The sequence below is a fragment of the Dermacoccus sp. NHGro5 genome (genome assembly GCF_017565385.1).
GTDB lineage: Bacteria > Actinomycetota > Actinomycetes > Actinomycetales > Dermatophilaceae > Dermacoccus > Dermacoccus nishinomiyaensis.
The window spans coordinates 57,672-113,080 of the sequence record NZ_JAGEKQ010000017.1 but is presented as its reverse complement, the minus strand read 5'-3'; the positions used below and the strand labels follow the sequence as shown (position 1 = coordinate 113,080).

General features: G+C 68.3%; 59 protein-coding genes (1 of these 59 only partly in view). 18 read left to right on the top strand and 41 right to left on the bottom strand.

The annotated features are described in order from the left end of the window. Positions 1-755: 755 nt before the first annotated feature. The 5 genes from J4Z35_RS08810 to lepB (J4Z35_RS08790) all read left to right on the top strand — a co-directional run bounded on the left by J4Z35_RS08810 (position 756) and on the right by lepB (J4Z35_RS08790) (position 4,799). Positions 756-1,562, top strand: coding sequence for a hypothetical protein (locus J4Z35_RS08810; RefSeq protein ID WP_208065518.1), 807 nt, complete (start codon positions 756-758; stop codon positions 1,560-1,562). A 207-nt stretch (positions 1,563-1,769) separates the two neighbouring features. Then, positions 1,770-2,234: a class F sortase gene (locus J4Z35_RS08805; RefSeq protein WP_208065517.1), complete on the top strand. Its 465-nt coding sequence runs from the start codon at positions 1,770-1,772 to the stop codon at positions 2,232-2,234. A 503-nt stretch (positions 2,235-2,737) separates the two neighbouring features. Next, positions 2,738-3,058, top strand: coding sequence for a rhodanese-like domain-containing protein (locus J4Z35_RS08800; protein WP_208065516.1), 321 nt, complete (start codon positions 2,738-2,740; stop codon positions 3,056-3,058). A 1-nt stretch (position 3,059) separates the two neighbouring features. Then, entirely contained in the window at positions 3,060-4,001 is a 942-nt protein-coding gene (lepB, locus tag J4Z35_RS08795) for a signal peptidase I (protein WP_208065515.1), read from the top strand. A gap of 120 nt (positions 4,002-4,121) precedes the next feature. Next, entirely contained in the window at positions 4,122-4,799 is a 678-nt protein-coding gene (gene lepB / locus J4Z35_RS08790; RefSeq protein ID WP_208065514.1) for a signal peptidase I, read from the top strand. A gap of 164 nt (positions 4,800-4,963) precedes the next feature. Here the strand turns inward: lepB (J4Z35_RS08790) and J4Z35_RS08785 are convergent, their stop codons facing one another. From J4Z35_RS08785 to J4Z35_RS08770, 4 genes are all read right to left on the bottom strand, one after another. After that, positions 4,964-5,902: a M15 family metallopeptidase gene (locus tag J4Z35_RS08785; protein WP_208065513.1), complete on the bottom strand. Its 939-nt coding sequence runs from the start codon at positions 5,900-5,902 to the stop codon at positions 4,964-4,966. Positions 5,903-6,176: 274 nt separating this feature from the next. After that, a complete protein-coding gene (locus J4Z35_RS08780) occupies positions 6,177-7,040 on the bottom strand; it encodes a DNA-formamidopyrimidine glycosylase family protein (protein ID WP_074046308.1) in 864 nt (287 codons plus the stop codon). Further along, entirely contained in the window at positions 7,033-8,232 is a 1,200-nt protein-coding gene (locus tag J4Z35_RS08775; protein WP_074046309.1) for a phosphatase domain-containing protein, read from the bottom strand. The genes J4Z35_RS08780 and J4Z35_RS08775 overlap by 8 nt, the downstream gene beginning before the upstream one ends. 94 nt (positions 8,233-8,326) lie before the next feature. Next, positions 8,327-8,584, bottom strand: coding sequence for a hypothetical protein (locus J4Z35_RS08770; protein WP_074046310.1), 258 nt, complete (start codon positions 8,582-8,584; stop codon positions 8,327-8,329). Between the two features lie 252 nt (positions 8,585-8,836). Between J4Z35_RS08770 and ppk2 the strand changes: the two genes are divergently transcribed. Continuing rightward, positions 8,837-9,868, top strand: a complete 1,032-nt coding sequence (gene ppk2, locus J4Z35_RS08765; RefSeq protein ID WP_006943530.1) for a polyphosphate kinase 2 — start codon at positions 8,837-8,839, stop codon at positions 9,866-9,868. A gap of 151 nt (positions 9,869-10,019) precedes the next feature. On the opposite strand, the gene J4Z35_RS08760 is transcribed toward ppk2, so the two are convergent. From J4Z35_RS08760 to J4Z35_RS08750, 3 genes are all read right to left on the bottom strand, one after another. After that, the gene (locus J4Z35_RS08760; protein ID WP_243754970.1) at positions 10,020-10,454 is read right to left on the bottom strand and encodes a MarR family transcriptional regulator; all 435 of its coding nucleotides are present in this window, start codon (positions 10,452-10,454) and stop codon (positions 10,020-10,022) included. Between the two features lie 88 nt (positions 10,455-10,542). Continuing rightward, entirely contained in the window at positions 10,543-12,033 is a 1,491-nt protein-coding gene (locus J4Z35_RS08755) for a long-chain fatty acid--CoA ligase (RefSeq protein WP_074046311.1), read from the bottom strand. A gap of 30 nt (positions 12,034-12,063) precedes the next feature. Then, positions 12,064-12,693, bottom strand: a complete 630-nt coding sequence (locus tag J4Z35_RS08750; RefSeq protein WP_074046312.1) for a TetR family transcriptional regulator C-terminal domain-containing protein — start codon at positions 12,691-12,693, stop codon at positions 12,064-12,066. Between the two features lie 63 nt (positions 12,694-12,756). On the opposite strand from J4Z35_RS08750, the gene J4Z35_RS08745 reads away from it, so the two are divergent. Beyond that, a complete protein-coding gene (locus tag J4Z35_RS08745; RefSeq protein ID WP_074046313.1) occupies positions 12,757-13,293 on the top strand; it encodes a hypothetical protein in 537 nt (178 codons plus the stop codon). Positions 13,294-13,469: 176 nt separating this feature from the next. Here the strand turns inward: J4Z35_RS08745 and J4Z35_RS14530 are convergent, their stop codons facing one another. Beyond that, positions 13,470-13,691 carry a hypothetical protein gene (locus J4Z35_RS14530; RefSeq protein ID WP_239304526.1) on the bottom strand — a complete coding sequence of 74 codons (222 nt, stop codon included), beginning with the start codon at positions 13,689-13,691 and terminating at the stop codon, positions 13,470-13,472. 92 nt (positions 13,692-13,783) lie between these two features. Between J4Z35_RS14530 and J4Z35_RS14525 the strand changes: the two genes are divergently transcribed. Beyond that, positions 13,784-14,101 (top strand): hypothetical protein, encoded by a 318-nt coding sequence (locus J4Z35_RS14525; protein ID WP_243754969.1) that lies wholly within the window; start codon positions 13,784-13,786, stop codon positions 14,099-14,101. Here the strand turns inward: J4Z35_RS14525 and J4Z35_RS08735 are convergent. From J4Z35_RS08735 to J4Z35_RS08675, 12 genes are all read right to left on the bottom strand, one after another. After that, positions 14,088-14,858: a CPBP family intramembrane glutamic endopeptidase gene (locus tag J4Z35_RS08735; RefSeq protein WP_038566443.1), complete on the bottom strand. Its 771-nt coding sequence runs from the start codon at positions 14,856-14,858 to the stop codon at positions 14,088-14,090. The genes J4Z35_RS14525 and J4Z35_RS08735 overlap by 14 nt on opposite strands. Before the next feature lie 127 nt (positions 14,859-14,985). Continuing rightward, positions 14,986-15,174, bottom strand: a complete 189-nt coding sequence (locus J4Z35_RS08730) for a hypothetical protein (RefSeq protein WP_038566441.1) — start codon at positions 15,172-15,174, stop codon at positions 14,986-14,988. Between the two features lie 62 nt (positions 15,175-15,236). Further along, positions 15,237-15,656, bottom strand: coding sequence for a hypothetical protein (locus J4Z35_RS08725; protein ID WP_038566439.1), 420 nt, complete (start codon positions 15,654-15,656; stop codon positions 15,237-15,239). Further along, positions 15,653-15,808, bottom strand: coding sequence for a lipopolysaccharide assembly protein LapA domain-containing protein (locus tag J4Z35_RS08720; protein ID WP_006943511.1), 156 nt, complete (start codon positions 15,806-15,808; stop codon positions 15,653-15,655). Before J4Z35_RS08720 ends, J4Z35_RS08725 begins: the two co-directional genes overlap by 4 nt. After that, positions 15,805-16,110, bottom strand: a complete 306-nt coding sequence (locus J4Z35_RS08715; RefSeq protein ID WP_074046315.1) for a hypothetical protein — start codon at positions 16,108-16,110, stop codon at positions 15,805-15,807. Before J4Z35_RS08715 ends, J4Z35_RS08720 begins: the two co-directional genes overlap by 4 nt. Positions 16,111-16,185: 75 nt before the next feature. Continuing rightward, on the bottom strand, positions 16,186-19,353 hold the full coding sequence (locus J4Z35_RS14860; protein ID WP_338122008.1) for an amidase: 3,168 nt from the start codon (positions 19,351-19,353) through the stop codon (positions 16,186-16,188). A gap of 77 nt (positions 19,354-19,430) precedes the next feature. Then, positions 19,431-19,844, bottom strand: coding sequence for a rhodanese-like domain-containing protein (locus J4Z35_RS08700; protein ID WP_136788203.1), 414 nt, complete (start codon positions 19,842-19,844; stop codon positions 19,431-19,433). A 62-nt stretch (positions 19,845-19,906) separates the two neighbouring features. Beyond that, complete coding sequence (locus J4Z35_RS08695) at positions 19,907-20,875, bottom strand: hypothetical protein (protein ID WP_136788204.1); 969 nt, start codon at positions 20,873-20,875, stop codon at positions 19,907-19,909. A 334-nt stretch (positions 20,876-21,209) separates the two neighbouring features. Next, the gene (ahpF, locus tag J4Z35_RS08690; protein WP_074046316.1) at positions 21,210-22,760 is read right to left on the bottom strand and encodes an alkyl hydroperoxide reductase subunit F; all 1,551 of its coding nucleotides are present in this window, start codon (positions 22,758-22,760) and stop codon (positions 21,210-21,212) included. A gap of 575 nt (positions 22,761-23,335) precedes the next feature. After that, positions 23,336-23,899, bottom strand: coding sequence for an alkyl hydroperoxide reductase subunit C (ahpC, locus tag J4Z35_RS08685; protein ID WP_074040110.1), 564 nt, complete (start codon positions 23,897-23,899; stop codon positions 23,336-23,338). A 365-nt stretch (positions 23,900-24,264) separates the two neighbouring features. Further along, positions 24,265-24,588, bottom strand: coding sequence for a hypothetical protein (locus tag J4Z35_RS08680; protein ID WP_208065511.1), 324 nt, complete (start codon positions 24,586-24,588; stop codon positions 24,265-24,267). A gap of 88 nt (positions 24,589-24,676) precedes the next feature. Then, a complete protein-coding gene (locus tag J4Z35_RS08675) occupies positions 24,677-25,282 on the bottom strand; it encodes a LysR substrate-binding domain-containing protein (RefSeq protein WP_143181559.1) in 606 nt (201 codons plus the stop codon). Here J4Z35_RS08675 and J4Z35_RS08670 point away from each other — a divergent pair. After that, positions 25,281-26,135 carry a pyridoxal-phosphate dependent enzyme gene (locus tag J4Z35_RS08670; RefSeq protein WP_243754967.1) on the top strand — a complete coding sequence of 285 codons (855 nt, stop codon included), beginning with the start codon at positions 25,281-25,283 and terminating at the stop codon, positions 26,133-26,135. The two genes, J4Z35_RS08675 and J4Z35_RS08670, sit on opposite strands and share 2 nt — an antisense overlap. 113 nt (positions 26,136-26,248) lie before the next feature. Here J4Z35_RS08670 and J4Z35_RS08665 read toward each other — a convergent pair whose 3' ends face one another. From J4Z35_RS08665 to J4Z35_RS08655, 3 genes are all read right to left on the bottom strand, one after another. Then, positions 26,249-27,220, bottom strand: a complete 972-nt coding sequence (locus J4Z35_RS08665; protein WP_243754966.1) for a metallophosphoesterase — start codon at positions 27,218-27,220, stop codon at positions 26,249-26,251. A gap of 256 nt (positions 27,221-27,476) precedes the next feature. Next, positions 27,477-28,403, bottom strand: coding sequence for an ABC transporter permease (locus J4Z35_RS08660; RefSeq protein ID WP_131940273.1), 927 nt, complete (start codon positions 28,401-28,403; stop codon positions 27,477-27,479). After that, entirely contained in the window at positions 28,400-29,293 is an 894-nt protein-coding gene (locus J4Z35_RS08655; RefSeq protein WP_208065509.1) for an ATP-binding cassette domain-containing protein, read from the bottom strand. The genes J4Z35_RS08660 and J4Z35_RS08655 overlap by 4 nt, the downstream gene beginning before the upstream one ends. 142 nt (positions 29,294-29,435) lie before the next feature. Here J4Z35_RS08655 and J4Z35_RS08650 point away from each other — a divergent pair, with 142 nt between their 5' ends. Next, positions 29,436-30,029, top strand: coding sequence for a pentapeptide repeat-containing protein (locus J4Z35_RS08650; RefSeq protein WP_074040100.1), 594 nt, complete (start codon positions 29,436-29,438; stop codon positions 30,027-30,029). Between the two features lie 79 nt (positions 30,030-30,108). Here J4Z35_RS08650 and J4Z35_RS08645 read toward each other — a convergent pair whose 3' ends face one another. The 4 genes from J4Z35_RS08645 to J4Z35_RS08630 form a co-directional block, all read right to left on the bottom strand. After that, positions 30,109-30,927 (bottom strand): trypsin-like peptidase domain-containing protein, encoded by an 819-nt coding sequence (locus tag J4Z35_RS08645; RefSeq protein WP_074040099.1) that lies wholly within the window; start codon positions 30,925-30,927, stop codon positions 30,109-30,111. 278 nt (positions 30,928-31,205) lie between these two features. After that, positions 31,206-32,696, bottom strand: coding sequence for a CoA-acylating methylmalonate-semialdehyde dehydrogenase (locus J4Z35_RS08640; protein WP_231729539.1), 1,491 nt, complete (start codon positions 32,694-32,696; stop codon positions 31,206-31,208). Positions 32,697-32,875: 179 nt separating this feature from the next. Beyond that, positions 32,876-33,850: an NAD(P)-binding domain-containing protein gene (locus J4Z35_RS08635; protein WP_131940269.1), complete on the bottom strand. Its 975-nt coding sequence runs from the start codon at positions 33,848-33,850 to the stop codon at positions 32,876-32,878. A 139-nt stretch (positions 33,851-33,989) separates the two neighbouring features. Next, positions 33,990-34,481, bottom strand: coding sequence for a hypothetical protein (locus tag J4Z35_RS08630; protein ID WP_006943544.1), 492 nt, complete (start codon positions 34,479-34,481; stop codon positions 33,990-33,992). Positions 34,482-35,019: 538 nt separating this feature from the next. On the opposite strand from J4Z35_RS08630, the gene J4Z35_RS08625 reads away from it, so the two are divergent. Continuing rightward, positions 35,020-35,553: a type 1 glutamine amidotransferase domain-containing protein gene (locus tag J4Z35_RS08625; protein ID WP_131940266.1), complete on the top strand. Its 534-nt coding sequence runs from the start codon at positions 35,020-35,022 to the stop codon at positions 35,551-35,553. A 283-nt stretch (positions 35,554-35,836) separates the two neighbouring features. Here the strand turns inward: J4Z35_RS08625 and J4Z35_RS08620 are convergent, their stop codons facing one another. After that, on the bottom strand, positions 35,837-36,256 hold the full coding sequence (locus J4Z35_RS08620; protein ID WP_235006056.1) for an NUDIX domain-containing protein: 420 nt from the start codon (positions 36,254-36,256) through the stop codon (positions 35,837-35,839). A 167-nt stretch (positions 36,257-36,423) separates the two neighbouring features. Here J4Z35_RS08620 and J4Z35_RS08615 point away from each other — a divergent pair, with 167 nt between their 5' ends. Then, positions 36,424-37,686, top strand: coding sequence for an alpha/beta hydrolase (locus J4Z35_RS08615; protein WP_235006054.1), 1,263 nt, complete (start codon positions 36,424-36,426; stop codon positions 37,684-37,686). A 271-nt stretch (positions 37,687-37,957) separates the two neighbouring features. On the opposite strand, the gene J4Z35_RS08610 is transcribed toward J4Z35_RS08615, so the two are convergent. Next, a complete protein-coding gene (locus J4Z35_RS08610) occupies positions 37,958-38,800 on the bottom strand; it encodes a DUF2332 domain-containing protein (RefSeq protein WP_074040090.1) in 843 nt (280 codons plus the stop codon). Positions 38,801-39,137: 337 nt separating this feature from the next. Between J4Z35_RS08610 and J4Z35_RS08605 the strand changes: the two genes are divergently transcribed. Both J4Z35_RS08605 and J4Z35_RS14735 read left to right on the top strand, forming a co-directional pair. After that, entirely contained in the window at positions 39,138-39,299 is a 162-nt protein-coding gene (locus J4Z35_RS08605; RefSeq protein ID WP_156444974.1) for a hypothetical protein, read from the top strand. Positions 39,300-39,416: 117 nt separating this feature from the next. After that, positions 39,417-40,139 (top strand): GTP pyrophosphokinase family protein, encoded by a 723-nt coding sequence (locus J4Z35_RS14735; protein ID WP_074040147.1) that lies wholly within the window; start codon positions 39,417-39,419, stop codon positions 40,137-40,139. A gap of 8 nt (positions 40,140-40,147) precedes the next feature. Here the strand turns inward: J4Z35_RS14735 and J4Z35_RS08595 are convergent, their stop codons facing one another. Beyond that, positions 40,148-41,302: a hypothetical protein gene (locus tag J4Z35_RS08595; RefSeq protein WP_253184072.1), complete on the bottom strand. Its 1,155-nt coding sequence runs from the start codon at positions 41,300-41,302 to the stop codon at positions 40,148-40,150. A 185-nt stretch (positions 41,303-41,487) separates the two neighbouring features. On the opposite strand from J4Z35_RS08595, the gene J4Z35_RS08590 reads away from it, so the two are divergent. Beyond that, positions 41,488-42,408 (top strand): NADP-dependent oxidoreductase, encoded by a 921-nt coding sequence (locus tag J4Z35_RS08590; protein WP_074040089.1) that lies wholly within the window; start codon positions 41,488-41,490, stop codon positions 42,406-42,408. A gap of 123 nt (positions 42,409-42,531) precedes the next feature. Here the strand turns inward: J4Z35_RS08590 and J4Z35_RS08585 are convergent, their stop codons facing one another. After that, complete coding sequence (locus tag J4Z35_RS08585; protein ID WP_136788216.1) at positions 42,532-42,882, bottom strand: hypothetical protein; 351 nt, start codon at positions 42,880-42,882, stop codon at positions 42,532-42,534. Positions 42,883-42,892: 10 nt separating this feature from the next. On the opposite strand from J4Z35_RS08585, the gene J4Z35_RS08580 reads away from it, so the two are divergent. Continuing rightward, the gene (locus J4Z35_RS08580) at positions 42,893-43,258 is read left to right on the top strand and encodes a hypothetical protein (protein ID WP_074040087.1); all 366 of its coding nucleotides are present in this window, start codon (positions 42,893-42,895) and stop codon (positions 43,256-43,258) included. Positions 43,259-43,670: 412 nt separating this feature from the next. On the opposite strand, the gene J4Z35_RS08575 is transcribed toward J4Z35_RS08580, so the two are convergent. The 9 genes from J4Z35_RS08575 to J4Z35_RS08535 all read right to left on the bottom strand — a co-directional run bounded on the left by J4Z35_RS08575 (position 43,671) and on the right by J4Z35_RS08535 (position 52,454). Beyond that, a complete protein-coding gene (locus tag J4Z35_RS08575) occupies positions 43,671-44,138 on the bottom strand; it encodes a hypothetical protein (RefSeq protein WP_171969840.1) in 468 nt (155 codons plus the stop codon). A 94-nt stretch (positions 44,139-44,232) separates the two neighbouring features. Continuing rightward, positions 44,233-44,487, bottom strand: coding sequence for a TM2 domain-containing protein (locus tag J4Z35_RS14855; RefSeq protein ID WP_074040084.1), 255 nt, complete (start codon positions 44,485-44,487; stop codon positions 44,233-44,235). Positions 44,488-45,031: 544 nt separating this feature from the next. Beyond that, positions 45,032-45,340, bottom strand: a complete 309-nt coding sequence (locus J4Z35_RS08565; protein WP_136788219.1) for a hypothetical protein — start codon at positions 45,338-45,340, stop codon at positions 45,032-45,034. Positions 45,341-45,590: 250 nt separating this feature from the next. Further along, on the bottom strand, positions 45,591-46,154 hold the full coding sequence (locus J4Z35_RS08560; protein WP_074040082.1) for a hypothetical protein: 564 nt from the start codon (positions 46,152-46,154) through the stop codon (positions 45,591-45,593). A gap of 291 nt (positions 46,155-46,445) precedes the next feature. After that, positions 46,446-47,318: an alpha/beta hydrolase gene (locus J4Z35_RS08555; RefSeq protein WP_074040081.1), complete on the bottom strand. Its 873-nt coding sequence runs from the start codon at positions 47,316-47,318 to the stop codon at positions 46,446-46,448. Between the two features lie 28 nt (positions 47,319-47,346). Further along, the gene (locus J4Z35_RS08550) at positions 47,347-48,102 is read right to left on the bottom strand and encodes a TM2 domain-containing protein (protein WP_006944805.1); all 756 of its coding nucleotides are present in this window, start codon (positions 48,100-48,102) and stop codon (positions 47,347-47,349) included. Positions 48,103-48,128: 26 nt separating this feature from the next. Further along, a complete protein-coding gene (locus tag J4Z35_RS08545; protein ID WP_006944779.1) occupies positions 48,129-49,046 on the bottom strand; it encodes an HNH endonuclease in 918 nt (305 codons plus the stop codon). A 40-nt stretch (positions 49,047-49,086) separates the two neighbouring features. Then, a complete protein-coding gene (locus J4Z35_RS08540) occupies positions 49,087-50,667 on the bottom strand; it encodes a hypothetical protein (RefSeq protein ID WP_074040079.1) in 1,581 nt (526 codons plus the stop codon). After that, positions 50,667-52,454, bottom strand: coding sequence for a DUF262 domain-containing protein (locus J4Z35_RS08535; protein ID WP_074040077.1), 1,788 nt, complete (start codon positions 52,452-52,454; stop codon positions 50,667-50,669). The genes J4Z35_RS08540 and J4Z35_RS08535 overlap by 1 nt, the downstream gene beginning before the upstream one ends. 67 nt (positions 52,455-52,521) lie before the next feature. Between J4Z35_RS08535 and J4Z35_RS08530 the strand changes: the two genes are divergently transcribed. Continuing rightward, entirely contained in the window at positions 52,522-53,973 is a 1,452-nt protein-coding gene (locus J4Z35_RS08530) for a PIN-like domain-containing protein (RefSeq protein ID WP_074040075.1), read from the top strand. Further along, entirely contained in the window at positions 53,970-55,346 is a 1,377-nt protein-coding gene (locus tag J4Z35_RS08525; protein ID WP_136788220.1) for a hypothetical protein, read from the top strand. Before J4Z35_RS08530 ends, J4Z35_RS08525 begins: the two co-directional genes overlap by 4 nt. 47 nt (positions 55,347-55,393) lie before the next feature. On the opposite strand, the gene J4Z35_RS08520 is transcribed toward J4Z35_RS08525, so the two are convergent. Beyond that, positions 55,394-55,409, bottom strand: partial view of a hypothetical protein gene (locus J4Z35_RS08520; RefSeq protein WP_074040069.1) — the 3' end only. 776 nt of this gene lie beyond the right edge of the window; 16 of the gene's 792 nt are visible here — the last part of the coding sequence; the start codon falls outside the window, past its right edge — the gene reads right to left on this strand; it ends in the stop codon at positions 55,394-55,396.

Sequence of the window (55,409 nt, the reverse complement as noted above, 5' to 3'; positions counted from 1 at the left end):
CAGCCCTCGCTGTCGCGTACGCTCGGCGCGCACTCCTCTCAAGGATGAAGGGCCCGTCGACCTTGTCACCCCCCGGCACCTACTCGTGACTGACTTCAGGACGTCCGAGATCAATGGTGACGTGCTGATCGGCACGCCCACTATCTGATAGTTCGCTGCGCCTTACGTCAATGAACACCCATCTGTTCGTCGTGGTACCGCCAGCGGTGCACGCTCTAGTGATGCTGATCCGACGAATGCAGCAGGCGACCGTCGTCTCCACTCGCGCAGGTTCCTTGGGGGTGGTGAGTGCGGTGTCGAGGCCCAGCGCGCATTGTGCGAATGTCTCCGCCTCGGCGCGCCGTCCGGAGGCCAGCTCGCTCTGCCTGCCTGTCGAGGCGACAAAGATGTGACGGACCGCGCCCGCCCCCAGTGAGCTTTGCCGCGGCCGCGCTCTGGTCAGCGCAAGGGCCGGGCCGCACGAGTCGAGACCTCGGCCGCCGTAGCCGGGAGATTCTGTGCGGGCATGCGGGCCAGCGATGGTGGCCCTGGTGTCTGCGGGGTCGCTCGGCGCGCGACAACGCTGGCGCCGCAGCGCATTGACCTGCGCATCCGGACGAGTTGATGACGTGGGTGTGGGCCCGTCGATGTGGGGCCTTCTCGAGAATTTTTTGGGTATGCCCCATCCAGGACGCGGCAGGCTCCGAACACTCCATAGTTCGACCTTCACGGCGGCCCCTGTCCGCCGGGTCGGGCACAGGTGAAAGGAATCGATCATGACGACTTTGCGAACGATCGCATCCACCGCGGGCGTGCTGGCCGCGACGACACTCGCTGCCGCCCCCCTCGCAGGTGCTGCAGCCGCCGGCGCGGCGACGCCCGCGCACAACGCGCCCACGTGGACGTTCCAGGCGAAGCTGACCGAGCTGAACCACAGTGGCGCCTGGTCCACCGTCTGGGGAAGTCTGCATGGTGATCAGCTGAAGCTGAAGATCACCAGCCATGGGCTGGCTGCGGGCGCTCCGCATGCGCAGCACATCCATGTCGGTGGCGCGGGCACGTGCCCGAGCCCGAACGCCACGGGCACAGGCGTCAACGGCCATCTGCTGGTCAAGGACGCCATGAAGAACTACGGCATGCCGATGGTGTCTTTGACGACCAGCGGTGACACGAGCGCGAAGTCAGCACTGGCCGTCGAGCGGTTCCCCGCAGGTGATGACACCTACGAACGCACCATCACGCTGGATGCGAAGTCGCTGCAAGCGGTCAAGGACGGCAGCGCCGTCATCGTGCAGCACGGGATCGACTACAACAAGAACGGCAAGTACGACGGGCCCGGCAAGTCCGACCTCGACCCGAGCCTGCCCGAAGAAGCCACCGACCCAGCAACCTGCGGTGTGCTGACCAAGAGCCAGATGAACCAGATGCCCTCCGGTGGTGTGCAGACCGGGATCGGTCAGCACAACCCCACCTCTGGTTGGGCCACCACCGCCGGCGGTGGTCTTGTCGCGGCGGGCGCTGTCGGCTTCGCGGGTGCAGGCCTGGCGCGCCGACGCCACAACCGCAGCGCACACAACGCGTGAGCGTCTGAGTTCGCTTCCATGACGTACCCTCCACGATCGGCCCGCCGCCACCTCATCACCGTGGTGGCGTGCGGGCTGCTCGTGCTCCTGGGCATCGGCGCCATGTGGTGGGGGCGTTCACATCAGTACAGACCACCCCCTGCCACAGCCGCCACATCTGCCCCGGCCACGCACGCCGCGGCACCCACATCCTCGAAGTCGGTCCCGGTGAACACCCGCAGCAGTGCCGACGTTGCACAGCCAGCGAACGTCTCGATTCCCCGACTGGGCTTGTCCGAAGATTTGCTGAGCTTAGGGCTCGATGCGTCTGGTGCCGTGGCCGTACCGAGCGGAGCCGACGTACAGCGCGTGGCCTGGTTCAATGGCTCACCTCGGCCGGGTCAACCCGGCCCCGCAGTCATCGAAGGACACGTCATCACACCCGACGGCAACGGGCCCTTCCACGAACTCGCCACACTCACCGCAGGCGACCGTGTCTCCGTACGCGACACCGCCGGAAAGACCCACGACTTCACTGTTTACCGAACCGCCCAATACTCCAAGACCACATTTCCTACCACCGAGGTGTACGCCAACACCGCCGGCCCAGAACTACGCCTCATCACATGCAGCGGAATATTCGACACCCGCACTGGCCACTACGACTCCAACACCGTCGTCTACGCCCACTAGAGGAACTCACCCCCGCTGTCTTCTCGTTGGTTGTGACGGCTACCCCCTCGGCCTTGTTGACAGCCCTACGGGCCCTGCCCGTCGTACGTTCAACGGCGCCCGCTCCGTGTGAAGCTGCCAGCTCGGAATGTGGGGGTGTGCCCGGCGGTGCGGGGGGTGGCCCAGTCCAACCTCGCCCCACACCACTGGCTGCGGGCGCGGCCCTTAGCCCCTCGGGGACAAAGCGGCTAGGCGCCACGCTGCACGCAACCGACGTTCGAGGATGAACCACGCACGGCCACTCCGAGTTGCTCAGCGACCCGCCGTACGGCGCCCCATCTCCGCCACGCCACCCGAAATCACCCACGTCAACCCCACGTGGATCCACTCATGTTGACGCCCTCCGGTGGACACGAATCGCAGAGGGGTACGGCGCGGCCAGGTGCCTGGGGCGGCGTGGAAGGCCTGCGTCGGGGCGCGTCACGCCTAGGAAGCCCACCCCAAGACGTGAGAGGCTTGCACGCATGAACACCGTGACTCCGAAGGACATTGCTGACGACGCCGTCGTGCTCGACGTTCGTGAGCAGGACGAGTACGACGCCGGTCACGCGCCGCGCGCCATCCACATCCCCCTCGCGGAGCTCCCGGCCCGCGTCGGCGAGCTTCCCGAGGTCGATGGCGACCTCCCCGTCGTCTGCCGCAGCGGCGGCCGCTCGGTTCGCGCCGTGCAATGGCTCGAGGGGCAGGGTCTCGACGTGGCGAACGTCGAGGGCGGCATGAAGCAGTGGCACGCCGACGGCAAGCCGATCCAGGCTGTCGGCGGCGGCGACGCCAACGTCATCTGACGTGAGCGACTCCCCCCTCTCGCGTCGCGCGCGGCGCAACGCCGACCCGCAACCTGCAGCCGAAGACGCTGCCGCCACCGGGTCCGACACGACCTCCTCGACGAGCGACACCCGCGATGGCGCCACGTCCGTCAGCTCCCGCAAAGCCACGTCGGCGCGTTCCTCGCGTGAGGACGCCACGTCCGCCGTCTCCGGCGACGCCACCTCGGCGCGCTCTTCGCGCGACGACGGCGCTACTGCTGCAACGGCATCCGGTGACGCCAAGCGTGAGCGCAAGCCACGCTCGACGGCTCGCACGTGGCTCGACCGCCTCATCCTCGTCGTCGCCGTCTGGGCGATCTGGGCGTTCATCACGACGTTCGTCGTGCAGCCGTTCCGCATCCCGTCCGGTTCGATGGAGAACACGCTGCGGGTCGGCGACCGCATCGTCGTCGCCAAGTGGGCGCCGCGATTCACGGACGTCAAGCGCGGCGACGTCATCGTGTTCAAGGATCCGGGCGACTGGACCGACCCCGTTCCGAGCGGCAACGCCATCACCGGGGGGATCCGCAAGATCGCCGAGGTGACGCACCTGTCCGCGAGCGGCAGCCACCTCGTCAAGCGCGTCGTCGGCGTCGGCGGCGACAAGGTCTCGTGCGAGGCGCCCGGGCAGAAGCTCACCGTCAACGGTGTCGCGATCACCGAGCCGTACCTGAAATCGGGTGTGCAGCCGTGCCAGGACAAGTTCTCCATCACCGTGCCCAAGGACAAGGTGTGGGTCATGGGTGACAACCGCTCGAACTCGGCCGACAGCCGCTACCACGACGACGGCACCGGACGCCTCGGCAGCGTGCCCGTCAGCGACATCACCGGCCGGGGTCTCGCCGTCGTCTGGCCGATCGGCAACATCGCCGGCGGCCACAACGACGAGGACGCCTTCTCGAAGGTGCCCGCCGCCAAGTGATCGGTTCGCGCTGAACGATCATTCGCGACGGGGCGCCGCGGCCAGTGATGGCCCGGCGCCTCACCTCGTCTGGCCGTCGGTGCCACGGTTCTCTCAGGCTGGGATGGTGGGATGTCGGGCATGAATCCGAAGCTCGCGGTGTGGCGCGATCGTCTCCTCACGATCGTCATCATCTGGGTGGCATGGGCGCTCATCTCGACGTTTGTCGCCCAGCCGTTCAAGATCCCCAGCGGGTCGATGGAGAACACGCTCGGGGTCGGCGACCGCATCGTCGTCGAGAAGTGGAGCCAGGACGTGAAGCGCGGCGACGTCGTCGTCTTCGCCGACGACCTGCACTGGGAACCCACGCAGGCCGCACCCACGGGCTGGCGCAAGGCGGTGCGCGACGTTGCGACGGCCACGCACATCGCCGCGGAGGGCAACCACCTCGTCAAGCGCGTCGTCGGCCTGCCCGGCGACGTCGTCAGCTGCTCCGAGCCGAACGCGAAGCTGACGGTCAACGGCGTCGCCGTCGACGAGCCGTACCTGCAGGGCGGGCTCGACGGCTGCACGCCGAGCCCCGGGCAGGCGAGCAAGTGGAGCATCACCGTGCCGGCCGGGCACATCTGGGTCATGGGCGATCACCGCGACGACTCCGCCGACAGTCGCTCGCACGACGACGGCACCGGACGCCTCGGCAGCGTGCCGCCGAGCGCCGTCACCGGGCGCGCCATCGCCGTCGTCTGGCCCCTCAACCACCTCGCAGGCGGCCACGGTGACGCAGACGCGTTCGCGAAGGTGCCCGCGCCGAAGAAGTGACCTCGGCACGCATTGCTGCCACGATGCGATGGGCTCGCTGGCGACTCCGAGGGACAACACCACGAGCCATCAATCATGCGGTGCATCGAAGGCAAGCACCGGGGTGCTCTCCGGGGCGGCGAACTCGACATCCGGCGCCGCTTCAGGCGCGCGGCGCCAAGCCGTCAGTATCCCGGCGCGGCGGGCAGGCCGAAGAGTTTTTCGAGCGTCGCGATGTCGCGTCGCGCATGCATGAATGCTGCGACCTCGGGGCCGACGTAACGCAGGTGCCACGGTTCGGGTTCGTAGCCCGTCACCGCGTGCTGGCCCTCGGGGTAGCGCACGACGAAACCGAACTCGTGCGCATGAGCGCCCACCCAGCGACCCACGGGCGTGTCCTTGAATGCGGGCTCGAGCTCGTGCTGACGGTCGACGCCCCGCACGTCGAGGGCCAGGCCAAGCTGGTGCTCGGAGTGGCCGGCGCGCGCGGAGTACGTGTCGGCGGCCTGCTTGCCGTCGCGCGCGGCGTAGGCGTCGTAGACGCGGGCCTGGTCGTCGAAGTCGCGGTGTGCGCTGACGGCTTCGAGCGCGACGTGCTCGCGCTCGGCGCGCGCGAACATCGCGTCGAGAGGCTTGCTCAGCCGTTCGTCGATCATGACGCCGTGCGCCACGAGGAGCTTCTTCGGCTCGTCCGAACGGGCCAGCGCGAGGCGCTTGTTGACGACGCGCAGCAACGACGAGCGCAGCGCGTCGGGCCGCGTGTCGACGCTCACCGACGTGTCGGGCGCGCTCCGGGTGCTGATGTCGATGCGGCTCACGGCGGAGTGCTTGACCGGCAGCGCCACGACGACGACGCCACCTGCGGCGCGTTCGATGGCGACCGCGTCGTCCTGGTGCGCCCACAACTCGCCGTCATGGAGCCGCGCGACGACGGCGGCGACGTTCGGCGTCACGGCGAAGGCTTGCAGGTGCAGGGCGCGCAGCGCGTCGGCGTCAGTGCCGGTGACGAGCGAGGGCGATGTAGTCGATGCCGCCAGCGCCCCGGACGAACCCGCAATTCCGGCGGCTGCCGCCAGCGCGGCCACGGGTGCGGCGAGGGCGGCGCGGCGCGTCACGTCAGCCATGGCCCTCACCCTTCTTCACGCCCCGTCGACAACGCCCACGCTCTGGCTGCACACCTGAGCGGGGGACGACCGAAAACGGGAAGACGATCTCGTCGAGATCACGATATCGTCACGGCGGCATCCGCGTCACACCGGGCGCCGCCCCGGACCCGGCCTCCTCGCACGATGGCGAGTGACTCACAGGTGGGCGCGCAGTTGGCTGCCTACCTGTGAGTTACCCGCCATGTTGTGGCCTGCGAACTGACATCACCCGCCAGGCATCTCGCGAGCAGGCTCACTTGAGCAGCTTGCTCATCCGTCGATCGGCGAGCGGCTTGCCGCCCGTCTGACACGTCGCGCAGTACTGCAACGAACGGTCGGCGAACGACACCTCGCGGATGACGTCGCCGCACACCGGGCAGGCCTCGCCCGTGCGCCCGTGCACGCGCATCCCGGCGCGTTTGGCGTCCTTGAGATCCTTCGCGGGCTTGCCGGCCGCAGCGTCGACGGCATTCGTCAGGGTCGTGATCAGCGCGTCGTACAGCGTGTCGATCTGCCCGGGCTCGAGCGATGACGTCAACGCGAACGGCGAGAGCTTCGCGACGTGGAGCACCTCGTCCGAGTAAGCGTTGCCGACGCCCGCGATCTCGTTCTGATCGCGCAACAACCCCTTGATCTGCATGCGCCTGCTCGCCACGAGCTGCCCGAACGCCTCGCGGGTGAACTCGGGCGACAGCGGGTCGATGCCGAGCTTCGCGATGCCCGGCACGTCGACGACGTCACGCACGATGTGCACGGCGAGGCGCTTCTGCGTGCCGGCCTCGGTCAGGTCGAAACCGGAACCGTCGTCGAAGCGCACGCGCAGCGCGATCGGCGACTTGCCGGGCCGCAACACCGTCGTCGGCAGCGCGTCGGACCAGCGCAGCCAGCCTGCACGCGAGAGGTGGAACACGAGCGACAGCCCGCCGCTCGTCTCGAGGGCGATCCACTTGCCGTGGCGGCTGACGGCGTCGACGACGAGCCCCACGAGCGCCTGCGGTGGCGGGTCGAACGTCTTGAGCACGGCGATGGAGGCGAGTTCGACCCCGACGATCGCGCGCCCGACGATGCGCTCGTCGAGAAACCCGACGAGCCCGCTCACCTCTGGCAGCTCAGGCATGAACCCTCCCCCTCACCCGTCGCGCCTGCGGGGCCGCAATGGCGGCGACCGAACCACGCCCCGGATCGACGACCGCGCTCACACGTTCGTGGAGCACGAAACCGTTGGGCCCCTCGAGCCACGGCACACCCGGCACCCGACCGGCCACGTCGTCCATCTGCAAGGGATGGCCGTGGCTGAGCAGCTGCTGCGCGGGCGTGAGCTGACGGATGGCGATACCCGCGACGTGCTCGGGATAACTGAGCGCGAACTTCTCGTACAACGCCGGGTCGTGCTGGCCATCGTCACCGACGAGGAGCCAGCGCACGTCCGGGAACTCGGACGCGAGACGCCGCAGCCAGCGACGCTTGTGCTCCGGGCCCGAGCGGAACCACGCCGTCTCCGTCGGCCCCCAGTCCGTCAGCAGCAGCGTGCCGCGCGGAAAACCGCTGCGGCGCAGGAAACGCGTGAGAACGGGTTGGGTGTTCCAGGCACCCGTCGACAGGTAGAACATCGGCGCACCCGGGTGCCCCGAGAGCATCGAGCGATAGAACGCCGCCATGCCCGGCACCTCGCGACGCACCGTCTCGCGCACGACGAACGTGTTCCACGCCGCGATGAGCGGGCGCGGCAGCGCCGTGATGAGGGCCGTGTCGTCGATGTCGCTGATGATGCCGAAGCGCGCCTCACCGCTGATGATCTGCATCGCGGCGTGCGTGACGATGCCGTCGCACTCGATCGTCGCCTCGTGCCAGCCGTCGCGCAGGCCGTGGCCGACGACCTCGATGTCGAAGTACCCGCCCCGGTCGGTGTGGCCGACGGCGCGCGCGGCGCCGAGGCTCACCGTCACCTCTTCACCGGTCTGCGGGACGGAGAAGAAGGCCCGGAATCCGCGGCGTACGAGCGAGTCGTCGTGCGCGGCGGGCACGGCGGGCTGGCCGCTCTTGCCCATGACGACGCGGCCCAGCACGACGGCGCGCCCGCCCTCTGGGATGCGGCGCTGACGGCCGCTCGGCTGCCCCGACGCACGCCACGTCTGGGTCTTCGGGCGTGGGGCGCTGACGTACGGGTTACGCCCCTCGAGTTCGGGGTCGACCGAGCCGAACCCGACGTACGGGAACACGCGCTTGCTCCAGTGACGCCGCTCGAGCAGCGTCGACGTCGATCTGTTCAGCCGATCCTCGAGGCGGGAGGCGATGTGCGCGCGAGACATGCCACCACCCTATGACCCCGCACCGACAACCGCCGGGCAGCGGCGAGGATACGGGGCCCGGGGCGGCGATGAGCGGTCGATGCTCAGGCGTGGGTCAGGCCTGCGCCTTCGGCAGCGCGGCCTCGACGGTGGGGGTGCCCGCGTCCTCGTCGTCCTTCAGCGCCGTGATCTCGCGGACGAGGCGCTCGAACTCGGGCGTGTCGACGGTGACGCCGGCCGCGTCGAGGCCCTCCTGCAGCTTGTCGGCGATCTTCGCGTCGCTCGCGCTGTAGTCCCACGAGGTCGCGGTGTCGACGGCGGCCTGCGCGGCGTCGCGTGCGGCCTGCAGCTCTTCGTCGGTGTACGAGTTCATGCTCTGCTCCTTCGCGGTGGGTCGCGTCCGAGCACCTCGGACGCCTGGAGGCCAGTGCACCACGAGCCCGACGTCCGCCGCACCGCCCTTACGGGTGGCCTCCTCCCGCATCATCCGCGGGCAGCATCCGCCCGAATGGCACACGTCTGCTCACCAACCTGACGAAGCCGCTGCGTGAACGCGAGGGGACGTTTGACCCATCCTGGCCCCAAACCCTGGCCCTGGGGGTGTCATGTCGACCAAAATGGGGGCATGGGAAAGAAGAAGTTCAAGACGCAGGACGAGACCTGGCAGCACAACTACCCGTACGACGTGAAGATGACACGTACGGAGTACGAGTACCTCAAGCGCCAGATGCAGATCGAGCTGCTCAAGATGCAGGCGTGGGTCAAGGAGAGTGGCGAGAAGGTCGTCCTCATCTTCGAGGGGCGTGACGCCGCCGGCAAGGGTGGTTCGATCAAGCGCTTCAACGAACACCTCAATCCGCGTGGTGCGCGCACCGTCGCCCTCGACAAGCCGACCGAGCGCGAGATGGGCCAGTGGTACTTCCAGCGCTACGTCTCGCACCTGCCCACCGCCGGTGAGATCGTCTTCTTCGACCGCTCCTGGTACAACCGCGCCGGCGTCGAGCGCGTCATGGGTTACTGCACCGACGAGCAGTACGACGAGTTCATGCGCACTGCGCCGCAGTTCGAGCAGATGCTGACGGGCTCAGGCATCCACCTGCGCAAGCTGTGGTTCTCCGTCGGCAAGGCCGAGCAGCTGACGCGCTTCGAGAAGCGCCGCACCGACCCGGTGCGTCAGTGGAAGCTGTCGCCCACCGACCTCGCCTCCCTCGACAAGTGGGACGATTACACGAAGGCGAAGGAGGCCATGTTCGAGCACACCGACACCGAGTGGGCCCCGTGGACGGTCATCAAGAGCAACGACAAGAAGCGCGCCCGCGTCGAGGTCATGCGCTACGTGCTCGACTCGCTCGACTACCCGGGCAAGAACACCGACTTCATCCACGCGCCCGACCCGCTCATCGTCGGCCCCGCCAAGCACATCCTCGACGAGGGTGAGGGCGGCTTCCAGGAGGGATACCCCGACCGTCACGACGGCGGCAAGACGCCGACGCACACGGCCCCGAAGTCGAAGTCGGCTGCCAAGGCGCGCGCCAAGGCCCAAGCCGAGGTCAAGGCGCTCGAGATGCAGCGGGCCGCCGAGTCAATCGCGCGCGGTGACGGCGACAAGTCGGCTGAGCAGAAGTCGGCCGAGGCCAAGGCGGCCGAGGGGCGCTGACGCCGCTCACGCTCGCGCAGGCGAACACGATGGCGGGTAACTCACAGGTAGGCGGGCAACTTCGCGCCTACTCGTGAGTTACCCGCCATCATGACGTTCGGGGTGGGTGGCTCGGGGGTTCGTGACGTACGGGTCAGGGGGCGACGAGACGTCAGGGCTGAGTGTCGGCGCGCTGCTTCGCGAGGCGTCCCTCGAGGATCTCGAGAGCGGCGTCGAGCGTCGCAAGTTCTTCCTCGCTCATGCCGTCGAGCAGCGGGACGACGACCTCGGCGCGCGCCTCGCGTGCCTTCGTCAGCGTCTCCCGGCCTGCGGGCGTCATCGTGACGAGCGTCGCGCGCCCGTCGCGTGCGTCCTGCGAACGATTGACGAGGCCGAGGCCCTCGAGGCGTTTGACCTGCGTCGTCATCGTCGGTTGAGACGAGTTGTCGGCCGTCGCGAGATCGCCGATGCGTGACGGGCCGAGGTCATCGATGAGGGAGAGCAGCCGCAGCTGAGCCGCGGGGGCGGGCAGCTGCGCGTGGCGTGACGCCCATCGGTTGAGCCGGGCCACGACGAGCAGCAGACGGTCGCCTCGTGAAGTGGTCATGCTCGCCATCGTAGGACCCGCGGGCGTCTCGAGGGGCGAGGTCGGCGTCACCGCCTCACCCCGACGGGCGGGGTGAGGCGAACATCGTTCACTGCGACCGCAGTTCGCGCTTGAGAATCTTTCCGGTCGCGCCCTTGGGCAGCGTTTCGATGAACGTCACGTGGCGCGGGTACTTGTACGCGGCGACGCGCTCCTTCGCGAAGGCCTTGACGGCGTCGGCGTCGAGGTTCGAGCCCTCTGTGCGCACGACGAAGGCGGCGACCTCCTCGCCGTAGTGCTCGTCGGGCACACCGACGACGGCGACCTCCGCGATCTCCGGGTGCTCGTACAGCGCCTCCTCGACCTCGCGGGGGTAGACGTTGTACCCGCCGCGGATGATCATGTCCTTCGACCGGTCGACGATGAAATAGAAGCCGTCCTCGTCCTGGTGGGCGAGGTCGCCGGTGTAGAACCAGCCGTCGCGGATGGCCTTCGCCGTCTCCTCCGGCTTGTTCCAGTAGCCCTTCATGATGTTGTGCCCGCGCACGGCGACCTCGCCCACCTCACCGACGGGCAGCGGGTTGCCGTCGAGGTCGGCGACCTTCATCTCGACGCCCTCGATCGGCGTGCCGATCGAACCGGGCTTGCGCTGGGCGTTCGGGTGGTTGAACGACGCGACAGGTGAGGTCTCGCTGAGGCCGTAGCCCTCGAGGATCGTCGCGTCGAAGCGCTCCTCGAACTTGCGCAGCACCTCGACGGGCATCGCCGAACCACCCGAGATGCAGGTGCGCAGCGACGCGAGCTTCACCTCGGGTGCCTTCGCGGCGGCCGCGAGCATCGCCTGGTACATCGTCGGCACGCCCTCGAAGACGGTGACCGAGTCACGCTCGATGATCTCGAGCGCCTTCGTCGGCTCGAAGCGCGGCAGAAGGGTCAGCGTCGCGCCCCTGGAGACGGACACGGCCATCGCGCACGTCAGGCCGAAGACGTGGAACAGCGGCAGGCAGCCCATGACGACGTCGTCGGACGTCACCTCGACGAGCGTGCGCGCCGTGACGTCCTGGTTCTTCTCGAGGTTGTCGTGGGTGAGCTCGGCCCCCTTCGGGCGACCCGTCGTCCCCGAGGTGTAGAGGATGACGGCGGTGTCGCTGCCATCGCGCTCGACGATGTCGGACGTCGGCTCGAACTTCGCGAGCAGGCTCTGCAGCTGATCGTCACCGACCTCGACGAACGTGACGCTCTTCTGCTCGGCCGCCTTGGCCATCTCACCGGCCATGCCGAACGCCAGCTTCACGCCGGCGTCCTCGAAGTAGTAGTCGATCTCGCGCCCCATGAACAGCGGGTTCATCGGCACGAGAACGGCGCCCGCGCGCCACACGCCGTACGCGACGACGGGGAACGCCGGCACGTTGGGCAGGCTGAGCGCGACGCGATCCCCGGCGCCGACCCCCTGGTCGGCGAGGAAGGTCGCGAGTCGTTGTGTCGCGTCGTCCAGCTGCGACCACGTCAGCGTGAAGTCGTCGAGCTTGATCGCGACGTCGTCCGGCTGACGCTCGGCGGTGCGCGTGAGGTTGGCGGCGATGTTGAGCTCGTTCGTCATGACGTGATCCTAATCACTCAGCCCGGGTGTTCAGTGACCGGGGTCACGCATGTCTCGAAACCCCGCCGCCGCACCCGTCAGCTGCTCGAGGTGATCCTGCAGCACGTCGAGCGCCCAGTCGCACGGATCACCCGGCCCCTGACGGATGAGTTGCAGCGCCAGCCCGTCGAGCAGGGCGTGCAGACGCCTGTGCTCGGAGTCGGCGCTTCGCGATCCGGCCAGCAGGCCGACCGCGTCGAGGCGGCCGATGACGATGACGCACATCTGGCGCAACGCCTCGTCGGACTTGGTGCACTCCTCGCGCATCTGCGGGTCCGCCAACGCGCTGATGGACAGGGCCAGCCAGACCTCCATCTCGACGCGGCGGTCTTCGTCGAGGGGCAGGACGTGGGTGCACGCCTGCCACGCGAATTCGCGGGCGTCGAGGTCCACTGGCAACGCGCGAAATCGCTCGACCCCGCGCTGGAGAACCAGCTCCAGACAGAATCGGACGAGGCTGCGCTGCGTCGGGAAGGAGCGACGCAGTGAGCCGACCGCGAGATCCGCCTGCGCGGCGACGTTGCGAACGGACAGGCCCCGGATTCCCCGGCTACGGAGCACCTCCCATGCCGCCTCTGCAATGGCGATCTCTCTCGCGGCATGATCGATGACCTTCGGCATCCCACCATCTTAGTACGGTCGTGCTAACTTGTTTTTGGTACAACCGTACTCATTGGGAGGGTCATGATCATCGCCATCATCGCTGCCTGCGAGATCCTCTTCTGGGTCTTCGTCATCGCGGGCCTGGCCGCGCGCTACCTCCTCGAGCGCCGGCGCCTCGGAGCTGCCCTGCTCGTCATGGCCCCCGTGACCGACCTCGTCCTCCTCGCCGCCACGGCCATCAGCCTGCACCGCGGTGACGCGGCACACCTCGGGCATGCGGTGGCCGCCGTCTACATCGGATTCAGCGTGGCCTACGGCCATCGCATGATCGATTGGTGTGACACACGCTTCACCCATCGCTTCGCGGCCGGGCCGGCGCCCGTCAAGGCGACTGGGGCGACCTACACCCGCCAGTGCTGGGCCGACGTCGCGCGGACGAGCGTGGCCGCGGCCATCACCTGCACGCTGACGGCGGTACTCATCGCGATCGCAGCCGACACCTCGTCCGCGGGCGCACTTTCGGGCAACTACACGTGGATGGGCGTCATTCTCGGCCTGGACGTGTTGTGGGCCGTCAGCTACACGCTCTGGCCACGACGTGCCTCGAAGAACGGCTGACACCATGCCGGAGGTGGGCGCAGATCCGGGAGCGCCCGGATGCTCATGGTGGCAAGGTGGACGTGCCAACCGACGACTCGAGCGACGAGGAACCGTCATGCGTCTGCCCCGACCCCGCTTCACCCCGCAGATCATGCGCGTCGTGCGTGACGTCGACCGTCTCGACCGTTCGCTGTTCACAGCGATCGCCGAGCATCAACCCACGAGCAGGAGGGGTTAACAGCGCGCGTGTCATCCGACGCATCGAGAAGTTGCTGCCCGAGGCGGAGATCGTCCGTCTCGGGCAGGGGCAGGATCTCGACGACCTGCTCGCCGACGCGGCCGCGCGCTGCGACGTCCTCGGCGTCGGCGGCGGTGACGGGACGCTGCAAGCCGGTGCGCGGCACGCGATCGAGCACGACGTGCCGCTCGCGGTGTCACCCTCGCCGGCATCTTCATCGGCAACGGCCGCTACGACCCGCCCGGCGACGCACCGCAGACGCGGCTGCGCATGGACGACAGGCAGCTCGACCTGCGGTTCTTGGAGCGAGGCTCGCGGTGGGCCGCCGTCCGCACGCTGTTCGCCGTCTTCACCGGCGGGCTCGGACGGTTGCCGCTCTACCACGAGTTCGACGCGCCGAAGGCTCACCTCGAGGTCGTCGGCGGTCCCATCCCGTTCGCCCGCGACGGCGAGGTGACCGGCTCGGGGACGGTGCTCGACCTCGACGTCGCCTACCGCGCTCTCACCGTCTATCGGCCGCGCACAGGCAGTTGGAGTCGCGTGCTGCGACGCTTCGGATGGCGCCGCCAGGGCGTCACAGCCAGCTGACGCGGCCGGCGAGCAGCTCGTAACCGACGAAGCTGACGACGTCGAGGATCGTGTGCGCGACGATGAGCGGCAGGACGCGTCGCGTGCGCGTGTAGAGCCAGCCGAAGATCAGGCCCATGACGACGTTGCCGACGAACCCGCCGAGGCCCTGGTACAGGTGGTAGCTGCCGCGGATCAGCGCGCTCACGACGATCACCTTCGTGCGCCCCCACCCGGCCTGAGACCAGCGCGTGAAGAGGTAGCCGATCATGACGACCTCTTCGAGGATCGCGTTCTGCGCGGCGGCGAGGACGAGGATCGGAAAGACCCACCAGTGCTCGCCCAGGCCGGACGCGACGACCGTCGTGTTGATGCCCATGGCCCGCGAGACGAGGTACAGCGCGAGGCCCGGGATGCCGATGACGGCGGCGAGCAGCGCACTGAGGACGGCGTCGGGTGCCTGGCGTGTGCGGTCGATCCCGAGGTAAGCCAGCGGCTTTCGCAGTTCGCGCGACAGCAGGAGAACGACGAGCGCCACCGGCACGAGCGCCAGCGCGATCTGCACGAGCTGATAGACGACGTCGAGCCACTGCGTGCTCGAACGCGACGAGTTGAGCGTCGACGTCTGCTGACTGATCGACGTGTGCGTCGCGCGCGCCGTCAGGGCCGTGCGCAGCAGCGAAAGCGCCGACCAGATCGCGCTCGCGCCGAGGCTGAGCAGCAGGACGATGACCGTCTCGGCGAGCAGTTGACGCCGCGGCAGGCGCGTGCGGGCCACGTCGAGTCTCGTACCAGGCCAGGCCATCTGGCCTCGCAGACGGCCGAGCGCTGTTCGTGCGCGCTCACTCGGCGCGTCGACTCGGGTACTCACCGAAGCAGCGTGGGGTTCAGCAGCACAGCGCGGTTCACGAGACGCCGACAGAGCCGGCGTCGTCGTCATCGGTGCCCGTGTCGGTGACGACGTCGTCGGAGTCAGCGTCGGCGTCGGCGTCGGCGTCGGATCCACCGTCAGCCTCGGCGTCGGGTTCTGCCTCGTCATCGAGGACGTGAACCGGGGCCTCGTCGTAGGGGTCGTTGATCGTGTCGTCGCTCATGTCAGATCCTCGCTCGTCGAATGTTCGTCCTGGCCCGTCGTCGGTGTGCCAGCGGCCGCGCATCACTCGTCGCGGCGCGAGGTGAACGCGCTGCCGACACTGCCACTCGGGCGATGCGCGGGCACGTCGGGACGGGCCTCGTCGCGTTCTTCGCCGTCGACCCGGGACGCGACGTGTCGCTCGCCGTTGATGGGCTCGCCGTCGCCGAGCCCGTCGGACGGGTCGTCGCGGCGCGAGCCTGCTGCATCCGAGCCTGCTGCAACCTGGCGTCCTGCACCTGCCAGTCCTGCGCCGGCGCGTCCTGCGTCCGAATGGCCGTCGCTAGAACGTCCTGCGCGCCGCGAGCCACCGTCGCGTCGCTCACGCTCAGCGCTCACGGGCGCATCGTCGAGGCGACGCACGACGGTGAACCAGGTGATGGCGAAACCGGCGACGAGCGCCAGCACCGCTGCGGGCCACAGCTGAGCGGCGAGCCAGATCATCGGACGCTCCCCGCGTCGCCCTCGTGTTGCTCGTCGAGTTGGCGCAGGTCGCGGCGCGTCGGGTAGAGCGCGGCGGCGAGCAGCCAGGCGATGAGGGCGCCGAGAACGAAACAGACGAGCATGACGAAGACGCTGTCGATCACGAGGTTCATCGGTGCACCTTCACCGTGCGGACGCCGTCGACGTGCGACGCGGCGTCGCGCACCGAGTCGATGGCGTCGTTGCCCGAACGCGCCGGGACGACGGCGGTGACGTCGCGGCCGTCGACCGAGACGGAGACCTGCGCGACGCCCGTGCCGGCGACGCTGCGCTCGACTCGCTGCTGCAGGTTGGATTCGATCGAGGACTTGCCGAGGAACGCAGCCGCAGCGCCGAGAACGAGTGGGACGACGACGAACGCCGCCCACCACGCCCGACTGAGTCGGGCGGGCATGCGCGTGCCTGAACGCTCCACTGCGTCTCCTTCGTTCTTCAGGTGCTCATCGTCGAACGTCGCCCATTGTGCCTGGCGTCACCGACAACGCCGTCGTCACGCGCCGTTCGATGCGGCGCCGACACCCGGTTCGTCGCGGTTCGGAACGCCGCCCTGGGCCGCCTCGCCCACCTGGTCGAGGCGACGGAACGGGTGGGCCGCCTCGATCTGCAGGGCCAGCCGCAGCAGCGTGTTCTCGTCGCCGATCTGCCCGGAGATCATGACGCCGACCGGCAGCCCGTCATCGGTCCGTCCGAGCGGCAGGCTGATGGCGGGTGCGCCCGTCGCGTTGTGCAGCGGCGTGAAGGCACAGTAGGCGAGCACGCGCTCGAGGTGCGTCTCGTAGTCGAGATCGCCTGCGAGATAACCGATCTCGGGTGCGACGTGGGCGAGGACGGGTGAGACGAAGACATCGGGGCCGCTCGCCATCTGCGAACGGTACACACGACCCGACGCCTGCAGACGCGCGAGGAACTTCGGCGCGTGCGCGAGCCGGCGGCGTCCCATCTGCGCGAGCCCGAGCGTCAACGGGTCGAGCTTGCTCGCGTCGAAATCCTTGTGGAACAGGCGCTTGCCGCCCGCCACCGTGTTGAACGCGAGGAAACCCCAGTAGTCGAGAAAATCCTGTTGGAACGACTCGGGAATCGTCGGTTGCCAGTCGACGATGTCGTGCCCGAGCCCGCCCAGCATCGTGAGAGCCGTGTCGACGGCGGCTCGCGTCGGTGCATCCGACGGAGGCGCGAACGGACTGTCGTGCATGAACCCGATGCGCAGCGGGCGCGTCAGCTCGGGGTGCGACGTGACGTCGATCGGCGGTAGGCGGCGCGCCGGGTGCACGCGCTGGGCGTCCTCGAAGAACGTGACGGTGTCGCGCACCGTGCGCGTCAGCACCGAGTCGGTGACGATCTTCACCGGCATCTGCGCGGAACTCTCACCGATGATGAGGCGCCCGCGCGTCGGTTTGAGGCCGACGAGGCCGCACGTCGCGGCGGGAATGCGGATCGAGCCACCACCGTCGTTGCCGTGCGCGATGGGGACGACGCCCGACGCGACGAGCGCCGCCGAACCGCCGGAGGAACCGCCCGAACTGCGCGACGTGTCCCACGGGTTGCGCGTGACGTTGCCGCCAGGGCGTTCCGTCGTCGCCGTCCAGCCGAACGGCGGCATCGTCGTCGTGCCGATGGGGACGATGCCCGTGCCGAGGATCTGCGTCACGACCTTGCCGCTGCGGCGGCTGCTGACGCGCGGCATCGCCTCCGAACCCTGCGTCATCGGCACGCCGGCGACGACGACGTTGTCCTTGAACGCGCTCGGCACGCCGCGCAGCGCGGCGTCCGGATGATCGTGGCGCCCACCTCCGAGGCCCGCGTCGATACGACCAGCACGCTGACGGGCGCGCTTGGCATCGATGAACTCGATGGCGTTGAGCACCCCGTCGACCTTCTCGGCGCGCGCGAGCGCAGCCTCGACGGCCTCCGTCGCGCTGACGCGGCCCGAGTCGATGGCGTCGGCGAGCGCTGTCGCGTCCATGTCACCGAGCGCATCGTCGGTGAACGCGTGGATCTGCTTCGGCCTCGTCTCGGACATCATCTGACCCCTTTTCGTCGTGGCAGCTTCGATCTGCCAGTGTGCCGCCTGCGACGCCGCCTGTGGGCCGAAGCGCGCAACTCGGGTGGCCGATGCCGCCCGTGTCGCCGATGTCGGCATGGCCTCGACGATGGTGGTGGCGGTGCGTGCGAGGGCACGCCTCCCTGGGCATGGTGACGGTTCAGCGGCCGAGGTGGGCGCGAGGTTCGGGGCGGGGATTCCGTTGTCGTGCAGCAGGGTTCGCGCCGCGTGCCAGCCGCACATGCCGTGGACGCTGGGGCCCGGCGTCGTCGCTCCCGAGGCGAGGTAGACACCGTCGGCGGGTGTGCGCCAGGGCGTCGGTGACACGACGGGACGCTTGAGCATCTGCGTCATCGTGACGGCGCCGCTCGCGAAGTCGCCGCCCGCGAAGTTGGGACTGACGGCTGCCGCGAACTCGTCGGCGCGCGTCGCTGTTGAGGCGAGCACGAGGTCACGGAAACCCGGGGCGTGCTCCTCGACGGCGGCGAGGACGGCCTCGGTGGCGTCGACGTCGCTGTCGAACGGCACGTGAACGTACGCCCAGAACGTCGCCTGCCCGGCCGGCGCGCGCGTGGAATCGGCGATACTCGGCTGCACGGCCAGAACGTAGGGACGCTCGGGCACCCGCCCGCGCGCGACGTCGTTCTCCGCCGCCGCGATCTGCTCGCGTGTGCCGCCGAGGTGCACCGTGGGGGCCTCGCCGATGCGCGGATCGCTCCACGGGACCGGCCCGGCGAGCGCCATGTCGACCTTGCTCACGCCGCTGCCCGGCTTGAACCGCTCGAGAGCGCGCCGGTAGCGATCGGGCAGGCGCGCGGCGGCCATCGTCAGGAACGCGGGGACGCCGACGTCGAGCACGGCCGCGTCGTACTCGTCGAGCTGCGCGAGATCGGTGACCTCCCGCCCGAGGTGGACGCGCCCACCGTGCGCCTCGAGGTCCGCGACGAGCGCGTCGACGATCGTCTGTGAACCGCCGACCGGCACCGGCCAACCCTGCGCGTGCGCGGTTGCGCTCAGCACGAGCCCGCCACCGGCCATGGCGAGAGTGGGGTGGCGGCCGATCGTGTGCGCGGCGCACCCCGTCAGCATCGCCGGGGCGACGTCCTCGACGAACCGGCGTGACCATGCGGGCGTGCCCGCCTCCAGGACGCGCGCGCCGTAGACGGCCGCCGCGATCGGGTCGCGTGGCACCCGCAGCAGCGTGTTCATCGTCATGTCGGTGACGCCGCGCAGGCGCTCGACGACGGGGCCGAGGAAGGAGCGGTAGGCGTCACCGTCCGCGCCGAGTGCGTCGGCCGCACGGTCAAGGTCGCGATACCCGATGCCGCTGCGGCCCCCCGGCAACGGATGTGCGAACGAGGCCTCGGGCACGACGAGGTCGATGCGCCGCGCAAGGTCGAACTCCTGGAAGAACGGGCTCGCGAGCGCCATCGGGTGGACGGCGCTCGCGACGTCGTGGCGAAAGCCCGGCAGGCTGAGTTCGCGGGTGGCCGCGCCACCGCCCGTCCACCCGTTGCGTTCGAAGACGTCGACGGCGAGCCCGGCGCGCGCCAGCGTCACGGCCGCGGCGAGGCCGTTGGGTCCGGCGCCGACCACGGCCACGCGCGTCAAGTTCATGCGTGAAGCGTAAGGACGCGGCTACGGCCGCGGGGCGCCGGGGACGAATGTGACCCAGAATCGCAGGTGTGCACGGCTCAGAAGCGGACGTCGGCGGGGGCGTGCGTCGTCGGCAGACGCGCCTCGACCCAGGCTGCGTACCCGCCGATGACGTCGGTCGCGTTGACGAGCCCGACGTCCTGCAGCGCCCGCGCCGCGACGCTCGAGGAGAAACCGTGGCGGCAGATGACGATGTACCGCGTCTGCCAGCTGCTCGCCTCCGGGATGCGCCACGCGTTGCTCGGATCGAGACGCCACTCGAGCACCGTGCGGTCGATGACGAGCGCACCCGGGATGTTCGCGCTCTCGGCGCGATGCTCCGCCGTCCGCGTGTCGACGATGACGGCCCCACGCTGCTGCTCGTCGAACGCCTGGCGCGGTGTCAGCCGACGCCATCCCTGACGCACGCGCGCGAGGTAGGCGGTCGAACCGCGGTCGCTGTCAGCTGGCATGGCCGGGCCGGTGGGGCGGACCTGCGACGGTCGCCTGGCTTCGTTCGTCCCCTTGTTCGGGGTCATGTGCGCCGAATGATCTCGGTGTCGTCGTCTCCGCCGCGCCCATGGCGCGTCGCGCTCGCGCCGCCGTCAGTGCCGACGTCACGACCGGCACGTCCGGGGCGCATGGCCTGCGTCCGGGCGTCGTCATCGCCGTTGTCGGCGCGTACGGGACGGAAGGCCTGCGTCCGGGCCTCGTCGCGTGACGTGCCGTAGGGCGGGGTGTGGTCGACGGCGGCTTCACCCGAGCGCTCGTACCACCGCGTCGAGCTGGGCGTGTCGTCGAAGTCACGGAAGTCGTCGTACTGGCGACTGTCGGCGCGGCCACCGAGCGGGAGGGGACGATCGTCGGCGCGCGATGCGTCGTCGGTGCGAGCGTCCGCCGGGTGCGCACCTTGCGCAGAGCCACCCTCGAGCACTCCCGCGCGGCGCTCACGCCGACGCCGTGAGGCGCGCGAGATGGCACGCGCGATCGCGAGGAGGATCGCCAGCACGAGCCCGAGCGTCAGGCCGAGCACGAGACCCGTCCAGTTGTCGACGACGTCCTGGCTCGAGCAACTGCGCTTGAGTTCGGGGTAGAGATCCTGCAGCGTCTCGATTCCCGGCGGCAGCGCGAACAACACCATGACGCCGAGGATCTTGCGCCACACGCCGTCGAGCAGCATGACGCCGACGCCCGCAGGCAGGAACAGCCACACGTTCGGGGGCCGCGAGCCGGCGCTGAACCAGTACTCACGGGCGAGAGGCCGCCATACCGACCAGTCGCAGCCCGCCGCCGGCACCCCGAAGTAGTCGTTCTTGACCGGGCTCAACGTCACGACGGCCGCGACGACGAGACACCACGTCAGCAGCGCGAACCCGAGCCGATCGGCGCGTGAGCGGCGCGTCGGGAAGAGCAACGTCGTCAGCAGCGCGAGGACGAACCCGCCGAGCACGGCCGGGCCTGTCCAGGGAAGGGCCTTGAGGATGAGCTGCAGCTGCTCGAGCATGGCGCCTCCAGGGCTTCCCGGCGTGGATTGGATGACGCAACACGGTAGCAACCAGGCGTGACCTGTTCGTTATCGACGCGCGGGCGGCGGCTCGACCGTTCGCCGTCAGTGTCCTGATGATGTCGGCCAGCGTTTGGGATGCCCAGGCTCAGATGAACCCTGTGGAAGCCCCCGGCTTGGCTGCCTCACTTCCTGGACGCGCAGGTTCGTGCCCGTCGTCAACGCAATCGAGATGGGGCATCCGACCCGCGCAACTGCGTCAGGGAGCATCGACGCAGAACGTCCCGGCCACCTCAGGGTGACCGGGACGTTTCACGTGAAACACGCTGACGGATCAGCCGCGGATGCTCGCGTCGAACGCGCCGAGTGCGGCCGTCGCGCCGGAGCCTTCGGCGACGACGATCTGCTTGTACGGCTCGGTCGTGACGTCGCCGGCGGCGAAGATGGCCGGGTCGGACGTCGCACCGCGGTCGGAGATGACGATCTCCTTGCGCTCGTTGAGGTCGACGACACCGTCGAGGAACTCGGTGTTCGGCAGCAGGCCGATCTGGACGAACACGCCCTCGACGTCGATGCTCTTGCTCTCGTTGGTCTCGCGGTCGGTGTACGTCAGGCCGGTGACGCCCTTGCCGTCGCCGACGACCTCACTCGTCGCGGCCGACAGGATGATGTCGACGTTGGGCAGCGACTTGAGCTTGCGCTGCAGCACGTCATCGGCGCGCATCGTGTCGAGGAACTCGACGACGGTGACGTGCCCGACGACGCCCGCCAGGTCGATCGCAGCCTCGACGCCCGAGTTGCCGCCACCGATGACGGCGACGCTCTTGCCCTTGAACAGCGGACCGTCGCAGTGCGGGCAGAAGGTGACGCCCTTGTTGCGGTACTCCTCCTCGCCCGGGACGCCCATGCGACGCCAGCGGGCACCCGTCGCGAGGATGACCTGCTTGGCGCGCAGTGCGGCGCCCGTCTCGGTGACGACCTTCTTGAGGCCGTCCTCGTCGGTGATGGACGCGACCTTCTGCGCCTTCATCACGTCGATCTCGTACTCGTGCAGGTGCGCCTCGAGCGCGGCGGCGAGCTTGGGGCCCTCCGTGTACGGCATCGAGATGAAGTTCTCGATGGCGTTCGTGTCGAGCACCTGGCCGCCGATGCGCTCGGCGACGAGGCCGGTGCGGATGCCCTTGCGTGCGGTGTAGATCGCGGCCGCGACGCCCGCGGGGCCACCACCGATGACGAGGACGCCGAACGGCTCCTTCTCGCTGAGCTTCGCCGCGGCCTTCGCGTCGGCGCCGGTGTCGAGCTTGCTGATGAAGTCTTCGACGGTCATGCGGCCCTGACCGAAGACCTCACCGTTGAGGTAGACGGTCGGGACGGCCTTGATGTCGCGCGCCTCGATCTCGTCCTGGAACGCGCCGCCCTCGATCGCGATGTGGTGGATGTTCGGGTTGAGCACGCTCATCGCGTTGAGTGCCTGCACGACGTCGGGGCAGTTCTGGCACGTCAGCGACATGTATGTCTCGAAGTAGAACGTGCCCTCGATGTCACGGATCTGCTGCGCCTGCTCGTCACTGACCTTGACGGGGTGGCCGCCGACCTGCAACAACGCGAGGACGAGCGACGTGAACTCATGCCCCATCGGCAGGCCCGCGAAGTGGACGCCGACGTCCGTGCCGGCGCGAGCGATCTCGAAGCTCGGGCGACGCTCGTTGTCGTCGCTGCGCTCATAGCTCACCTTGTCGTGCAGCGCCTCGATCTCCCTGAGGAGCTCTTCGGTCTGCTTCGACTTGTCGGAGTCGTCGAGGCTGGCGCGCAGCACGATCGGTTCACGAAGGTTGCCGAGCAGCTGCTGCAGCTGGGCTGTCATGTTGGCGTCGAGAACGGCCATGGGGTGCCTCCTGGTGTCGGCGAGGGGACGAAAAAGGTACGGGTTGGCCCGAACGGGGCGGTGTGTCAAGAATCTGTGGAGAGAAGGTCTGGCGAGAAGGTCTTGTGAGCCCACGGCGGGCGACCGGGGCGGGGCAGGTCACGAGTGGAGAGGGACGAGAGCCTTGGGGGCGTTCTCGTCACCCTCCACCCGCGGCCTGAGGTCCGAAACTCTGCATTGCAGGGTTTCGGACCTCAACCGGGGCGTTGCGGACTGAAACTCCGCCATGCCGAGTTTCAGTCCTCAGGCGGGCGGGCGCTGCCAGCAGCATGAGCCCCACAGTCGAGAGCGGAAAAGTCTCCACGCGGGGCCAGCTCTCAGGCGATCACGCCAGGCCGGGCGCCGCCCCGCCGTCGGAGGCGAACGAGTGAGCGTGCGAACTCGTTCGGTGATCACGGCGAGGCGGCGACCGGCTACGACCTGGCGACGATCAAGCGAGCCTGGAGGCTGACCTTGCGAAGCCTCCAGTGTGAGCGTTGAGGAGCCAGGTCAAGAGGGCCCAACTGAGTTCAATTTGATCCTGCAAAGGGCTGAACTCAGATCTTGCCGACGAGGTCCAGGCTCGGGGCGAGCGTGTCGGCGCCCTCTTCCCACTTGGCGGGGCAGACCTCGCCCGGGTGGTTGCGGATGTACTGGGCGGCCTTGACCTTGCGGACGAGTTCGGCGGCGTTGCGGCCGATGCCCTCGGAGGTGACCTCGGTGAACTGGATGACACCGTCGGGGTCGACGAGGAAGGTGCCGCGGTTGGCGAGGCCCTCGTCCTCACGCAGGATCTCGAAGTTGCGCGAGATCTGCAGCGTCGGGTCGCCGATCATCGCGTAGTTGATCTTGCCGATCGTCTCGGACGAGCCGTGCCACGCCTTGTGCGTGAAGTGGGTGTCGGTGGAGACGGAGAAGACCTCGACGCCGAGCTTCTGCAGCTCGTCGTAGTAGTCGGCGAGGTCGCCGAGCTCGGTCGGGCAGACGAACGTGAAGTCGGCCGGGTAGAAGAAGAAGATGCTCCACTTGTCGGCGACGTCGGCCTCGGAGACCTCGACGAATTCGCCCTGCTTGAAAGCGGTGGCCTTGAACGGCTTGATGGTCGTGTTGATGAGCGACACGTCATGCTCCTTCGCGTTTGGGGATCGGCGGCGAGCGTGGCGCCGCCGCAAGCATTCCTTAACTGGAATGACTCCATATTAGCGTCTCTGGTCGCCATGTCCAACAGCGGGCCGCATGAACATCGCGTGAACGACCCGCCCCCCCTCGCGGCGCGCCCCGAGTTCTCAAGCCGACGGCTGTGTGCACATCTGCGATTCACGGTCACATTCGTTCGCGACGGCGTGGTCGAGTCGCGACCATCTTCACCGTCCGACCGTGGCAACCTGGGGCCATGACGACCCACGAGCACACCCACCCACTTCGCGGCGTCATGATCTTTGCGCGAGACCCAGAGACGTCATGCCGGTGGTACGCCGAGCGCGTCTTACGCGTGGAATCGACTGCCGTGCAGGTTGATTCGGGGTTCTGGTTCGTCGAGGTCGATGGTGTCGAGATCGGCTTCCACCCCGCCGACGTCGAGCGCAACCCGTTCGGTACCAGCGTCGTTGCCTACTTCGCGACGGGCGATCTCCGCACCCATCGCGAGGCGCTTCTCGATGCGGGAGCCGAGCATCATCGGGGGCCGCTCACGATCGGCGGCGGGCGCAGCATCTGCCAGCTCATCGATCCGTTCGGCGGAGTCTTCGGCCTGGATGGCCCGCCCTGACGCCCAGCGCCTGCGAACATCGTCCGGAAACGCGTCAGACACGACGCGTTCTCGGGCAATGAGCGCCGCGCAACCGATCACTGCAGACCCTCACGATCGACGCGCCGTCGAGACACGGCTCAACCTTTCGTCACGCGCTCCACGACAGGCCGAGCAGCGTCTGCACGACCTCCTCGACGGCGGCCGGGCGCGGCGGTGCGCCGTACGTCGCGACGTGCAGTTCTCGGCCCGCACCGACATCGGGGTGCGTGACGACGCCTGGGTTGCGGTGGCCCGCGAGCGCGAGTGCAGACAGCAACGTCACCCCGAAACCCGCTGCCACGAGAGCTTGTACGGCGACGACGTCGTCACTGGCGAAGCCGATGTCGGGCCCGATTCCGACGGAGGCGCACAGGTCGAGCAGCCCTGTGCGGCAGCGCTCGCAGCCCGCGATCCACCGGTCGTCGGAGAACTTTCGCAGTTCTTCCGGCCGCAGGCCCGTCGCTTCCCTCTCGCCGGAGGCGCGCCCCTCCGCGATCGTGCCGCCAACCGAACGAGACGGCTCGACGAGGTGCAACGCGTCCCACCCGAGGTGCTCAACGGTGACGTCGTCATCGAAGTGCTGCCCGGAATAGGCGAACGTGATGGCGACGTCGACCTGCCCCGAGCGCAGCAACGCGGCGGCTTCCCGCGGTTCGACCTCGACGATGTCGAACGTCAGACCAGGTGCTGTGTCGGCCGTCAAGCACGAGAACATGAACCCGACTGGCTCGTTCAAGGTGCGTGGCGGCCTCACGCTCGCGAGCCGTCTCGACGCCGACGAGCGTTCCGCCGGTCTCGTCACCTGTTCCACGGGAAACCACGCGCAGTCGATCGCGTTCGGGGCACGCGTGGCCGGGACGCGCGCCGTCATCGTCATGCCCGCGTGCGCGCCGAGCGTCAAGGTCGACGCGGTGCGCGCCCTCGGCGCCGACGTCGTCATCGAGGGCCCGACGCTCGCCGAGGCATCCGCTCACGCCCGCCACCTTGCGGAGACGAGCGGCATGAGGTTCGTCAATCCGGGCAACGACCCGGCGATCATCCACGGCCACGCGACGGCGTATCTCGAACTGCTGCAGTCGAACCCGGGCATCGACGAGATCTACGTGCCGATCGGCAGCGGCTCCGGCGCCGCCGGCGCCTGCCTCGTGCGCGACGCCATCGCCCCGCACGTGCGCATCATCGGGGTTCAGGCGGTCGGCGCCTCTGCCGCCTACGAGTCGTGGGTCGGCGAGGCGGAAGTCTCCCGAGAGGCCAACACCCGCGTCAGCGGGCTGGCCACGGGATGCGGCTTCGCCACGCCGCAGAGCGTCCTGCGCGGCTCGCGCGGCACGGCAGGCAATGTCGGACTCGCCGCGTTCGAACTCGTGCCGGACGACGCCATCGACGACGCCGCGCACCTGCTCGCCACCCACGCCCACCTGCTCGCCGAGGGCGCCGGAGCTGCGTCACTCGCAGGGCTGCGTGCTCGTCAGGAGCGGGACGGGGAAGCGCAGGGCGGTTCGGTCGCCGTCGTCGTCACGGGTGGCAATGTCAGCACTGACGAGTGGAAGCGGCTCGCGAGCCGGTGACGCGTCCCTCGACGGAGCGCCCCAGGCCATGGGAGCGAAACACCCTCGGTGGGAGGGTTACGAAGCTCCCACCGAGGGTGTCCTGCTCCCGTGGGCGGAAATGCTCCCGTCGGTCAGCCGGCCTGCGTCCGGTAGGGGACGCGGCTCCACTCGAGGACTGCGGGTGAATCGGTCACACTCACCTTGAGCCAGTCCTTGTTGTTGTCCGAACCGTCCACCGTGATGCGGGTGAGGTTGTTCGCGCTGACCTTGACGCCGTAGAACGAGAGCCACCGCGATCCGCTCGCCAATGGCCGGTCGCTGGTGTAGACGTGCGAGTCGCCGTTGATGAGGTAGACGGGGCCATGGAACGCGTTCGACTGCTTGATGAGTTCGGCGACGAGCGGCGTGAACGCCGTGTTGTTCTCGTGCGGCACGTCGTACGTCGGGTCGAACATGTCCGCCTGGAGAGAGACCGCGACGGCGCGGGACTTGTGGTTCTTCGCGTCGGCGAACGTCGAGCGCAGCGCCGCCAGGTTGGTGTTCATCCGCGCCTTCTGCTCCGCAACCTGCGCGGGCGTCGCCGCCTTCTCGCCGATACCGGTCCACGGCGCGAGGTCGTCGTTCGACCCGACGACGTGCAGCGCGGCGAAGCTCACCTTCGCCTTGCGCCACGTCACGATCTCCGGGAAGGCGCGGTTGACGCCGTCGATGTGCTGGGGGCGCCCGTTCGTCGTGTTCTTCTTCGCGAAGAACGAGGATCGGACGGCAGAGAGGCGCTCCAAGGGGTTGTACGACCCGTTGTTCGGGCGGTGGCAGTCGGTCCACTCGTTGTCGCCGGGGGTGTAGACGAGCGGGTCGCGGAAACGGTCGAACTGCTTCTTGATCGAGGCGAAGTAGCTGTCGTCGCAGCGCGTCGAGCCGTTCTTGATGTCGCCGACGTGCTGAACGAGTCGCACGTCGGGGTCGGCGTTGATCTCGTCGACCCACTTCGGGAACGCCTCGATCTGCGCCTGGCCGTAGGGGACGTCCCCGATGACGGCGAAGGTGTAGCCCGCATGATGCTTCGCGCCGTCAGAGGCCGCAACCGCCTGAGTGGGAGCCATGCCTGCGAGGCAGGCGAGAGCAGCAAGGGCGGCCGGGGTGCGATGTTTCACGTGAATCCTCCAAGTCAGGGTGCGGGCAGCCCCTGCATCCCACGCCTCCGAGCTGACGACGGCGAGTCGCCGGCGCGAACGGGACATGAACGGCTCGGGCGATGGGAGCGCGAAAAACCCTCGGTGGGAGCGCCGTGACGCTCCCACCGAGGGTGTTTTGCTCCCGTCGGCGACCGAGGCCCGCCGGACGGTCAGTCGACCTGGGTCAGGACGACTTCACCTCTCGCTTGTTGAGGCGGATGAATCCGATGACCATCGGAACCACGAGCCACAGCACGTGCGCGACGGCGAACTTCGCCCACCCTTCGTTCGACATCGTGCCGTCGTAGAGCGGCTGCGTCGTGAGGTTGAGGTCGATCCACTCACCGACCTTGCGCATCGTCTCGCCGAACGACGTCACGATGCTCACGAGGATCGGGATGAACAGGTACGAACAGATCGCGGCCGGGGTGTTCTGGAAAGCCAGGCCGAATGCGATACCGATCGAGACCGCGATGAGCTGCGCCAGCACGTTGCCGCCCACGGCGCCCCACGACATCGTCCAGTTGGCGTCGTGACCGAACGCCGCCTGGGCGATGAGCGTCGTCGCTGCACCGATCGCGAACGCAAAGATGATGGAGAGGGCGCCGAACAGCAGGCCCACGGCCCACTTGGCGAGGACGACGCGTGAGCGGCGCGGTTCCAGCGTGAACGTGACGAGCGCCGTCCGCTGCGACCACTCACTCGTGACGGTGAGGATGCCGAGGATGGGCAGGAGGAAACCCATCGGGATACCGGCAGCGGCGACGAAGTTGCCGAACCGCGGCGCCGACTCGCGTCCACCGAACATCACCGCGATGGACGCGATGATGATGAGGACGCCCATGGCGATGAGCAGCCACTTGCCCGCGCGGGTGTCGACCATCTTGCGCATCTCGACGCCGAAGAGGCGCCCGAAGGAGACCGGGGAGGTGCGGCCTTCGTCACCGAGGCGCCTCGGAAGACGTGAGTGCGCCGGAGCTGCACTGCCCTGCTGCGGCGCGGGCTGCCCGCCCTGCGCCTGCATGTGCGGAGCGCCCGCCATAGCGGGCTGCTGCTGCGGCGGGTAGTGCGCTCCGCCCTGCGGCTGGTTGGGGTTCATGGGGGTACTCATCGCGCAACCTCTCGAGAGTCGGCGGCGGTCAGGTTGAGGAACATCTCTTCGAGGCCGGAGCCACCGGCGGCGCCGAGCTGAACGAGGACGATGCCGTGCTGGGCTGCGACGCGCCCGACCTCGATGGGCTCGACCGTCGTGTGGATGCCGGTCTGCGTGCGCTGGACCTGGATGCCAGCGGCCTCCAGCGCGGAGGCGAGGGCGGCGTCGTCGGTGCTCGCGGCGTTCGTGCCCGCACCGCGCAGCAGCTCCTGCTTCGTGCCCTGACGCACGATGCGGCCGCGGCCGATCATGACGAGGTCGTCGGCGATCTGCTCCACCTCGTGCAGCAGGTGGCTCGACAGCAGCACGGTGCCGCCACGCTCGGCATAGGAGCGCAGGAGGCCACGCATCCAGCGGATACCCGCCGGGTCGAGGCCGTTGGCCGGCTCATCGAGGATGAGCACCTCGGGGTCACCGAGCAGGGCGTGCCCGATGCCGAGGCGCTGACGCATGCCGAGCGAGTAGTCGCCGACGCGTCGCTTCGCCTCCGCAGGCGTCAGGCCGACAACGTCGAGGATCTCGTCGACACGGTCGGTGCCGAGCCCCATCGTCTTGGCGCCGAGCGTGAGCACCTCACGGCCGGTGCGGCCCCCGTGCTGCGCGCTCGCGTCGAGCAGGACGCCGACGTGACGGCCCGGGTTATCGAGCTTGCTGTAGTCCTTGCCGAGGATGGTGGCGTGACCCCGCGTCGGCGGTGTCAGCCCCGTCATCATCCGCATGCACGTCGACTTGCCAGCGCCATTCGGGCCGAGGAAGCCGGTCACACGACCCGGCTTGGCCTGAAAGCTGACGTTGTCGACCGACACGGTGTTCCCGTAGACCTTGGTCAACCCCTCTACTGTGATCATGGTCTCAACCCTAGGAGGCTCACGCCGCGTCAGGCCGCATCGGCGTGTCATCTCATCCTCCCGACACCGAGGATTCATCCGCGCGACGGAGCCCGCGTCATCCTTGCGACGGACGCGCGGCGCGCGATGCGAGTATGGACGCATGAGTGACACGACGCGCGGCGAACGGTTCGTCGAGGTCGACTTCTACGAGCGCGACCTCGACGGGGCCCGCTTCGTCGACTGTCGGTTCACGGCGTGCGACTTCACGGAGAAGAACCTCGTCGACGTGACGTTCGAAGGATGCGCCCTGTTCGACTGCCGCTTCAACGACACCACACTCGAGCGGGTCGCGTTCACCGGCGCCACACTGAGCGGCTGCTCGTTCGCGATGACGACGCTCGACGGCTGCAAGATGACCGGTTCGACGTTCGCCGACTGCGGGTGGCGCCACACGACGATCGTCGGCGGGCAGTGGGCGATGGTGACGATGCGTCAGCAGAAACTCGACGGCCTCGACTTCACCGGCGCCCGCCTCAGCGACGCCGACCTCAGCGAATCGTCCCTGCGCAGAACGGTCTTCGCCGACGCCGACCTCAGCGGCGCCACCCTGCGCGGAGCCGACCTACGGGACGCCGACCTGCGCGGCGCCCGCGTCGACGGCATCGATCTCGCCCAGGCACGCTTCGCGCAGACCCGCATGGACGTCGACGCGGCGCTCGCCGTCGCAGCGGCGCAGGGCATCGTCATCGGGTGACGGTCGTCAGTTCGCGCGTCTCGGAAGATGCGCGATCAGCGGGTTGCCAGGCGAGCAGGCCGTGGTGAGACGCGGCGTGTCAGCAGCCGTCGTCGCCGGGCGTGGGGGCCGTGTCGCCGGCGCCACCGGCGTCGGCGCGGGCGAGCAGCACGAGATCGCGCGAGTCGAACGCCGGGCTGTAGGACGTGTGCGTGTAGCAGCCGCCCTGATGATGACCGCCGATGAGGCCGATGACCTGCTGCTCGCTGTGGCCCTTGCTCGTCACGGTCGTGACCCACGGCGAGCCGCTGCTGCCCGTCGAGTAGCCGTCGCAGTGGAAGACGGGGTCGTTGTCGTCGTCGAGAACGGTGGTCTGGCAGACGATCGGCATGTCGGAGTCGTTGTTGTACGACTGGACGGAGACTGGCTTGCCGGCCGCGCGGGAGCGCCCGACCTCCAGCTCGTAGGCGCCCGTGGCGTCCTCGATGTGCTGGACGTTCTTGCCGCTGCCGTGCGTCTCGATGCTCAAGAACGCGACGTCGGCGTCGGGATCCTGATTTTCCATCCATGCGGAGTCGAGGAACGCGGCCTTCACCTTCCACGTGCCCAACGGGCGAGCCCCACCCGAGTACTGCGGGACGAACACGAGGTCGTCGGACTTGCCGCCGAGGCAGTGCGCGGCCGTCATGATGACGTCCTTGCTCTCACTGTGGACGACCGAGGCGGTGCAGAAGTGCGCTTCGTCCCCATCGTCGGAGGGTTCGATGAGCACCCCGGTGCGTGACGTCGGGTTGGCGCCGGCCGCCTGAAGGGTGCGGCCCCCTTCGGCCGTCGGTGCGGCGGTGAAGACGAGGGCGCCGATGCACCCGGCGGCGACGAGCGCCCGGCGCGCACGGGTGAGGTGGAGCAGCTGACCCATGACACCTCCTCGACCGCGCGGGCATGCTTCGTACCGTGTGGTACATCGGCGTGGCGGCAGGCAGCGTTACGCAGCTCTCCCCCCATGGAGGGTCGGCGCAGTACATCTGCAACGCGTTCAAGGGTGGCCAGTCATGACGCTCTGGTCACGACCCGCACGTAAGACGGGGCTTGCACACGGGAGAGTGGCGCGTCGGTGTGGCGCTCGAGAAAGCCGGGTGCGTCTCGCATGTTTCACGTGAAACACGCGAGCTGCACCCGGCCTCGTGGCATCGATCGTCAGTTCGTCGGGAACCCGAGGTCGACCTGGCTCTGCGTCGGGTCGGGCCAGCGCGTCGTGACGACCTTGCGGCGCGTGTAGAAGTTGAACGCCTCCGCGCCGTACATGTGGGTGTCGCCGAACAGCGACTTCTTCCAGCCGCCGAAGCTGAACGAGCCGACGGGCACCGGGATCGGCACGTTGACGCCGACCATGCCGACCTCGATGGCGAACTCGAACTCGCGGGCGCTCTTGCCGTCACGCGTGAAGATCGCGACGCCGTTGGCGAACTGGTTCGCGTTGATGAGTTCGACGGCGTCCTCGAACGTCTCGACGCGCACGACCGACAGCACCGGGCCGAAGATCTCCTCGTCATAGACCTTCATGCCGGGCTTGACGTGGTCGACGAGGCTCGTGCCGATGAAGAAGCCGCTCTCGTCGAAGTGCTTCTCGCGGCCATCCACGACGACGCGCGCACCCTCGTGGGTGGCGCCGGCGACGTACGAGGCGACACGGTCGCGCGCCTCGCGCGTGATGAGCGGACCCATCTCGGAGCGCTCGTCGAAGCCGTCACCGATGACGAGCTTGCCCATGCGCTCGGCGATCTTGTCGACGAGCGGGTCGGCGACCTCACCGACGGCGACGAGCACCGACACGGCCATGCAGCGCTCGCCCGCCGAGCCGTACGCGGCGCTGACGGCGGCGTCGGCGGCGGCATCGAGGTCGGCGTCCGGCATGACGACCATGTGGTTCTTCGCGCCGCCGAGGGCCTGCACGCGCTTGCCGTTCTTGGAGGCGCGCTCGTAGATGTACTGCGCGATCGGCGTGGACCCGACGAAGGAGACGGCCTTGATGTCGTCATGGTCGAGGATGCCGTCGACGGCCTCCTTGTCGCCGTTGACGACGTTGAGCACGCCGTCGGGCAGGCCTGCGTCCTTGAACGCCTGCGCGATCCACAGCGCGGCGGAGGGGTCGCGCTCGCTCGGCTTGAGGATGACGGTGTTGCCGCACGCGATCGCCGTCGTCACCATCCACAGCGGCACCATGGCCGGGAAGTTGAACGGCGTGATGCACGCGACGATGCCGACGGGCTGGCGCACCGAGTGGACGTCGACGCCCGAGGAGACCTGCTCGGAGAACTCGCCCTTGAGGTGGTGCATGAGGCCCGCGCAGTACTCGACGTTCTCGAGGCCGCGCACGACCTCGCCCGCGGCGTCCGAGACGACCTTGCCGTGCTCAGCCGTGATGATGCGCGCGAGTTCGTCGCTCTTCGCCGTGACGATCTCGCGCAGCTTGAACATGACGGCGGCGCGCTTCGTCAGGCCGGTCGCGCGCCAGGCCGGCAGGGCGGCACGTGCGGCGTCGACGGCCTGCTCGAGGTCACTGACGCTCGCGAGCGCGACGCGACCGCTCACCTCACCCGTCGCGGGGTTGAACACGTCCTGTTCTCGGCCGGTTCCGGCGACCTCGCCGCCGTTGATCCAGTGGCCGATCTGCTTGATGTCACTCATGGTTCACACCTTCGTCTCGTGGGTCCCGCGATGTGCTCGTGGCTGTCTGCGGGGTTCTGGGTGGTCAGTGGTGCGAGCGCCGCGTCGGGCTCGGTGGTGGTGGCGCGTGGGGCCAGCGATGGTGCCGCGTCGGGCCGGGGCTGGTCGTCCGTGGCCACGCGACTCGCGCGGGCGCGCGGTCAGGCGTCGCGGCGTGCGCCGCCGTGGACGTAGCCCTCGGGCAGGCCTTCGGCGTCAGGGTCGACGGCGGCGATGACGACGGTGCAGTCGAGCTCGCCGCCACCACCGTCGACGGCTTCGGCGAGGCGTTGCGCGGACAGGCCCGTCGCGGGCAGGTGCAGGCCGTGATCGGCCGCGGCAGCGAGGGCGAGACCGATGTCCTTGAGCGCCAGATCCGCGCGGAACGACGCGGCGAACTCGTTGTTGACCGCGGCCGTCTCGACGACGCCGGGCACGGGATACCACGTCTGCAGCGCCCACGAGTTGCCCGAGGAGACGCTCGCGATCTGGTGGAACGTCTTCGCGTCGAGGCCGAGCTTCTTCGCGAGTGTGGCCGCTTCCGAGAGGCCCTGCACGGCGACGAACAGCATCATGTTGTTGACGATCTTCGCGGCCTCACCCGTCGTCGGGCCGCCCGTGGCGAAGAAGTTGCCGCACATGGGCTCGATGAACTGGCGCGCACGTTCGACGTCGGCGTCCGCACCGCCGACCATGAACGTCAGCGAGCCGGCCTCGGCGCCGGAGATTCCGCCGCTGACGGGCGCGTCGACGAAGTGCAGGCCCTGCGCGGCGGCCGCGTCGTGCACGGCCTGGCAGGTCGCGATGTCGACGGTCGAGGAGTCGATGAGCATCTGCTCCGGCGTCGCATGGGCGAGGATGCCGTCATCGTTCGAGGGTTGGGAGCCGTCGGCCGCCTGAGCAGCTCCGAAGTAGACGACGCGCACGTGCTCGCCCTTGGGCAGCATCGTGATGACGGCGTCGGCGCCTTCCATGGCCTCCGGCGCGCTGCCGGCCAGCTCGACGCCCGCGTCGGCGGCAGCCGCGCGGCAGACATCGACGACGTCGTGGCCGCGGACGGTGAAACCTGCCGCGATGAGGTTCTTCGCCATGGGCAGGCCCATGTTTCCGAGGCCGATGAACGCGACGGTGGTCATGATGCTCCCCTGGGGTCGTGGGTGCGCACACGCCATGGGTGGGCGTGAGCGACGATGCTCGATGCCCGCCACTCTATGACCTGCATCACACAACCAGTGGATCGGGGCCCACCCGGTGCGGTCTCGTCACCCGCGCGACTCACCCGCGCGCGACGGCGCCCTTCGCCGCGGCCCACGACCCGAAGTGCTGACGCACCGCAGCGCCACTGGGCGCCGTGCGGCCGGCGTCGGATTCGCTCTTCACCCACGCGCCGTAGGCGGTGAAGGAGGTCGACGCAACGTCGGGGCGGCCGTCGTCGGCTGCGGCGGAGAGGAACGCGGCGACGGCCGCGCGGTAGTCGTCGTCGGAGAAGGAGCCAGCGCCGCGCGAGCGTCCGACGTTCGCCGTCAGCCCGAGCGCCTCGGCGGCGCGCGCCCACGACCCGCCGCCGAGGCGCTGACGGATCGTCTGCGACGTCGGCGGCCACACCGCCACACCGACGCGGGCGACGATGCCCCGCTCCTCGAGATACGCGCTGCGCGCCGCGTCATACTGCGCGGCGCTGATCGACGAACCACCGGCCGCGGGTGACCCGCCCGTCACCCGCTCGTGGAGGAGGCGATACGCGGCTTCGGGGCTCTCGTCGTCCATGGGGTCATTGTGGCGCACCCGCCCCGCCATGCCGGCCGTCGTGTCGATACGCCGGACGACGGCCCACGAGGCGTCTGCGTCGACACCAGAGAGAATACGAGGCCGCCGATGGATGAATGCGGCATCGGGCTCCCGTCGTCCGACGTCAAGTACGGCGTCCGGCAACGTATACCGGCGACGTCGTCGTCATCGTCGAGACGGTGCGGCGACTACGCGACCGCGCGGCCGTCGCCATGTCTGCCCGAAAACGCGTCCTGCATGACGCGCTTTCGGGCAATGATCAGGCGCCGGGTCGTCGCTGTCCGCGTGGTGATGGCGGTGGCAGATCCCCGGACGAATGTGACCGAAAATCGCACATGGGGACGAGAATCGCCGAAGGGGACGGGATTCGTAGGGGTGAGCAGCGACGGCGGCGACGTGGTGCGGCGAGGACTCGACGGGTCGAAGAGCCCTCCCAGGCCTGGCCGGCCTGGAGGTTCCGCCGCATCCACCCCGTCGGGCGTTGCATGCCGCTGCCGTGCGAATTATCGTGGAAAACATGGCAAAAATTGCATTCCTCACCAGTTCTGAAGGCATCGAAAGCGTCGAGCTGACCGACCCCTGGAAGGCCGTCGCCGACGCGGGCCACACGCCCGTCCTCATCTCGCCCGAGTCGGGCGAGGTGGACCTGTTCGACCACCTCGAGAAGTCGGGCACGCAGAAGGTCGACGTCAAGCTGTCGGACGCCGACATCAACGACTACGCCGCGCTCGTGCTGCCCGGTGGCGTCGCCAACCCCGACAACCTGCGCGCCGTGCCGGAAGCCGTCGACTTCGTCCGCCAGTTCGTCACGGGCGGCAAGCCCCTTGCGGCCATCTGCCACGCTCCGTGGATGCTCATCGAGGCCGACGTCGTGCGCGGCAAGCGCGTCGCGTCGTTCCCGAGCCTCCAGACGGACATCCGCAACGCCGGCGGCGAATGGGTCGACGAAGAGGTCGTCATCGACGCGAACCTCATCACGAGCCGTAACCCCGACGACCTGCCCGCCTTCGACAAGGCGCTCCTCGACGCGGTCGAGAAGGCCTCCGTCTGAGGTTGGCCTCGACAACGTCTCCTCGTGAGGCTTGTCGCCAGTGGGTTCTTGGCTGAGGTTCACCCCTCATGCGACGCCCCGGTTCGTCGGATCTGCTCACGCTGCCGACTGCCGGGGCGTTTGCATGTCCAGCGCTGCCCCAACGGCGAGTTTCGTCCACATCGGCGGTCTTCAGTCACATTCGTCCTCGGCTCGGCGCCCATCAGCCTCCCCACGTTGGACGCCGGCCTCGCCACCCCCGCACGTCAGCGGGCGTCTGAGACGCAGGGACGCGCAGGAGGCGTCAGCCGAAGATCGCAGGGACGGCGTTGAACTCGAGCATCGGAGCGAGCACGACGTCGCCCTCCGGCTCGCGCAACTGTGCCTCCGTGAACCACCGCAGTTCCTCGATCTCGGCGGCGACGCGCGGCGTCTGCGTCAGCTCTCCGGGGTAGGTGAACACGTGGGACTCGAGGGCGAAACCTGGTTCGTTCGCCGCGTCGGAGCGGAACTCGCCGAGCGGCTCGAGCTCGGCCGCCGAGACCACGAGCCCCAGCTCCTCCTCGACCTCACGCGACGCCGTCTGAGCGAACGTTTCTCCGTCCTCGAGCTTGCCGCCGGGCAGCATGAACCGCTGCGTGCCGCGCTTGCGGACCGTCAGCACGTGACCTTCGGCGTTCCGAAAGACGACCGCAGCGACCCGAATGAGCTTCTCCTCCACCATTCTTCCAACCCTAGATGTTGAGCCCCGTGACGTTCCGGGGCTCAACCGAATTCGTCGCGAGCCCACGGACAGCGGCACGGGGGCGGCGCGATCCACCGGCGCTTCGATTCGCATGAACACAGATTCCTATGACCCGCAGCGTCGACGCGAGGCGGCATAGTGAAGACGTGACTCCCGGCAATGGCCCTTTCCTCCCGTCGGTCGCTGATCGTGCGCAGCGACGCGCGTTCGAAGCGTTGCTCGCGCTGCCGCGAGCCGTTCGTCATCGTGCCGCAGGCCAACCGCACATCGTCGACGGTGGGGCGCTCGACCCCGACATCACCGTCGGGTTGAAGGTGCTCGGACGCATCGGAGGCAAAGAGCTCGACGAGCGCTCGGTCGCTGACGCCCGTCACGCTCTCGCAGCCGAATCGTGGCTCTTCGCAGGTGAACTCGCTGACGTTGCGAACGTCGAAGATGTCGTCCTCGACGGCTCGTCGTACGGCGCGGGAGACATCCCCGCCCGCCTGTACCGCCCGCACCCCTCGCCCGTGACGGTGGTGGGCAAGCATGCGCGCGTCGTCGACCCCGATGCGGGAGAAGTCGGCACCTCGGAAGCCGGCGCGGAGGAGGCCGGCGCGGCGGTCGCTGCTCGCACGGACGCCCCGAACGTCGACAACCGCGAGCCTCGCGCAGACCCGCTGCCGCTGCTGGTGTACTTCCACGGCGGCGGGTGGGTGTTGGGATCGCATCACACGCACGACGCCGTCGCTCGGGCGTTGTGCGCGGGCGGCGAGGTGGCGGTGCTCAACGTCGACTACCGCCTCGCTCCTGAACATGTGTTCCCCGCTGCCGTCGACGACGCCGTCGCGGCGTTTCGCTGGGCGCATGCACATGCTGACGCACTCGGCATCGACCCGAATCGCATTGCGGTGGGAGGCGATTCGGCCGGCGGCAACCTCGCAGCCGTCGTCGCGCAAGAATGCGCCCGTGTCGGCGGACCGCAACCTGCGTGGCAGATGCTATTCGTACCCGTCACCGACCTGACGCTGCCGCGCTCGCGCAGCTACGAACTGTTCAGCGAGGGCTACTTCCTCACGCGCGCCAACATGGATTGGTACGAGGCGAACTACCTCGGAGGCGGAACGCTGCCGGACGACGTCGATGCGATGCGCCGCGACCCGCGCGTCTCACCGCTGTTGGCCGATGATCTGCAGCAGCTCGCGGAGCGCGGGCTGGCACCGGCGTACGTCGCCGTCGCGGGATTCGATCCGTTGCGTGACGAGGGAATCGCCTACGCGCGCAAGCTCTCCGACGCAGGTGTGGCGACGACGTTGCGCGTGCACACCGACGCCGTGCACCCGTTCATCAACATCCTCGCGACGGACCTCGGGCGACGCTGCATGGCCGAGGCCGTCGGCACTCTCCGCATGGCCCTCCACGTGCGCTGACGCCCCGCCGCTCGCCCGTTCACCCGTTGGCCCGCTCGCACCTCGGCGATCTGGTCGTGGCCCTGGCCGGAGCCCCCGCTCCGTACCCACCTGCGATTCTCGTCCACATTCGCGAATCCCGTCCCCGTCGGGGATCTACGGTCACACTCACCGCGTCGTGCGTGCCCGGCATGACGCTGGGCGCCTCGTTGCTGATCCACGTGAAACCACCGGGCCGATGCGTCAACTCGTGCAGGCGACGTTCGAATCGTGTGCGGGTGTCATCGTCGACTTAGGCAAGTACGGCCGAGTGGAACAGCACGAGGTGCAGCTCGTCCGGCACCTGCGCGACGAGGCGCTCGAGATCGTCGACGACATCGCCACGGACGATGTGCGCGGCGTCCTCGGGGTGCGACGTCACGTGCCGCCTGACGGTGTCGATCGCCGCAGCGAGCCGCGATGCGCGTTCGTCCTGGCCGGGCCACACGAGCGCTCGCAACCAACGGGCGTTGTCGAGAGCCTCGGGGTCATCGGACAACACATCGAGTGGGTTGAGATCGAGGCCGCCACGCCATGCGATCGTCGGCGCATGCGGCGTTGCGTTCGCCATCTCGTCGAGTGCGCCGGCGACCACGCACGTCATCAGCGGCCGTTCGCCACAGGCGCCGGAGTCAACGCCGCCCTCGGACCCAGCGGAGACGTACTCGTAGTCGTCTAGGTCGGGGTAGAGCGCCAGCCCGGCCGAGCACCCGACCTCGACGAGCGCGATCGGGCCGTCGCCCGCTGCACGCGCCGCATCAGCGATGAACGGCAACAGCGTCGCGCATCGCCCGACCTCGTTCGTCTGGGTGGCCCTCGAGAGCGCCACCGCGCGCACCTCGTCCCAGTGCTCGTGCAGCCAGGCGGCGAACGACGACGCATCGTCGGACGGCGCGTCGAGGTAGCGCGCAGCGCCCAGGACGAGGTTGGGCTGACGCTTGACCGCAGGCAGCGTCGCGATGAGCGAGAGGACGGCGTCGTCATCCGCGATGCGCAGGCAGATCGCCTCATAGATCGGCGAATTTCCGCGAGCTTCGTTCGTGGCGAACCTGCGGTAGGCCGTGGCGGTGTCGGCTTCGAGCCCGGTCATGGTCATGGTGGCCTCCTTGGTGCCTCGACGTCAGCCTCCGCCCGTCGACGGCGGCTCACAAGACGTCGAGGCTAAGAAGAAACCCCGAAATTCACGCGCGGCGGGAGCCCGCGCCGTCCGTACCGCTCGGTTGGGCACAGCGCCACGCCGCACCCCGATGGCATGAAATCGCGCGTCGTGTGGTTGAGTGGAACACGAGCACGCAGCCGACGAGATCTCTCCGGCGCCGCTCGATGATCCGCGCCCCGCGTCCGTGACGCCCGGCCCGGATCCCCACCTCGCCACGACGCGAAGCCGCGAACCATCGCGCCGCCGACCGGCCACCTGACTCGAAGGATCACGCATGACCATCACCAACCCGTTCACCCTCGCCACGCTGACGACGACGCCCGACGCGTCACCCGCCGACGTCGCCGAAACCCCCGTCACCCCCTACGCGACGCTGTGTGCGGATACGAGCCGCCCAGCCGCGTTCGCGATGACGTTCGTCGAACCCGCAGCATGATCGAACGCGGTCTGACGAAGGGTTGAGCGGCTGCTCAGCGTACGCGCAGGGGCGCAGGCCTACGCTGGGGGCGTCCCGACCATGTGCTGGAGCTCACCGATGACCGATTCGCACCCCATGCCTCGTCCCGTCCTGTCGGCTCAGGAGGCGCGTGAGCGTATCGCGGCCGTCGAGCAGTTCATGGTCGCGTACCGTTCGGCCATCGACGAGATCGAGACGAAGCTGCGCGTGCTGCAACGCGAGTTCACGCACACCGACAGGTACAGCCCGATCGAGAGCGTCAGCACGCGGCTGAAGTCGATGGACTCGCTGCTGCGCAAGGCCCGCAAACGCGACTGCCGCCACCTCGACGACGTCCGGGCGCGCGTCACGGACATCGCCGGCATCCGCGTCATCTGTTCGTTCACGCACGATGTCTACCGCGTCCGCGACCTGTTGCTCGCGCAGGACGACGTCACGCTGCTCGAGCAGAAGGACTACGTCGCGCACCCGAAGCCGAACGGGTATCGCAGCCTGCATCTCATCGTCGAGGTGCCGGTCTTCTTGTCGACGGGCCCGCAGCCCGTGCCCGTCGAGGTGCAGTTGCGCACCATCGCCATGGATTTCTGGGCGAGCCTCGAGCACAAGATCTACTACAAGTACGACGGCGACGTGCCCGCGCACCTGCTCTCGGAGCTGACGACGGCGGCGCACACGGCCAGCCGTCTCGACGCCGACATGGAGAGGCTGCACCACGAGATCAGTGCGCTGCGCGCGGCGAACTCCGCTGATGACGATCACGTGCTGCCCGAGATGCTGCAGCTCATCAGCTACTTCGACAGTTCGTCGGAGCGCCACTGAGGCGAGGCTCAGCCCTCGTCCGACTCGCGCGTGTAGGCCGCGGCGCGGGTGATGTCGTCCTCCTCGAGGCCTGCTCCGACAGCGCCGCCCAGCGTCGCGAGTGACGCCGTCATCCAGGCGCTCTCGACGATCTTGCCGATCGACCACGACTGATCCGACAACTGCTGGAACGAATGCCCGTCGAGCAGCAGGAAAGCGGCAGCGAGCGCCAGCAGGAACACGGCGAGGTAGAAGACGCTGACGCCGATCGTCATCGTCAGGGCTGTGGCGACGTTGAAGAGCATCACTTGTTCGCGCTCGGCCTTGCGGCGCGGGCGTTCCCACAACTTCGCCCCGACGATCAGCGAAACCTCTACGGCCACAACGGCGACCACCGACAGCAGGCCGAGCCTCCACGGCCCGTAGTTCGTGGCGAGCACCCAGATGTCGGGCGTGATGAGCGTGAGCGCGCCGGCTGCCGCCGTCACCGCGATGAGTTGGCTGAGGCGCAGCGCGAGCGTCAGCGGACGGTTGGCTCGCACGAGCCCGAGCAGCACGCCGACGTTGCCGCCGAGCACGCGCGCCGCGAACTGCGCCGGGTTCTCGCCGTCGCGCCCCTCGACGTCCTCAGCCCGCTGGCGGGCACGGCGGTCGATGTCGCCGCTCGTGTCGTCCTCGTCGAAGTCGAGCAGCTCCTCGATGAGACGCACGCACGCGGCGCGCACTTTCGTCGCCACCTGCACAACGCCGAGGGCCGGCACGACGACGAGCCCGACGCCATGGACGGGCGACAGCTGCGTCTGCACGACGCGGCGCCCGTCCTTGAGCGGCAGATCGGTGAGGACGAGCACGAGATCCCAGTTTTCGTCGAGCATCCGATCGCGGGCCGTCTCGATGAGATCGAGGGGCGTGACGGGCGGTTCGGCGAGACGATCTTCGACGACGACGAGGTTCCACTCGACCTGCGGGTATTGCGCCGCGAGCGCCGCCGTCACGTCGGACGCGAGCGTCGCGCTCGTCAGCGCGCCGGGTGAGACGACGAGCCCGACGTCGAGGACGGGGCGGCCCGACGGGTCCGACGGCGCGGTGTCCGGTCCGGAAGCATCTCCCCCGGAGGCCGTCCCGGCCAGGTGTTCTCCCGCCGATCGGAGGGGCAACTCGTGTGTCGCGTCGTCGTCATGCACGCGCCCATCATGCGCCATCAGCGCGCCGCGCTCATCCTCGCCGCCGGGACGCCGGGGTGCGACGTGCCGCCCCGGCGCGCGCCACGTCACGCCGCGACGAACGGGGACGCGCTCGACGTGGCGATTGACGACTCCTGCCGACCGCATGACGGAATACGTGCGCCGCGCATGTCATTGAACTGAGCATGAAGGCGATGACGTACTCCCGCTACGGCGATGACAGTGTTCTCGAACTGCGCGACCTCGACACCCCGCGCGTCGGCCCCGGTGAGGTGCTCGTGCGCGTGAAGGCGGCGAGCGTCAACCCCGTCGACTGGAAGGTCATGTCGGGCGGGCTCGACCCGCTCATGATGACGGTCTTCCCCGCCGTTCCGGGCTGGGACGTCGCGGGCGTCGTCGAGGCCGTCGGGCTCGACGCGCCCGAGTTCCGCGTCGGCGACGAGATCATGGCGTACGCCCGCAAGGACGTCGTGGCCGGCGGCACGTTCGCCGAACTCGTCACCGTCCCGGTGCGTACCGCGACTCGCAAGCCCGCGTCGATGACGTTCGAGGAAGCGGCCTCCCTGCCCCTCGCCGGGCTCACGGCCTACCAGACGCTGACGCGTCTCAACCTCAACGCCAACGACACGCTGCTCGTGCACGGTGCGGCCGGCGGCGTCGGGTCGTACGCGGTGCAGATCGCGAAGCACATCGGGGCGCGTGTCATCGGCACCGCGTCCGAGCGCAACCACGAGTACGTGCGCGGCCTGGGGGCGGACGACGTCGTCGAATACGGTGACGGCCTGGTCGAGCGTGTGCGCGCCATCGCACCCGACGGCGTGACGGTGAGCGCCGACTACGTCGGTGACGTCGAGGAGCAGACGATGCAGCTGCTCACCCCGGCCGGGCGGCACGTATCGGTCGCCGACCCGAGCGTCGCGCTCAATGGCGGGCTCTATGCGTGGGTGCGCCCGAGCGCCGACGACCTCGCGAAGCTCGCGCAACTCGTCGACGACGGCGCGCTGCGCGTCGACATCGCCGCGACGTTCCCGCTCGAGCGGCTCGCCGATGCCTTCGCCCAGAGCCGTGAGGGCCACACGCGCGGCAAGATCGTCGTCACCCCCTGACGCATCTCGTCCAGCCGACGAGTTCCGCCGACCGTGTGGCGGGCTCGTCGGCTCGATGGTGAACCTGCTGATCTCGCACCCCGAATTCCCGGCCACTTCGCACCCCTACCGCCTGGTAGCGGCCTAGCGTTGAAGCATGAGAACTCGGGGGATCGTCAGCATCACGTTCATCGCCGGCCTCGCAGCCCTGACGGGTTGTTCATCGGACGACGGGTCGAACCCGGCGTCGGGCACGTCGTCGTACACGGCGACGGCGTCGACCACGCCGTCATCGACCTCGTCGCAACCCACCACGTCGACGGCGGTGTCCTCGAGCGCGCCGACTTCCACGTCGGCCCCGACGTCGAGCACCGCTGCCCCCACGACGCCTGCGTCGTCGACGGTGCCGCCGCAGCCGACGTCACCGTCGGCGACGCGCAGTTCGCCGACGTACAGCGCGACCTCCGAGCGCCCGCCTGCGCCGGGTGATCCCACGCCGAGCACCGTGAGTGGTGTGACGTTCGGGCGCAAGCAAGTTCTCACGCCGGGCAGCCCGGTCATCGCCGATGGCATCGGCAAGGTCAAGCCGTCGACGTTCGCCATCACGTCGCACCACACGATGTTCGTCACGGACGTCGTGTGGAGCAGCTGGGGCAGCCAGGTGGCACGTGCCACGGGCGTCGCCGAGAACGGCGAGAACTCCGATTCGATGGTCGACCTGCCGCGGCAGAAGGCGTACATCACGGCCAAGCTCGGCACGTGCCGCGGGCGGCCCGCGTACACGAAGGTGGCGTGGAACTTCACGTCGTTCGAGAAGAACGAGACGAACCTGCAGGGGTGGTACAACATCTGCGACCTCGCGTCGAACTGAGTGCCGGCGCCGCATGGAAGACCGCGCGGCTTGGACGACCGAGCTGACTGCTCGCCCCGGTGGTATGCCGGACTCGGTGTCGAGATCCTCGCCCCGCAGGGGTGGAGAAAGCTCGAACACACCGTCGACTTCGCCACGGCCGCGTACCCCGCAAGCGCGCGGGTCCCGGACGTCGAGGACCGCAGACTCACCCTCCGACGAGGTTCACGACTGCGTGTTTGTCGTCGGCGTCGCACCTTCGTAGACTCGTGACGATGGTGGAGGACGAGCCGTTCTGGCATGACGACGAGCACGATGACCTGCTGGCTGAGGAAGAAGCCAACCGGTCTCGTCGTCGCGCGTTCATCGGGGTGGTGACGGCGTCGATCATCGGTGCCGGAGCGTTGGTCGGTGCCACCATGTTCGCGAAGAACTACGGCAGCAACAGCGACTCCCAGCTCCCGGCCTCGGTGGCGTCGAGCACATCGGCCACGCCGTCGAATTCGTCGTCTGGTTCGTCGAGTTCATCGAGCTCAAGTTCGTCGTCCTCCTCGAGCACGTCGACGACCTCGTCGAGCCGGCCGACCGCGGAGGCCACGACGGTGGCACCGACCACGGCGCCCACGCGCACTGCTGCGCCGACGACGCGCGCGCCCCGCACGACGACGACGCGCGTGCCTAGCACGACGACGAAGCCGAAGACGACCTCGTCCAAACCGAAGCCCACGTCGACGAAGCCGACGACGAAGTCAACGACCACGGCGCCGTCGACCACCACGACGACGAAACCCACCACGACGTCCGCACCGCCGCCGACGACGCAGGCCCCGACGACGCCTGCGCCCACGCAGCCCCCGGCGACGACGCCGCCTGCTCCCGAGCCGACCAATACGCTCGGCACCGGAGGCCCCGGGGCTCCGAAGACGGCCGCCGCGAGCGGGTCAGCACCCTGATCTCAAATCTGGAAGCACGCTGAGCTGTCGTCAGCAACCTCCTCATTCGCTCAACAACCGGCCGGTGTCGTCGCGGGCGTTGAGCATGAGGATCTGGATGCCGTCGATGACGCCGTAGGCGACCATGAACACGCTGAGCATCGTGCAGCCGGGCACGAAGATGCCACTGCTGAACACCGCGAGGTGGATGCCGCCGCGGCGTGAGTCACCGGCGTAGAACCGGCCAAGGCCCGCCCAGCCACCGACGATCTGCAGGAGCCCCGCTGTCGTCTTCTTGCGCGGTGAATGCTGCGGCACGGATGCGGGCTGCGTCGGCCATGCGCCGGGTTGCCATGGGCCGGGTTGCCAACTTCCCTGATGCCACCCCGCCGCGGACCACTCCCCAGGAGCCCGCGGCCCAGCCGACCAGGCTTGCGGGGGGACGGTTCCAGGCGGCCACGGCCCTGAGGCCCAGGCGTCCGACGACCACGCGCCCGAAGGCCAGGCGCCGGGCATGGGCTGTTCGTGGTTCCACCCGCTGTCGTGGTGGCCCCGAGCGTCAGGCGCAAAGCTCTGAGTCGGTGGCATGTGGGGTGCGTCGATGGGCGGGCCGTAGCTGCCCACGCGCGGGTGAGCCGGTGGGAGCGGGTACGGCAACGACGTGGGCTGCGGTTCGGGTGCGGGAAACATGACGTCAGTCTTGCGACGCCACGACCGGCCGCGCGCTCGTCATCCACAGCCGTCACCGTCCACAGGCGACGCTGCGGCTGGAACAGTTGCACAGCGCCCGTCATCTTCGCCGACAACGCCCGAGGCGCCCCACCCTGTTCGGGTGAGGCGCCTCTGCGGTGGCTGGTGTTCGTCAGTCGCGCAGGGCGCTGATGACGCTCGTGATGAGCATGAGCAGACCCGCGATGATGCACAGCGTCAGCCCCCAGCCGCTGCCGGCGCTGAACCCGGCGAGGCCGTTCGCGCCCTGCTTGGCCTCGTCCAGCTTGTCGCGGACGTCGAAGTAGTCGTAGACGGCGACGGCCGGTGGCGATACCGCCCAGCGCCGCGCCGGCCCACATGACGGGCTTGCGGATCTTACCGAGTGCGCGCAGCACGCCGAGAGCCAGGGCGATGATGGCGGGAATGAGGACGAACCAGCCGTCAGTAATCTTGTTGTCATCGCCGGCGGAGCTGGAGTTGGGGATGTTGCTCGACTTCATGCCGATGCCGTTGGTCGAGGCGTTGAAGTTGCCGAGCGTGCCGGCGTCGAGCTTGACCCACATCCAGGTGCCGAAGACACCGATGATGGCGAGGAGCGAGGCGGCAACGAGGCCCCAGCCGAGCGTCTTGCCGAGGCCGGGGCGGGGCTTGTCGGCCGTCGCGCCGTTCTGGGGCGCGTACTGGTTCTGCGTCACCGTCTGGCCCTGGTTTTACTGCTGGCCGGGGTTGTAGGCGGCACCCTGCTGGTTGGTGTTGGCGTATCCAGCCTGCGCGCCGGAAGCGTAGCCCTGCGGCGAGGAGTTGTAGCCGCCGTTCTGCTGGGCGGGCTGACCCTGGCCGTTCTGGCCGTAGGGCGCGCCCTGCTGCCCCTGCGAAGCCGAGTTCCACTGACCACCCTGGTTGTTGGGCGCGGAATTCTGTGCCGACGAACCGTACCCGGAGCCGTACTGGCCGGCGGGGTTCGAGCCCTGCTGCCCGCCCGACGTCTGGTAGGTGCCGCCCTGCGGAGCGGAGCCGGGAACCGGAGGGTACTGGCCGGGGCCGCCGGCGGCCTGGCCGTACCCGTTCGAGCCCTGCGCGTTCGAGGCGTTGTGCGGCATCGCGCGGGTCTCGCCCTCGTTGGCAGCGAACTGTCCGCCGAGCCCGCCTGCCTGGTGCTGACCCTGCTGACCCTGGCTCTGCCAGGTCGACTGGCCCTCGCCGGCCTGCTCGTGCGAACCGGCCGACGCCATCTGCGTCGGCTGCTCGTTCAGGTCGTCGTTCGAGTTGGACATCGCGGTTTTCCTCCCGTGCCACGGACGTTTGATCAACACATTAGAGGAACCTGGGAGCTCATCGGTTCCAACTGGCGGGTAACGCCGTGTTGTGGGAGTGTCGGTCGCCCGTCAAGGCTGCGGGCATCCAGAGCGTCCAATGTGCGTTTCGATGGGCTCGGTGCGCTTGAGGCGCCCTCCCGCGGTCGTTGGCATGGATGGTCCACAGGCTTGCCGAGCGAGCACACAGACCCGTCGGGCGAGCGCGCGCCTCCGCCGGGCCCTTCGAGTGGCGGCGATGACGGCGCCAGCTCAGCGTCCGTGGGCCTCGTCGATGCGTTCGAGGATGGCGGCGGCGAGCGGTTCGGGGTGGAGGTCGCTGATCCAGTGGCCGGTGTTCTCGAGTTCGACGAGGCGGTAGGGGGCGTCGACGTAGGCGTGGGTGAGGTGGGCGGCGGTGCGGCCGAAGGCGAAGTCGTCCGCGCCCCAGACGTACGTCGTCGGGATGGTGCAAGGGCCGAGGTCGGCGGCGTCGTGGGGGCCGTAGGCGCGGTAGTAGTTGAGGGCGGCATCGAGGGCGCCGGGTTTGGCGAGGAGACGGGCGTGTTCGTCGAACGTCGCCCGGGGCAGGTCGTGGCAGCCTTCGCGTAGCTGGCGCCAGTCGTCGGCCATGAGGAGTTCGGCGGCGTCGGGTTCGCGGAACGTCTTGATGTACTGCATGGCGTCGCGCTGGGACTCGTCGGTGGCGATGGCGTCGAGCATGGCCCTGGGGTGGGCGGTGCTGACGGCGGTGTACGTCGCGAAACGTTCGGGGTGGCGGATGGCGGCGAACCACCCGATCGTGCCGCCCCAGTCGTGCCCGACGAGGTGAGCGCGCTCGATGTCGAGGGCGTCGAGCAGGCCGATGACGTCGCCGACGAGTTCGTCGATCGAGTAGTTCTCAGCGCCCTGGGGGCGTGCGGCGGGTGAGTAGCCGCGCAGGTTCGGGGCGATGACGCGGTGGCCGGCGTCGGCGAGTTGCGCTGCGACGGAACGCCATTGGGCGTTCGACTCGGGGAAGCCGTGCAGCAGCATCACCGGCGCGCCGTCATCAGGGCCGGCGGTGGCGACGTCGAACGTCAGGTCGGCGACGGTGACGGCGCGGGCATGGCCCCAGGGGGCGGTGGGCTGACTCGAAGCGCTCATGGTTCGACGCTACTCGTCGGGTGGTGGCTCAGTTCAGCTTGCGACCGTAGGGGTCGCGCACGGAGCCGGTCAGCATGAGGATCGCGTCGATGAACGCCCAGATGCTGACGCCGACGAGGATCGGGAAGCCGACGAGGATGAGCGTGCCGAACAGGCCGATGAGGCCGAGGGCGAGTTGGATGCCGCCGGTTCGCGTGTCACCGATGTAGAAGCGGCCGACGCCGAAGTAGCCGAAGAAGAGCTGCAGCAGGCCGGCGGCGATCTTGGATTTGTCGGAGAGCGGTTCGCCCGTCATCGGGTCGATCAGGCCCGACGCGTAGAGCATCTGGCCGTGTGCGACGCCCGGTTGCACGGGGCCCTGCCACGACCCGTAGCCCTGGGGCTGTTGGCCCGGGAACCGCTGGGCGGTCGGCCCCTGCCACGCACCGTTGCCCTGCTGGTCGTAACCCGGCGCGCCGCTCGGGCCATGACCGTAGCCGCCCTGCCATGACGGGCCCTGGTTGTACCCGGGCGAACCCTGACCGGAGGGCGCGCCCGACGGGTACGGCGAGTACGGGTACGGCTGGTCGGCGCCCGCGGCCCGTCCGCCGTGAGTCGCGCCGGCCGAGTCGATGTAGGGCGCGTCGGCCCGGTAGCCGTCGTCGCCGGCCGGAGAGCTGCCGTGGTGCCTGTCTCGCGCAGCTGCGTAGCCGTCGGAACGCGCCCCATAAGGCCCTGACGCGTGGGGCATGGCCTGCGTGTCGTCGTGACGATGGGTGCCGCCGTAACCCGGGTCGTTGATCATGTCTCAACTGTGGCACGCGAAGGCGGTCACGAGGCGCGAAAGCGCTCGTAGTGGATCTGCAGCAGCTCGGGGTCGGGCCGGTCGGCGCGGCGGCGGGGAACCACCATGAGCGGTTGACCGTGCAGCTTCTTGATGCCGTGCTCGAGCAACGGGCCGTCCACCTCGTCGAGGATGTCGGCGCGTACCTCGACGCGTAACTCGGGTGTCAGGCCGAGGATGCCGACGTCATAGGCGGCGTGATGGATCTTGCAGAGTGCGAGCCCGTTGCGGACGGATGCAATGCCACGCTCATGTCGATCCTCGACGATGTGCGCGGCGTCGAGGAGGGGGCTGTGCCTAAGCTGGCACACGGCGCAGCTGGATTCGTACGCCCTCATGATCATGCTGCGGAAGACGGGCTGGTGCAGGCGGCGATAGGTCTCCTGGCGCAGGTATCGACGCAGGACTTCCTCCATCGGTGACGTCGTCTGCTGCAGATGCTGCAGGCCGTCCGTGGCCACGACGAATTGTTGCTGCGCCTCCTCCTCGGCGATGAGGTAGACGGGGAAGACGGGCTTGTAGAGGGCCTGGCCCACTCCCCAGAACCAGATGAGAGGCGCGCGATGAATCATGGCCTCGCGCAGCGCGCGGTTCTCCGGGTGGTTCGGGTCATCGCCGCGCCACTTGTATCTGACGAGCCCGTCGGGGCCCATGTCGTCCTCGTAGGGGCGCTCAGCACCTTCGGGGCAATAGGTCGTCCGGATCGAGAGTGCCGCGGTGAACTGTCGCGGCTTGCGGATCCCCCTCTGGGGGTCCATGAGCCTGAAGCTCCCTCCGCCGAAGGTGAACTCCGCGATCTCCTCTGACGTCAATGCGTCGAGGCCGTCATTGGTGCGGGCCGCCAGCCATCGGATGGCCTCGGCGCGCAGAGCGTCCTGCTCAGCGGCCGGCCAGAGGGCGGTCATCAGCGCCGCCGCTCGACCGACCCGGGACCCACGCGTCCCGTCATCGCTCGATGCTCATGGGCGTGAGGGATTGGGCCAATTCCGGGATGTCGACGACGGGCACCTCGTCGTCGGGCAGGTTCATGCGGCTCGCCAGCAGTTCGGCGAACGATTCGGCGGCTTGGTGGGCTTCGCCGTCCTTCGCCCACGAGCCGAACTCGAGGTGCAGGTCGTCATCCGTGGTCACGATGGTGAGCGCGGGCGCCCGCCCGTCGTTCTTCTTCACCCGCACGAAGCGAATGTCGCCGTTGTCGATCGCGTGCTCTATCTCGGCGGAACTCTCGAAGGTCTTGGGTGACATCACGTACGTGGTCCGATCCGTGACGGCTACCCAGCGGCGGCGCCCGATGTCGGCGATCGCGAGCCCGCTCGCCTCGTTCATCTCGGCGAACCCGATGAGTCGCTCGCCCGGGGTGCCGGCCACCCAGGGGAGTCCGTGGAGGACAGCGTCTGGAACAGCGCCGTCGACGGCGGTCCGATTGGGCGCGATGAAGGGTTCGACGCTCGTCAGGCCGAGACGCCGACCCAGGTCGTTGACGATGGCCGCGAGGTGGGCGCTCGACGCCGCGTTCGCGCGGCTCGCCGCCCGCTCTCGGAAGGAGAGCGTGCGCTTGGGGGCGCTCAGCGTCGCGGCGAGGTTGAGCTCCCGTCGTAGGTCGGCGAGCAACGCCGTCGCCCTCTCCCTCTGCCGGGCACCTTCGGTCTCGGCCTGCTCGACGAGGCGATCGCGGCGTCGGGCCTCGCGCTCGTCCTCGCCGGCGTGCAGGGCTGCGTTCGCCGCTTCGAGGAGGCGGAACATCCGCAGCGCCTCCGTCGCGAGGACGAGGGCCTGAGCGTCGCGCACGACCTCGGGCCGCTGCAGAATCTGCTGTCGCGCCGAGTGTGACTCCGCCCGAGACAGCGCATGCTCGTGGCCGGCGACGGTGTGCTGGGAGCGGTCGACGTAGGCCTCGAGGTCAGGTCGCAGATGGCGAATACCACCCATGATGGAGTCGGTGACCGCACCGATGTGCGTCGCCATGTCGTACGCCTGGTTGATCACCTTCGTGGCCCCGGTGATCTGGGACCAGTGGTCGCTCTTGATCGCGTCGAACACGCCCTCGGTGAGTTTGAGGTTCTCCTCCGCGGTCCGCTGAATCTGGGCCATCTGCGCCTGCATGGCGACCATCGCGAGTGCGCCGCCGGCGGACGCCGCAATGGAGGTCGCCTGCGCGCCTCCGGCAGCGATGAGCCGGGCCTGGCCGACGATCTTGCCGTCCTTGACGAGATTGCCGGTGAGCTGACCGCCGCTCATCATGGGCTGGGCGCCCTTGGCGATGAGGTCGAGTGACTGCGGGGCGAAACGAAGCAGCCCCTGTGCCTGGACGATGCCGTTCGCCGTCTGTGCCGCCACATTGCCCCAGCCGAGGGCCGATGCAGCAGCTGAGGCGATCTGCCCCCGGGCGCCGGTGTCGATCAGATCCATGGGGAGCAACTCGACCCCTTCGGGCACCGCATCACCCACGACGACGGCGACGCCGGGCTCGATCTCGATGATGGCGCCCCGAGCGCCTGCCTCGGCGCCGCTGGACTCTGCGGTCATCACAACCCCTCGTAGTAGCGGCGAACGGCCTGAGCCATGAGCTGGCGGCGCTCGGCCAAGAAGCTCTCGTAGTTGTCCACGGAGACGTCACGGATGTTCGCTGGGATGGCGTTCTCTTCGAGATTGCGCACGAGATCGTCGGCGTCGACGATCTCCCCCAGCTTCAGCACTCCAGTGGCGATCTGTTCGTCCACCACGCCCATGTATTCGGCCGGGGATCGCTTGCCGATACTGATGTTCACCGACGTCTCCGTCAGCGCGAAGTTGGCGACCTGGTTGTAGTCGCGACGGTCGGTGACACCGTGCGCCTGCAGATAGGCCTTGGGGACGATGTGGTGGATGTCGCCGGAGTTCTCGTGCATCGCGGTGACGGTGATGCTGCGCGAGAGGAAGCCGCGCTTGTTGGCATGGATCTGCGATGCGAGGAACGCCTGGAACGCCGGGGCGCTCGTCGACGGTGTCTGGAGCGCTGACGGCATCGTGACGTTCCAGTAGGCATCACTGAGGGTCGATTCTTCGAGCTGCGTCAGGTAGGCCGCCGCTCCCATGGAGGCGATGCGCCGCATGTCGAGTTCCCACGTCGTCTCGAAGCTTCCGGAGTGACGTCCCGTCAACATCGACATGACGAACCATCGACGCACGATCCTCTTGCGCTCGCCTTCCGACATCGATGCGTCTTGGCGCAGACGCAGGTAGAGGGCGTAGGCGAAGTTCAGCGCGTTCTTGGAGCCGATCATGCTGGGCGTGATGAACCCGGCGGACTTGATCGTCATGACGAAGTTCTCGAACTCGTACTGGTTGACGATCTTCGCCAGGGCTGCTTCGAGCACGTCATAGGCCCGCGGGATGCGATCCGGGTCGAGCTTCCGCGTCTCCGGGTCGCGACCCGACAGCTCCCCCACGATCGACGACGCGCGCCCGCGGCTGAAGCCCACGAGACCAGCCACACGGATGATGTCGCCATAGTTGGGGTCGTACAGGTCCTCCGAGACGTTGCGAAGCCAGGCGATCTTCTCCAGATAACCCGAGGCGCCGAATTCGACATCGTTCTCCTTGATGTCGTCGTACGCGTGCGGTGCGACCGACAGGTGCGCGAAGTAGTCGATGAGCTTGCGCAGATTGCGGCCACGGTCGCCGTACGTCGCGATCTTGCTCATCGCGAAGTCGGCACTGCTCAGCGGCACGCCCTTGGAGTTGATGCGGATGAAGATCTCGGACACCGTCTCGACGTCGAGGTCGTCGCTGAGCGAGATGATGCCGATCTGCGCGTGCTTTATGGATGCAAGGTGCTCGAGGTTCTCCTCCACGACGTCCGGGTCTGCATCGGGGTTGGCGGCCAGGTATTGGCGGACGAACTTCAGGGGCGAGCCGTTGAAGAACTCGGCCACGTCCGACACCCACTCCGGGTTGCGGTCGATGACCGGGGTCAGCGTTGCGAACTCTTCACTGACGGGGTTGAACGCGATCGTGATGCGTTTCTGGCGGTACTTCTTGTCGATGACCTTGAGCCCGGCGACAGCCGCGCGCAGGGCCGTGATGCGCTGCTGCCCGTCGATGAGGATCTGCTGATGAGTGGCCACCTGCCCGCCCTTGAGCTTTGCTCCGATCGACTGCCACGTGATGAGGTAGCCGACGGGGTAGCCCTTGTAGAGCGAATCCATGAGGTCACGCACCTTGACGCTGTCCCACACGAAAGGACGCTGCAGCTCGGGGATCGCGATCTGCTCGGCCTTCACCAAATTCAACAGGGTCTCGACGTCACGATGCTCGACGGAATACTTGGCCATGAGTCGAGACTAGCCGCGCGGGTGCCGCCCACGATCATGTCGTGGGCTCGGGAAAAGACTCGCTGTCATGACGGCCACTGCCTATGATCGGATCATCAACCGCCCACTCCCTGGAGAGCCCATGGTCCAGAACGACGGTTTCACACCCGAGAAGGTCATCGCCTCACCGCTGGCGCATGGTTTCGAGGCTTGGTTTCCGCCCGTGGCTGATCGAGCGAGGATGGCAATCAAGGAGGGCCTCGTCGTCATCGACACGAATGTTCTGTTGAACCTCTACAAGTACGACCCGGACGTGACGCACCAGTGGTTCGACATCTTCGAAAAACTAGGCAGCCGCCTCTGGATCCCACACCAGGTCCTGGTCGAGTTCTGGAAGAACCGTGACCGCCTCGCTGGCCACCCCGACAACACGCTCAAGGCGGCCAGCGACATCCGCAAGGCCCGCCAGAGCCTGATCAATTCTTACGCAGCGTGGATTCGTGATAGAGGTCTGACGCAGACCGAGACACAACGCGATCTGGTTCGCGATCTCACCGGGACTGTCGATTCCCTTCTCGACGAGATCGACGCGGCAGATACCTTGCATCGCGAACGTTTTGACAGCGATCCGGCCCATGACGAGGTGGCCCAAGAACTCGCGCGCCTCACGTCGCTTCCGTCGAATGCGGTACGGGTCGGCAAGGCCTTCGGCGATGCGGTACTCAAGGCCGAGCTGGCGAGAGCAGACCAGCGATACGCCGAATCCATCCCGCCTGGCTACATGGACGACAAGGAGAACGAGCGCACCAAGGTCGGTAAGAGTTCGGTTGCCAAATACGGCGACTATCTGCTCTGGCGGCAGACGTTGAACGAGGCCAAGACGTACGTCGAAACCGAGGGTGCGTCATGCGTGGTACTCATCACCGACGACGGCAAAGAAGACTGGTGGCGCAAGTTCGTATCTGACGACGAGGAGCACCGCCAGGTAGCTCGACCAGAACTCGTCGAAGAGATGTTCCGAGAGACAGGGGCTCACTACATCCAGCTCACGGCTGCGTCCCTCCTGCGGTACGCAGACGCCCTGAACATCAAGGTCAGCGCTGACGCCATCCGGAGCGCAGAGACGGTGAACGAGTCAACCGACGATGAATGGATGGAGGAGACCCTCTACCTCGACGTCCCTCGGAGCAACGTCCATGCGACTGCACAACTCAGCCGCAATGACGATCGGGTCAAGGTGCTGCGCGGCAGCCAGGCCAGGATCGAACAGACTCCCACCATCCCTGATTACACGAAATGGAGGATCGCCCAGTTGCTCGAGGAAGGGACCTTGGCCCGCGACCTCGAGAACACCGACGCTTACGTCTTCACGACGGACTGGGTGGCCAAGACCGTGTCTGCCTCTGCCTGCGTGATCCGGGCGGCGTCAGCGAGTGGCAATGCCTCGTGGCGCACCAAGGACGGCATGAGCCCGCCGGAACTCCGCGCCGCACGAAACAGCGAGACATCAGGCGAGGAAGACGGGGAGATCGGGGAGTGAGCGACGGGGGGAAACTGCACGAGCCTTCGGGTACGGCCTGGCTATTGCCAGTAGCCGTCGATCCGACGATCCTGGAGAACTGGGAGGAAGGCCCGGCGCCCTTCAATCTCTCGGAACAGGTCCGCACCTCCATGGGCGGGCATCTGCAGAACCCGAAGGCCGACCGCATCGATGCCCAAGAGCGACGCCATTCATGGACCTCACGGTCAGCCGACCTCCTGGTCCCGACGAATGATGATGATTCACCTCGTGACACACGCCGGTGGTATCGGGAGGCGAGCGGAATACAACTGGGCAGTTTTGCGCTTTCCCAGCTCGAACTTCTCACCGCACCCGCTGCTGGCGCGGCTGATGACCGGGCCGACATCGGGGTTCTCATCATCCACCTCGCCGCAGACCAACAACTGACACCCGACCAACAGCTCCGGGACGCCCTGTACGGGTATGTTCGACAGGCCGAGCCACGCAAGGCAGTGTTGAAGCATCTCATGAAGATCCTGGGCCCCGGATTCGACCTCGAAGCTCTGCCAGGTGCTCGAGAGCAGGTTCCCTCTCTCTATGCGGTCACCAACGCCACGAGTCTCGACGCTGCTGACGACGACGAATTGCTGCTTGCTCGAGAGATGGCAACGCTCACACCGTCTCAGAAGCACGGATCGGAGAGTGTGCAAGACCGGGAGTCACGCCTAGCCCGGACTCGCTCGGACATGACCCGTCTTTCCGACTCGTGGTCGGCCATGGTCACGGGGCACGGCACCGCCTTCGTCGGGAGCACCAAGAGCTTTCCCGCTGCCGCTACCTACATCTCGACGATCTATGTCGACGCCATGGCCGGGGTGCTGCTGTCTCGAACCATCCTCTCCGTGCTCGCGGACGAGATTCACACCACCATCGGAAATCTGCGCCGCGCCGGCTCGACGGAGGAGGTGCTGCGGACCACACTGCACCTCCGGACGCGCCTGCTGTGGCTCCGTTCCACTCTCCTCAGAATTCCTCAGACCGAGTCACGCCCCACGATGCTCATCTCGGAACGGCTCGCGCTGAACCTCAGGGTGCCGGACCTGCTCGCAGGGATCGAGGATGACATCGCCTCGCTCATGGAAGTGGCTTCCCTGCAGCATCAACTGGCACAGGAAGAACATCGACGCATCCAGGAGGAGCACCAGCGCCAGCAGGAAGCATCGTCGAAGCGCGTCGACACCATGTTGGCGATCCTGACGGTCGTGGCGCTCCCCCTGACCATGGCCTACTCGGGGATCGACCTCCTGGGCGGAGGCAACAAGTCTGCGAACCCCTGGTACTGGATCTTCAGTGTTCTGGCCGCAGCACTAGCCCTCGGCTTCATCTGGCGAACTCACCGCAAGCGGCGATGACGGCACGCCCGGCGCTCGGCCAGCATCACTGGGTCCACGGGGTTGTTCTAGACCCGGTCGAGG

Excerpts from the sequence above, each read along its gene's own strand:
- J4Z35_RS08810 (WP_208065518.1), top strand. The coding sequence starts at position 756 with ATGACGACTTTGCGAACGATCGCATCCACCGCGGGCGTGCTGGCCGCG.
- J4Z35_RS08800 (WP_208065516.1), top strand. The coding sequence starts at position 2,738 with ATGAACACCGTGACTCCGAAGGACATTGCTGACGACGCCGTCGTGCTC.
- lepB (WP_208065514.1), top strand. The coding sequence starts at position 4,122 with ATGAATCCGAAGCTCGCGGTGTGGCGCGATCGTCTCCTCACGATCGTC.
- J4Z35_RS08785 (WP_208065513.1), bottom strand. The coding sequence starts at position 5,902 with ATGGCTGACGTGACGCGCCGCGCCGCCCTCGCCGCACCCGTGGCCGCG.
- J4Z35_RS08780 (WP_074046308.1), bottom strand. The coding sequence starts at position 7,040 with ATGCCTGAGCTGCCAGAGGTGAGCGGGCTCGTCGGGTTTCTCGACGAG.
- J4Z35_RS08775 (WP_074046309.1), bottom strand. The coding sequence starts at position 8,232 with ATGTCTCGCGCGCACATCGCCTCCCGCCTCGAGGATCGGCTGAACAGA.
- J4Z35_RS08770 (WP_074046310.1), bottom strand. The coding sequence starts at position 8,584 with ATGAACTCGTACACCGACGAAGAGCTGCAGGCCGCACGCGACGCCGCG.
- ppk2 (WP_006943530.1), top strand. The coding sequence starts at position 8,837 with ATGGGAAAGAAGAAGTTCAAGACGCAGGACGAGACCTGGCAGCACAAC.
- J4Z35_RS08760 (WP_243754970.1), bottom strand. The coding sequence starts at position 10,454 with ATGACCACTTCACGAGGCGACCGTCTGCTGCTCGTCGTGGCCCGGCTC.
- J4Z35_RS08755 (WP_074046311.1), bottom strand. The coding sequence starts at position 12,033 with ATGACGAACGAGCTCAACATCGCCGCCAACCTCACGCGCACCGCCGAG.
- J4Z35_RS08750 (WP_074046312.1), bottom strand. The coding sequence starts at position 12,693 with ATGCCGAAGGTCATCGATCATGCCGCGAGAGAGATCGCCATTGCAGAG.
- J4Z35_RS08745 (WP_074046313.1), top strand. The coding sequence starts at position 12,757 with ATGATCATCGCCATCATCGCTGCCTGCGAGATCCTCTTCTGGGTCTTC.
- J4Z35_RS14525 (WP_243754969.1), top strand. The coding sequence starts at position 13,784 with ATGGACGACAGGCAGCTCGACCTGCGGTTCTTGGAGCGAGGCTCGCGG.
- J4Z35_RS08730 (WP_038566441.1), bottom strand. The coding sequence starts at position 15,174 with ATGAGCGACGACACGATCAACGACCCCTACGACGAGGCCCCGGTTCAC.
- J4Z35_RS08725 (WP_038566439.1), bottom strand. The coding sequence starts at position 15,656 with ATGATCTGGCTCGCCGCTCAGCTGTGGCCCGCAGCGGTGCTGGCGCTC.
- J4Z35_RS08720 (WP_006943511.1), bottom strand. The coding sequence starts at position 15,808 with ATGAACCTCGTGATCGACAGCGTCTTCGTCATGCTCGTCTGTTTCGTT.
- J4Z35_RS14860 (WP_338122008.1), bottom strand. The coding sequence starts at position 19,353 with ATGAACTTGACGCGCGTGGCCGTGGTCGGCGCCGGACCCAACGGCCTC.
- J4Z35_RS08700 (WP_136788203.1), bottom strand. The coding sequence starts at position 19,844 with ATGCCAGCTGACAGCGACCGCGGTTCGACCGCCTACCTCGCGCGCGTG.
- J4Z35_RS08695 (WP_136788204.1), bottom strand. The coding sequence starts at position 20,875 with ATGCTCGAGCAGCTGCAGCTCATCCTCAAGGCCCTTCCCTGGACAGGC.
- ahpF (WP_074046316.1), bottom strand. The coding sequence starts at position 22,760 with ATGGCCGTTCTCGACGCCAACATGACAGCCCAGCTGCAGCAGCTGCTC.
- J4Z35_RS08670 (WP_243754967.1), top strand. The coding sequence starts at position 25,281 with ATGAACCCGACTGGCTCGTTCAAGGTGCGTGGCGGCCTCACGCTCGCG.
- J4Z35_RS08675 (WP_143181559.1), bottom strand. The coding sequence starts at position 25,282 with ATGTTCTCGTGCTTGACGGCCGACACAGCACCTGGTCTGACGTTCGAC.
- J4Z35_RS08665 (WP_243754966.1), bottom strand. The coding sequence starts at position 27,220 with ATGGCTCCCACTCAGGCGGTTGCGGCCTCTGACGGCGCGAAGCATCAT.
- J4Z35_RS08660 (WP_131940273.1), bottom strand. The coding sequence starts at position 28,403 with ATGAGTACCCCCATGAACCCCAACCAGCCGCAGGGCGGAGCGCACTAC.
- J4Z35_RS08655 (WP_208065509.1), bottom strand. The coding sequence starts at position 29,293 with ATGATCACAGTAGAGGGGTTGACCAAGGTCTACGGGAACACCGTGTCG.
- J4Z35_RS08650 (WP_074040100.1), top strand. The coding sequence starts at position 29,436 with ATGAGTGACACGACGCGCGGCGAACGGTTCGTCGAGGTCGACTTCTAC.
- J4Z35_RS08645 (WP_074040099.1), bottom strand. The coding sequence starts at position 30,927 with ATGGGTCAGCTGCTCCACCTCACCCGTGCGCGCCGGGCGCTCGTCGCC.
- J4Z35_RS08640 (WP_231729539.1), bottom strand. The coding sequence starts at position 32,696 with ATGAGTGACATCAAGCAGATCGGCCACTGGATCAACGGCGGCGAGGTC.
- J4Z35_RS08635 (WP_131940269.1), bottom strand. The coding sequence starts at position 33,850 with ATGACCACCGTCGCGTTCATCGGCCTCGGAAACATGGGCCTGCCCATG.
- J4Z35_RS08630 (WP_006943544.1), bottom strand. The coding sequence starts at position 34,481 with ATGGACGACGAGAGCCCCGAAGCCGCGTATCGCCTCCTCCACGAGCGG.
- J4Z35_RS08625 (WP_131940266.1), top strand. The coding sequence starts at position 35,020 with ATGGCAAAAATTGCATTCCTCACCAGTTCTGAAGGCATCGAAAGCGTC.
- J4Z35_RS08620 (WP_235006056.1), bottom strand. The coding sequence starts at position 36,256 with ATGGTGGAGGAGAAGCTCATTCGGGTCGCTGCGGTCGTCTTTCGGAAC.
- J4Z35_RS08610 (WP_074040090.1), bottom strand. The coding sequence starts at position 38,800 with ATGACCATGACCGGGCTCGAAGCCGACACCGCCACGGCCTACCGCAGG.
- J4Z35_RS08605 (WP_156444974.1), top strand. The coding sequence starts at position 39,138 with ATGACCATCACCAACCCGTTCACCCTCGCCACGCTGACGACGACGCCC.
- J4Z35_RS14735 (WP_074040147.1), top strand. The coding sequence starts at position 39,417 with ATGCCTCGTCCCGTCCTGTCGGCTCAGGAGGCGCGTGAGCGTATCGCG.
- J4Z35_RS08590 (WP_074040089.1), top strand. The coding sequence starts at position 41,488 with ATGAAGGCGATGACGTACTCCCGCTACGGCGATGACAGTGTTCTCGAA.
- J4Z35_RS08565 (WP_136788219.1), bottom strand. The coding sequence starts at position 45,340 with ATGACAACAAGATTACTGACGGCTGGTTCGTCCTCATTCCCGCCATCA.
- J4Z35_RS08560 (WP_074040082.1), bottom strand. The coding sequence starts at position 46,154 with ATGTCCAACTCGAACGACGACCTGAACGAGCAGCCGACGCAGATGGCG.
- J4Z35_RS08555 (WP_074040081.1), bottom strand. The coding sequence starts at position 47,318 with ATGAGCGCTTCGAGTCAGCCCACCGCCCCCTGGGGCCATGCCCGCGCC.
- J4Z35_RS08550 (WP_006944805.1), bottom strand. The coding sequence starts at position 48,102 with ATGATCAACGACCCGGGTTACGGCGGCACCCATCGTCACGACGACACG.
- J4Z35_RS08545 (WP_006944779.1), bottom strand. The coding sequence starts at position 49,046 with ATGACCGCCCTCTGGCCGGCCGCTGAGCAGGACGCTCTGCGCGCCGAG.
- J4Z35_RS08540 (WP_074040079.1), bottom strand. The coding sequence starts at position 50,667 with ATGACCGCAGAGTCCAGCGGCGCCGAGGCAGGCGCTCGGGGCGCCATC.
- J4Z35_RS08535 (WP_074040077.1), bottom strand. The coding sequence starts at position 52,454 with ATGGCCAAGTATTCCGTCGAGCATCGTGACGTCGAGACCCTGTTGAAT.
- J4Z35_RS08530 (WP_074040075.1), top strand. The coding sequence starts at position 52,522 with ATGACGGCCACTGCCTATGATCGGATCATCAACCGCCCACTCCCTGGA.